The organism is Pseudomonas sp. FBCC-B545 (assembly GCF_059134095.1).
In genome coordinates this window covers 1,485,001-1,542,671 of sequence record NZ_CP101441.1, presented here as the reverse complement: position 1 = coordinate 1,542,671, position 57,671 = coordinate 1,485,001, and the positions used below count along the sequence as shown (strand labels likewise).

The window sequence follows — 57,671 nt, the reverse complement described above, 5'->3', positions numbered from 1 at the left end:
CCATCCTCCAGCCCTCCTCGTCAGAAGAAGCAAACGAAGCACTGCCTTCAAAAGTCATTGGGCGAAGCAACAGCGAAATGGCGGAGATATGCGCCAAAGAGCCAGAACGGTACCGGCTCTATTCTGATGACGAAGCGCTGCGCATTTTTTGCGCCGCAGGTTCCAAGGTGGATGGCTTCTGCACACTTGACGTCCTTTACGCCCTGACAGAAGTTGGGCAGCTTTCACCACTTGAAAAAGCGGGCAAAATTGCCCAGCTGTGCGAATGGCGGGTCGGGATAATCGTACAGCTATCCGAAATTGTGCAGTTACTTCCTCCGGCTGTCTTTACTGCACGAACCGTACGTCAAGGCGTAGCAATCCTTGATGCAGAACCTGGGTTCATTTCAATGATCTCGGCGCTCTGGGATTACCGCGTACCCTTTGAAAAATCGCTGGGGCATGCAGCATCGGCGTTGCATGTACTGGTGGAGCATGCTCAGCTTCCTGAGATTGGACTAGCTTCGCTGATGCGGCACTGGCATATCAAAGCAGCCATGAAAAAGGATGCTCCTGATCAGGCCCTTGAGACCATAGTCCTTCTGATCATCACCTCGGCACTCATGGGCCATTTGTCGAAGGCTTGCGCCAAACGACTTTGGGCGGTTTACAGGCTGTTGGTCGAGTCCCACCATGGTGACTACATGGACGAACGTCTAGAGATGGTCGCCATCCAGCTGCTAGGTTCAAAATGTGCTCAGTTGGAATCCGTAGAGGCTGGCGAAGGTTTACGAATCTTTACTGAGCTCAATGAGAGCCTAACGAGGGGCACGATTGACCAGTACGAGTTCGCTAACGCCTACACGACAGCACGAATAGCGGTACAAAGCCCCAAATTTGAACGCTGAGTGCGAGGCCGCAAGCGATGGACGCTTCACTATGTGGCTAATCTGCAGTCTCGGTTGGGGGCGGTTCAATTGTCGACGTCGTGTAAATCAGACGAGTTCAGTTGCATCGCTAGGTCAGTTACTCAATACCTTCCGATCATTCCTTTGATGGTTTCACTTTCTGGAAAAAATCGGTGACAAACTTACCAAAAGCCACTTTAGATTCGCTCTCAAGCTTAGCCTTTTCAAGCTCAACTGTCGTTTGATCTTTTGTGAGAATATGGTTGCGCTCCGTATCCGCAAGTTTCGTCACTACCACTCCGATCAAAGCGTTGTCTCCTGCTTCTCGGGCAGCCTCCATAGAAATCTGCCTAGCTTCAATGTTCGTCAGCTCATTTTGAAAATATTTAACCTCCACAAGCCCTGACTTATATAGGCGCAGGAAGAAATACGCGAAAACCTCAATCAATATAATCAGCGACAACCTTGGCAAATAATGAGACGCCAACGTTAGCATATCTCTGCTCTCGGTCACTTCATATAAAAGAGTCACACCTAAAAGAAGTATGCCGATAGTAGAAATCCCCGCCCCAATTGCCAGATTGGTGTTGCCTTTGCGGTTGAGATCGCGAATCTCTTGGAGTAACCGCGCCCGACATTCATCGAAACGTAGATTCATATAATCAGACTTTACCTGTCGGGTCACTTCAGCTGCCAAAAGAGAGTGTGCCTTTACAGCAACCTCTGCCGCAGAGTCGTCCAGAAATTGGCGCATAGATTCATGGTCAGGCTCACCCATGCGTAAATAGGAATTTTTATCGACCTCAACTTTGAGCCGCTGAATTTCCTCTCGTAACGCTCTCAAATCGTCAGACAAAGACTCTTGACTATCACTTTTAACGACTTTCCTCACCGAACCAAGAATTGATTCAATGCCACCCAAAGAGCTCGGCTCTCTTAGAACAGCCAGCTCAGCCTCTACTTCGATTTCCTTTGAGAGAGCGAAGCCAGTCTGAAGATACGTGACGACAACAAAGCCTGCCGACACTCCAATTAAAACGATAGACAGCAACCCAAACGGCACAGTTAAATTGTAGTTAAGCATTGGAGAGAGGACTGAATGTATTACAAACAATAATACGCCCAACAGCCCAGGAAGAATCATCTTTACTATGCGTGCCCGCCGTTTGCGCTCGACGGTATGCTTTGCTTTTGCCAACAAAAAATTCGGCTCTGCTGAAGTCACTGGCTTCTCATCCATGATTCATTAATCAAATGCCAAGCGTCGTACGCTCAGTCCCGCCTCATGATAGCGTAATGAAATCATTACCGACAATTGCGGCGCACAATGGAGATAGGTTGCGAAGGCACGAAATGCCTAGAGAGGAGTTATATCCGCGAAGAAATGTTCTTGTCGGTTGCCACGAGGTCAACGGCACTAAGGTCATTCGGCAGAGTCACTGGTAGCGTTGGTGAGGTTGGAGAACTCCAATAGCGGGCTCATCAAGCCTGAGACCAGCATAAAGAATATTTCAACCGTCGGCACCGCTGCAAAACCTCCACCCAGCGTATCTCGGCAGAGTTAAGCTATTGGAAGTCCAGGGCTGGTGTAAACATATTGGGCCGGGACATGGCTCCCACCTCAGATACCTAGCCTGCCGAGCGCTGGATCGCATAACACGTACTCACTGCACCCAAGACTCGTATTACCAGTACCATCCGCTGAACTGCCAGGTGACAGCCTGATAAACCTCGTTTCACAGTCAAGCGACCGTTCTCCTAGGTTCGGAGAACGATCAATATACGCACGTACAGTGCTTACTTGGCTGCGGAGCTTCCTCAGCGACGCCGATCTACAGGGGCCTGACGATTAACAGGAGGCTCCTCGGATCTTCGTTGATACTCAGTGGTCGGCGGCGGTGGCGGAACGCGTGTTTGTTCGTTATTGCTTGGTTTCTGGTTGTCGGTCACGAAATTAGCTCCTTTAAAGTGACTAGAACAGCAAGCGCCGCAAAGGCCCCTGCTCCGATTATGATTTCCTGATACGCCAGATCCAGTGGTTTGGTCGTCTCAGCTACGGTGACTTTCAGCGACTCATCCGCCACGTACCAGCAGCGATAGGCATGAATCGCGATGTGGGCGATCTGCCCGCTCGTATCTTCGCCGCGCAGTTCTACTCAGCTATTGGATTCGGCCATTCCATCTACCGTGCTTTTCAACAAGCAAAAGCTTTGGTTGCCATGGAGTTCCCTAGTGAGGAGGCTATACCAGAGGTTTACGAGCAGGGTGACGAGTCGCTTATCCTTGTAAGGCCGTCTGAAGCTTGATTGCCCACGACTTAGCTTCGTTAGCAATCTAGTCAAAGAGAACTGGGGGAACTGGAAAGCCGCTGGCTGGAGACTTTCGCCGCACTTTATTGGTAATTCACTACCATCGTCCAGACGGCACCCTACTCCATGCACGGAGCAGCACCGGAGAGAACCTTTTTTGGGCGATAGGTTTACGACTCGCATTGGGCAGAGCCCATGCCGTGAGAGCCGTTTAGGCCAGTGAACTGGGGCTCTATAGCTTTGCCCTTCCGGACATGGCGTCAACGTAGATCAAGCCTCGTGTTTGAGCAGCCTTGATCTTGCAATCCAGCATCTGTGTGAACGTCAGCAATCCTTCTAATACGAGTATGAGATCGGCCCCGTCGATGAACACCGTCTTGATAGCTTTTCCGGCGATCAGCGAGTTCACAACCTGCTCACTGAAACCGTGGATCGAGATGAAGAGACCTCGGCCATACATCTTGCCTTCAACCTTGCCCGCAAACTGATACACCGACTCGTTTGCAGCCGCCTTTTCTTGCCACTTCGCCTCGATGAGGTAGTGCTCCCCGTCGTATTTGATGGCTCCGTCAATCTGCTCACCCCTTTCTCGAAATGCCTCGGTCACCTCCAACGAAGAGACGCGAGCGAGCTCATGAAGTATTCGCTCCAAAGCATACCCGCGCTTACTTCCAGTTTGCTCGCCCTGAAGCAGCGAAATGAACTGCTTCTGGAGGTCTGGCAGGGTAGATTTGGCTGTTCGATTTTCCGACTCACGCCGCTCCCGCTCTTTTCTGAGTTCCTGGAGTTTATGGTCACGAATTTCCTGCAATTGCTTAAGGTGCGTGATCGCATTCTGAGCATGCACACGATCCAACTTTTGCAGCCGATCAAAGTAGTACTCGTCAAAATGCGTCCACGTGACAAGCGTCTGTAACATCGCCCTAAACTGACCCAGTCCCTCATCTGGCTTCTGGCTTAAGTGAGTAAACATCGCGTCAACGATCGCTGAGCGGGAGAGCGCCTTGTAATCACCCAAGGCGTTAATATCTGCCTTGGTACAGCTGTTGCTGCCAAAAAAACTCAGGATGTCGTCCTTTGGCCAAAGCACGTTGAGAATACACTGCCGCATGGCCAGCTTGATGTCGGATGGAAAACTCATTGAACAGTCCAAGCGCGTCAAAGGGAAGCCCAGTGTAAGGTCAGACGCTGCTTGCCACTACCACCTTTCAATTGACGGCTCACACCTCGCTCTTGCGCAGGAGCGTGTTAATTGAGCTAGCGACAACCGAGGGGCATTCAACCCCATCACTTGATCTATCAGAGGAAGCGAGACAAGCTCCGAAACCCTGATCCGGCCCACACCCGTGACGACCATTTTTGACAAGGACGACTGCATGCCCAACGTACAACGGATACTCCTACCCGACACCAATCAGAGCCCTGTGCACATCTTGGCAGGTGTCAAAGTTGCAGACCGTCTCTGCGAAACCTCCGGCACGCTCGAAGTCATTTTCTTGGTACCTGCCAAAGCATCACTCACCTCTGGCGCCCTCCATGAGGCGCTAGGGGCGACGATTCACACGAAGCTAGTCAAAGGAGTGCCTGTGACATTGCCTAGCGGCGCCCAGATGCGCTGCGAGACGATGAAGACCTTGAAATGGGTATCCAAACCATCCGTGCTGATCGCCATCTTTGCAGGCCAGGAGATGATGGACAAAATCGATTCGCTGCAAAATCTGGTCGCTGTCGTGGCTGTCCCATGGACGCCCGATGCAATTGAAAATTGGAATAGAACCTGGTCACCCCAAGTGCTGGGTAAGCCCAAAAAATCTGGGAAGTCTGCTGCCCCGGCGATCAAGCTCATCGCCGATCCAATCGTTGAGCAAGCAATGAAGTCCCTGACCTCAGTGATCAACTTGGGCACCGCCGTCCTAAACGCCTCCGATGATGACCACGCCAAACGCACCCTTAGAATCCTGCGCTCGCGTAACCACCAAGAGCCGGCAGAGAACATCAAGCTTTGGGCGATCAAGAATGGCTGGCTGCCTAAAGCAGCAGAGCGGCTGGAGGCCTTGGCTGAAAAGACGTTCGCTTTGCGTTCAAAACCGAGGCTGGATAACCCGGTTCACGCCGAGCAGAGCTATCAGCGCTGGATGGACGCGGCGAAGTCCTAGCTCCCCTCTTGGCCCACAGCTGACAGGGTCAGCATCGAGGTTTCGTAGGATCGTGCCACCCACTGTTGCGCTACGCTGGCCCAGGTGCGTTCAGGCCTTACTCGCTTGACGCTGTCGCTGCCGAAATCGCTTGATGAATTCGGCATTTACCAGTTCATCGACAGCCAAATCCAGGCCACAGTTGACGAGCGAGGCCATGCCGCTATCAGACAGCGTGAATTCATCAGGGATGAAGCCACAATTTTTAATTCTGCTGCCGTCGATCCGCGTCATAAACGCCCTCACGAAATCTGAACGCCCTGATTTCCTACTTGCGGTGGCAGCTGCAGTAGCTGGGTCGGTGGCAGTCACCTCTGCGCGCTCGGCGTCGGTGCCGATTGCCTGAAGCACATCACTCAACGGCGGCCAATATTTCAGGTCGAATTGGTACTGAAGACGATCCAGATCTTCTTTCACATAGCTCTCATACAGACCATTGTGCTCAGACGCTTCGTGCACGATATCCAAGATGTGATAGTGAGTATTCGAATGAAAACCGGAGTAGTTATGAATGGCATCACGCCGATCCAGCAATGCTGCCAATTGGTCAGCAAGCTCGCTAATCCGGCGGTTTACACTAACCAATTCCTCACGGGCTTGCCGCGCAGCTCGATTCTTCTGGAGGTTCCAACCATCAGCAGTATGGAGGAAGACATCCCAGAAAATGAAGAGGGCTCTGGGTGCGTGCGCCAGGGAGGCATGAACCTCTTGGTACACCTCCGCAAGCTCTATGCGGCGTTTGAGCATGCCGTCGATGATGCTGGACATGTTCGGCCAGATTCGCTTGGCCTGAAGATCCTCCATCATAGTGCGCAGTAGGATTTCGCATTTTTGTACCGCTTCGGTAGATTCGTGAGGCACTCAGTGATACCTGTCTGATTTATGTCTGCATAGGCTAGCGTTCGGCACCTGCAGAGTCGGTACCTATTCAAAACTTTTCCAGCTCACGATAGGTACGCACGCTTCCCATAGCGCAACGTTCATTGCGAAGGTACAGGCCCGCCGTCCTAATCAACCCGAAAATGCCCTCAAGCTTGCTCTCTTCCTGACACCCAAAAAGCGTCCTGTCGCAACAGCGCTCAGGCCAGTAGACTGTTTGCCTCGATCGCCGTTTACCTGAGCACCGGCTCAGCCACGAAGGAGAGGTTTCTTCAAAACGTATACCAATCGGCGGTTAACTCTGACGCTGGCCGTGTAAAAGCAGATCGCCAAGGTGTGACTCGATCGCCTCAGTTTTGCCCCATTTGTTCAACACCTGACCCGTAGTCCAGCCCCCCTTCACTACCAGTGAGATGCTCTCCCGAGCCATCGCGGGGCAAGGTCTCGACAACGAGCCGTCTAAGAGTCAGCGCAATCTTTTAAGGAATTGCCATGAATGACAGAGAATTCATTTATCGACATCAGCCCGCCGCTCCGTGGAGCAAAACCGATGGCGCCTCTTTACGCTTGTCCGTGGTAGATGACGCAGAGGCGTTGGCAGTATCGTTCGTATACTGGCCTAAGGGCCGATCCGATGGATCTGCGCATGATCCAGGTGGTTTGATTTTCGAAATCTGTGAGTGGCGCAAGGTCTTATCCCCTGACGGCGAGAAGCAATGGGATGTGAAATTCAGAAAAGCGATCGAGGTCTCTGGATCCGTCAGCGGTTTGTTCAATCACAATGAGAATGTAGGCTTAGCTCGCGGAGTGAGAGAGCTATTCAGCAAGGGTACTCCTATTGAGGTCGAAGGCTTTGTAGCAGAGACGAAGGGCGAGCCCTACCTAGCGATCAAAGGAGCCAAAGACGCCATGGCCCGGTTTTATGGCATAGATTCTACTGCCATCACAGTCACCCTCCAGGAATAGCCATTACTTGGCCTAGGCTCCCGCCTGGGCCGTAGCGAGCGTTACGGAAGGGGAACCAACCGTCGAGGTGCATTCGCTTCTACAATCGCAGCAAGTAATCAACAAAGAGGCGGTAAAGCGTTATGGCACGCAGATGGTTGAAGCAGGAACGCCGGACGAAAGAAGAGCTCTTCGACGCCTTGGTGCGAAACGCCTTGGGCTTCGTGAATAGCTCTATCGACCATCTCCAAACCAAACCCAAGAATGCCATCGTCGATCTGTACACGGCGGTTGAGTTGTTCCTGAAAGCCCGGCTCATGAAAGAGCACTGGACACTCATGCTTTCAAAGCCTGAGACCGGAGATCTACAAAACCTAGCCGTTGGAGATTTCCTCTCCGTTTACCTTGATGACGCCCTTAACCGAATCCCGTCCATTCTTGGCGAAAAAATCGACAAGAACGCCTCTGACAACTTCAAGGCACTGGGCGAGCACCGTAATCAGATTGTCCATTTCGCACATTCAGGTATGGATAATCCGAGCAAGACACAGGCCGGGGTGATTGCCGAAGCATGGGCATCTTGGCACTACCTGCATGCGCTCCTGACCGGGCTATGGGAAGGCGTGTTTCAACCCTATGCAGTGGAGCTACAAGTGCTCAACCAGCGCATGATGCGCCAGGGCGAGTTCATCAAAACCCGATTCGAAATTCTGAAGCCTCAAATCGAGATCCAAGAGAGGAAAGGTAAAAAAATCACTCCCTGCGGCCATTGCCACATGCCCGCCGCTATTGTTGGCGAGACCCACTCATGGGGTACTGACTACACCTGCATGGTGTGTGGCGTCGATGACACCGCTGTGGAAGAGTGCAACGCAGAGCTGCCCTGCCCCGCCTGCAACGCTCCATTTAAATTCTTCCAAAAGGGTTTAAACGCTTGTCCAAACTGCGGCCACGGCATCACCATCGACGTCCTGACCAACCTCTGCGCCAAGCATTATCCCCAGGGAGATGAGTGGTGTGAGGAAGGACAGGAGCATATCGCGTCCTGCCACAAGTGCGAGCACCCTGAGCCTTCAGTATTCTTTATCGACGGGATGTGGAGCTGTGTATCGTGCTTCGACCGGGGCTGGGGTGCTGTCACGTGTGAGCGATGCGATGAATTCGTCACTGGGGATATGGAGAGAATCAAATACTTCGCCTGCCACAAATGTGAGCCCCTGGTAAGGGAGCAGATGCTGCGCATGGTTGAGACTAATGAGAGCGGTAGTCGGGCAGAGGGTAGCGAGGAGCCTGCGCCAATAGCTCAAGAATGATGGGAATGGTATCTACGCCGCGTGACGACGGCAGACTCAGCCATTCAGGATGAGATGGCTGATACATCTGAGACAAACGACCAGGATCGCCTACGTCCGTGATCCAAAAACCGTGTTGATGGTCTGTATGTAATAACCACCCTGAACCATTCCGGCTGCTCCACAAGCGATTGCGTAACTCAGGTCTCCCCCATGACAGAAATTTACACCTTGGATCAGAATTACTTCCGCTCGGAGGAGCTGAAGCAATTAATTGAAGACAGGCCCAAGGCCAAGTTTCTAATTCCGGACGCTGCACTCCTCGAAATGTGCAAAGGCCCCCAATGGCGCGAAACCATGCGCGGATCACTGGCCACCCTGTCGTCTATTCCCGGTCGCGTGTCGGTTTCGCTTTCTGTCGGCGTCGCGTTTCAAATGGAGTGCGCCGAGCTGAAAAGCATGGAAGGTCGCTTGGTCGACAAAGCTTTCACCAAGGTCGTTCGAAGGGCGATGAACGATTTGAAAGCAGGATCTGATTCACCTGCCGGGCTAGGCCTCATCGCTGCACATATCGAGGAAATTCAGCCAGATATTGAAAAGCACGAGCTAAATCATGTCCAAAACCAAGAAAAGTTCTTGAAAAGAGACGGCCTGCTGAAAACTGTTCTGGGGCCGACCGCATCCAAAGAACTACGGCAAACCCCACCGGATGAGCATCGGCTTGGGGCCATTTATTCAATGGCCTTTGAGTGTGCGATAGTATTTCTCAGGAAAAAAGGATTTTCAGACGTCCGCATCAAAGGGTTTCTGAAAACTAAGCCACTAATTCTGAGGTATTTCATATCTTGCTTTTGGCACAATATGGAATGGGTCAGCAAGGGTGGGATCGACAGTCGCCCCGCCGCTCGCATAACAAACGACTTGATCGATCAGGATTATGTAATTACAGCTTCATTCTTTGGCAAGCTCTTGACCAAAGACACACCGGTCGCAAGAGCCTATTCGGAAATGAAACAACTTCTAGCCATACAGGGAGCAATCTGATCATAGCGGTATCTCAATTCAGAATTGAGTTAGCATCGAATTTCACTAGCTCGCCGACACTAACCATTCAAAATCTGGGAAATTCAAAATCAGCCGCTAAGTTAATGTTCTAAAAAATGCTACTTAACTCAGCTGCGCTCAGGCTTCGCTTGATTGAACCAAGACTCAAAGCTTCGATGTCCAAATTTTTCCCTCCATGCGGCAGCATTTGAGCTGGCAGGTCGCAGGCCAGGTTCAGGCGCTGTGCTCGCAGCAGCCTGCTTAGCAGGGGCTGGAGCCGGGGCTTCGCTTTTCAAACTCCCCACATCAGCTAGCTCCTTTCGAATTGGGCGGGGCGCATCGGGACGGCCCAGTAAAATCTCCAACAAGCGCTTCCTAGGAACGCCATATTCGTCCAAAAGCTCGTTCAATTTCCTTTCGAATTCCAACTCCCTAACGAGCTCTCCATCCTGAAGCATATGCTCTTTCTGCTTTTCCAGCGTATGCACTAACTCAGTCAGACGAGCGAACTCTTGAAGACAGCCCATATCAGCCTCTATTCAATTAACAGATGGGTTAACTCTACCGCTATCCCAAAACAAAATGTGAGGTACTCACCATTTTTGTGAGCCGGCCAACATTCCGTCGATGGCGTTAGATTGACGGGACGCGGATTATGTTCGAACCAGGATTTCGCCGCAACAATATAAGGCTAAACCGAACTTTCAGTGGTAGCAGGATCACCCTGATTAAAACCTTCAACTAAGTATCGTAAAATCGATGGTGTGGCTGGATTACTGAGTCATCGAAAGGTTGATCAGGAAGGCAAAGTCACTAGACCTTATAGATGACATGGACTGATCGCGACCGTCAATTCAGAATTGGCCAGATGAGACCTCGATCAAGGCCCCTCCACTCACCGCGTGGCTTCCTAATTCTGAATGCCACAGATCTGCGAAAAGCGCCTGGATCGGCCTCGCTCGGCCCATGCCTATAACCATACACAGACTATGGCTATGCATCAGGCCACCTCGCGTAGCCATTCGACGCACGCGTCCCATGACTAGATCAGCCGATAGTCACGATGCAAAACGCCCAGTTCATCAAGCCCTCGCGCAAGCATCTGACTGTACCCTTGGCGATCATGGATGAACGGAGAAAAGAGGCTGTGGCCTAGCCACTCTTCGAAGCCATTTTGAGCCACGTTTGCCAACGCCATGCCCACCGAGCGCACGTCTTCGAATCGCCCATGCTGCAGGTCATCTTTGTTCAGGTTATCGTGGACGTATTCGGTTTGATCACGAAGCGACGACCAGCGTTTAAACGAAGCGCGCCTAACTTGGCACGGCACGCAGCGACCACAGTGCTTGTAGCCGAACCGCTGGAAGCGCCCACAACTGGTTGATGCCACGGCATGCTGCTTGAGCAAATCCTGATTTCTGCAGCCCACCATCATTTCCCCTTTCGTGACCAAGGCATAGGGGTTGCGAACCTCTACGTTGATGTCGGCAGCATCAAAGACCTGCTGAAGCCGTCCCAAATACTCAGGATGCGCAGTGCGAGTGCTCAGGCTACCCACTCGGGACATGGTCAGCGGCGGATTGATGGCGATGAACCCGTTCTCGCAGATGTATAACGGCACGGTCTCGCCACGATGGTAGCGATCGAGCGAGGTCGCTACGGCCAGGCCAAATGCCAAAAATACGATCGAGCGTGCGCGCTGGGATGGCTCCTGCTGCCCGGGCGATCTGGCCACATGATTGAGACCGATCCGGTTCAAACCCAGGCTTCGAGCAAACAGATCCTGCTTCTCACCATCGCCTCTGACAATCTGGCTCACTGCATAAGGCTTTATTCCCTGCTCCACCAGGTCAATCGCACCAATCAAGCTGTCTAGACCGCCAGAAAGCAGCACCACCGAATCTTCTACTGGATGCAGCGCTTGCATCTGTGCCGGCGGCCCAAAACCACCGGGATGGAAAGCCAGCGCCCACTGATCCGTTGTAAGAAATCGCAGCGCTGCCTCCAAGGCACGAGCCTGGGTGTTCCAAAACATCGGATCTTGCACCGCAATCTCAAGGCTGATCTGCCGAGTCCAGGCGTCAGCACTCTTTGCTCTCAAATCAGTGAAGTCAGCAGCCACCACTGAAAGCGCAATACTCAGGAAATCCCAGGCTTGAGGGCTGATCTCCAAATGGGCCTTGTCCAGCAGTTCACGGGCATAGCCTCCGACGCTGACCTGTCCATCTTCAGCTTTGCCGTAGATCACCACTTGCATGGCGCCATCCATACCCGGCACCGTAAATCCAGCTGGGCCGCACACAAACCTCATTCTACGTACCCCTCAAACACTTCAAAGGTGTCCTGCAACGCCTGGGTGACCACCTGAGAAATCCTTCCAGTAGTCAAAGGCGTTCTGGCGGTTGCGATCTTGCGGAACGAGGCGCTCACGCACTCCTTGATGTAATCCTTGATCTCCTTCAAGCGACGCATCGCGACCGATGCTGAAGGCGCCTTTTCCTGGATGGTTTTGCACATATCGAGCTCGTACCGATGGAACACGTCCATTGCGGTGAAACGCTCAATCGCAAAAGCCCGCTGCTCAGCTGACAGGTTGAGCAGGTCAGCATCTGGATAGCGCACCAAAACATCGGACAGCGACCCACGGATCGAAGCACGCTCGGCTTCTGCATCCTGAGTACCGTCTACCGGGCGGACGGCTTCAACCAGGGCATCCATGACTTCGGACGCAGAGCGACCTTGCAGAAGGACTCGGTCAAGTACGCCGGGGCCAGCTTGTTGACTGCCATCAGCGACCGACTCAAGCGCACTGCCAAAAACCCCGGCGATCGATGCGGTGCCTCCAAAGCGCGCCGTGGTGGTTTTTGATCCACCATACCCATGGCGCACATATTCCCGCAGGCTCTTGCGCAAGCTATTGCGATTACCGCTGGTTGCGAAGTCACCCAACCCCCGCCGCGCCCCCTTGAATCGTGCAGGAGGCGCTAAGGGTGAGGGTGCCTGGGGCACCTGCTTTGGGTCATTGGCTTGGTCATTACCATCATCGGTCTCGCCCTTGTCTGGCTCAGAAGGCCCGTCATCCTGTGGATCTGACTCCGGTGGCTCGGACGGCTTTGACGGCACAGGCGGCAGCGGCGGCAGCGGAGGAGTCCAAGGTGGTACGTACGGTAGGCCCTTGCCAGGCGGATCGTTATTTTGTGAGGTTCCCATCGAACTTCCTTATCGCAGCCTTCACCGGCCCACTGACTTCAGCCGTCATCCAGAATTCGTAGACTGACTTCGCCCAAACCTCGTCGGTCAGCTTCGGCACAATGCCCGCTTGGATTTGCGCAGGCGGACGTGCCTTCAGGAACGCCGCCAGTCGGAGCCCCTGCTGTGCATCTAGCCGTCCGACCACGAGCAACGCCTCCAGGATGTCCGGTACGCCCCACTCCTGCTCAGCACCCGCTTTATCCAGCAAACGATCCATCACGACGTTGATATCGGCGGGCGCTATGAGAGCCAGCCGATCCTTGAGCTGCCCAGCCATGTCGGGGGTAGCAAGCAGTGCCGTGAGCAGCTCAGCAGCCTCTGAAGACAGGCGGTCTTCGTCTGTAATGATTGGTGCGTGTTCACGACTGACGTAGATGGCACCCCGCAAATCTTTGTCTGCCAATGCTGGAGGCAGGGCAAGCCACTCTTTGACGAAAGGAAGATCCCAGGGCTGCTGAAGTGTCAGGGCCTTACCCAACTTCACATCCGCTTCCCACTCGCCAAGCAGCACGGGCTTGCCGTCCTTGTGGGAGGCCACAGCCTTCATCAGCTCTTCGTACGCTTTGGGGTTACCGCTACGCTCGAACAGCATAAGTTTGAGTAGCACCGCTTCGTCGACACCCACCCCTTGAGCCCGAGAGATGCTCATCCGGATCGACAGGGCGTTGAGAAATCGCTTGATGAGTCGCGGGTTTCCCTGGATACCAGAAGCCGACGTCATGACTGCAGCCAGGCGCTCAGCGGTATCAAACTTGCCGATCAGATCAGTGGGGTAGTCGTCGTACAAGGTCTGCATGAACGCGCGATCCACCCGGTTGCCCTGCCAGGTTGTCCGAAGCTGTCCGCGCACCTTGACTCGAATTTCTTCGACGACCTCTTTGGGCAGCTTACTGTTCTCTAGGAACAGCATCATCATGTACGCCCGGACTTCCTGGGTACCCAGAGGAGGGACACGAATCGGCACCTGAATCAGTTTGTCGAAATAGCTGGTCACCAAGACATCATCGGGCACGCCGCTAAAGTGCTTGCGAACCGCGTGCTTGATCATCTCGTTGTCCGCAGCGATCACGAACGCCGTGTTGCGCAGGAACAGGAATAGGCGAATGGCTTCCAAGGTAGAGATCGTGGTCTCCGGCAGGCAGCGATCCAGGTCGTCGATCAACACGACCAGGGTGACCCCCAGCTCTTCCAGGATGGCCTCGAAGTTATCCCTGAGTGCCTGAATTTCCTTCGGCGGAGACTTTTTGGCAGGTGCGCTATTCCATAGCTTACCGGCCTCATCCTTGGCTTTTTCGGCGGTGTCGTGCAATGCCTCGATGGCATCCTGATCAACCTGCCCCGATCGAACTCGGTCAACAAGGCCGATGATCTCGCCTAGCAGGCCCGGCGCGGGTACTCCCGTCGCAAAAGATAAGGCGGTGCTGCCAGCGAGCTTCGCAGCCCGGAGCCAATTCACCCGTGAAAGCAGCTCAGACGCCTTATCTAGGCCTTTCGCGCGCTTCTTGGCCTCGGTCTCCAGGCGCGTGGCGATCACGTCCATCAGGGCGGCACGGGCGTCATCGTAGCCTTGGTAGAGCCAAGCGTTAAACTCGACGAACACAAAGTCCTTCGCTGGCTTCTCCTCGCCTTGGGGCGGATCTTTGAGGGACGCCTGGATCAACTTGATCATGGACGACTTGCCCGCGCCCCACGCACCAGAGACACCAATGGAAATCGGGCGACCATCAGCCTGGTAAACGATCTCGGCGACCGTGTCAGCGACCCCAGAAAAATTGAGGAAGTCTGTTCCTGTCTCGTTATCTACCCACATGACACCCTCCCTGGACATCTTCCGCATGAAAGCTTTCCGAATGAAAGTTGTCAGCGTGAAGCAATGGCAACGACGCGCCATAGTAGCCTTTGCGCTGGGCCAGTGGCCACCACCTACGGGTGCGCTTGGATGATGAAATATTTCGTTACGTGGCGGCTAGTCAGGAAAGGGGGCGCCATGCTAGATCCCCAAGTCACCAGCAAAGTACATGTCCCGAAGATAGTCAGGTAGCTTCTGATTCAGAGCGAGCCGAAAAGCAGCCCAGGTAAGATCATGCCAAATCTGGTTTTGGATGGCCAAGGTACCAGCGAGCTCGGACACCTCCGCCCCTGCTGCTGCGGGCTCAACAGCGATGAGCGCCCCCTTAGGCAGAATGTCCCGAAGAAGCTGGATAAGGCCGGATGGATAGCGACCATTGCCATCCAGGTCAGCAATTGGAGAAAAGAAGAAGCAGGCCCAGTCTTGTCGCTTTTCGATGACCGGCAGGAGCTTGTCCCGTAGCTCCTCGCGGTTGAAGTTGGAGGCCACCGTCCACCAGATCACCTCTACGTCATCAAGCTCCAAGCCTTCGGGCGGCGTCTCCAGATAATTCTCATACTGGTCGCACACCACGCTCTCAGGTATGGGGATCGGTTGACCGGGCTGCCAGGCACTGAGCGGTTGAAGGGCTTCAGGGGACGCTTCGTTCTCGCGATTGTCCCGGGCTTGCTGTACTTCATCGGTGTGGAGCATATAGAGGCCTTAAATTTGCGAGCAGCAGAAGCCAAGGGCCAAGTTATATCCTGTGCCTGTCTGGCGATTTACTGAAAGGGCGAGGTGCGGCACGGACAGCCACGAAGATGAAAGCCCGAAGGGCCAAGACCAACCAACGGGCCGGGCTTGGTTCACGACAGCCGGCCCAGCAGGGCGCGGCAAAAACAGTCGCTCTCCTCCATACTTTTCTTTCGGGCGCTGCGACTACTTATCTTCGATGTCTTTCTTGAAGGCCCGCTTCATCCTACTCTCTACCACGCTAGCGACCGTGTCGTCGCCGGGCTTGCGATGAGCCAAATAATCGTAAGACACGTCGATAACCTTGAAAGAGTCCAAATAGTCCGGATCCAATTTGGTCTCGCCCTCTGGAACAGCGTACTCGACCCGAATGATCACCTTGTTCTCAAGCGAAAGGTTCCAAAAGTCGTCGAAGCTCCTGGCCCGCGATTCAAACCAGAACCTGATCCAGTTCTTTCTCCATGGCTCCGGTTTTGGTTGTGGTCGTGCCTCCGCTTCAGTGGTGGGGGTGGCAACGCTCTCAGATATTGCGACCTGCTGCGATTGAACGCGCGCCGGCCTTAGTGCCAGCACTGGCTTGAAGTCACTGATGAGCATGAGCGCAATGATCACCTCGTGCTCCTTCATCGCTCGATAGCCCCACACATTTGCCTTGTCGGCAACCTTCAAGACAGCAATGAAATCATCAACATCCACATGTCCGATGTATTGCTTGAAGCGGCTCCAGTGCACCTTCCAGTTCTTGAAGAAACTCGTCCTCAACTTCTTGGCGAGGGCCGGGTCATGGTCAACCGGGCAAAGTACTGAATACTTGTGCCTCCCCGCTAGCTTGATAGTGCAGAAGACGTCCGGCCTATCCGGGCTAACGGGGAAATGCGCGAAGGTCTGGCGATCCTGTGGGCCATGCGCCCCCCGAATGAGCAATTCCTGATGGCAAGCAGGGCACGTAGTAGCAGGCAAATCCAGTTTGGACTCCCCACGATATGAGGGGCCGTACTCCCGTCGGTATTCGGGAATGGTCACAGGCCTACGTGTTACAGGATGTCTCGCTACCTTCACTCTCAAACCCTTATTCCAGACGCGTTGCTTTGAGTTTCATATGGCGACAGTCGGAAATCAAGCAGTGATGGTTATGGGCTTAGTTGGGCGTCTGGGGACGCAGGGCTGCTCTGAGGTGCTAGGTTGGGTTGGATTGAGTGGAGTCAAGAAGGTGTGTCGCAACGCGCGTTCAAGCCCTTCTGGTAATAGTACTGGCAAAGGGCCCCGCTACTGACTAGTGCTCCAAGCGTTGTACAGATGGGCATCACCCCCACAAAGGCACTCATTGTCGATTCCGAATGAAGCCTATTAGCGCTTGCTTGCGTGCGTTCGGCATTGGCATTGGTGTCGGGTCGAGTTTCATAGACGCGGAAAAATTTCTCGCCGCTGGCTGGAGAAACGCCGACCTCGACCAGCCAGCCGCACTCCTCCTCCAGCAAGTCGTTCAGGGCTTTCAGCTCTGATCTGTTCATGTTCTTTCTATCCTCGCTTCCCGGCGTGCTCGCATGTGATAAATGAATCTGACATTTGGCGATGCGGCTTCGGCGCCGGGCATTGGTGACCAAACTGATCTTTTGTTCATTATGGCGATGGAGCAAAAGGCGCCACAAGCAGTGAAGTCCAGCTGTAGGTGAGGAATCGGAATTACGTAGGCGAAGGGAAACGTAAACCCTAAAAGGCTTGAATTTGCTGGGTTTCGGGGGAGCATAGGATGGATGAACGCGCGGCAAGCGGGAAAAATGAGGCTTTTGGGTTTACCTTTGATTTTTTTGCACTATCAAAGGCATAGGGGGTTTACTTTTTCGAAATCACCAGTGCTATAATGGAATTAAGCAGCAACCTTCCGAATTCAGAAGCCCTTTCATAGCGGGGCTTCTAGGCAAGAAATGTATTTTCGAGGAGGTCGAGATGGCAAACCATTTTGGGTTGACGTTCTCCTCCAACAGAAAATAACGTCGCGGTGAAACGATCACAGATCACCACCGCACCGCGTGCCAGGGCCGGGCGGATTACTTCGGCCAGGTGCTGGGCACGGGCGGCGAATACCAGCAGCAGCTCGGTGTCCGGGTTCATCTGCTCGTCACCCGGGGCCAACAGGACGTCGCGAATCCGCTCGGCCAGTGGCGTACCACCCGGTTCACGGGTCAGCACCACTTCGATGCCCTGAGCACGCAGGCGCTCGGCCAGGTAGTCACGGTTCGTGCTTTTGCCGGCGCCTTCCGGGCCTTCCAGGGTAATAAACAAGCCAGTCACGGGCAGTCCTTAGTCAGAGTCATTGCGGGCTTTGCGGCACGATGGTGTCCGGTGTGGGCTCAATCGGTGCGTCGCCGGGTGGGGCTGTGTCGTCCAGTGGTTTCACCACCGGCGCCGGGCTGGAGCGGTAGTCGGCACGCCGCTTGAGCTGGAACTCGCGCACGGCGGCATTATGCGCATCCAGGTTATCCGAGAAAATATGGCTGCCATCGCCACGGGCGACGAAATACAGGCTGCTGCCCGGTTCCGGGTTCAGCGCCGCGTGGATGGCCTCGCGACCGACCATGGCGATGGGTGTCGGCGGCAGGCCGGCGATCATGTAGGTATTGTAAGGGTTGGCTTCCTTGAGGTGGGCGCGGGTCAACTTGCCGTTGTAGCGCTCACCCAGGCCGTAGATCACAGTCGGATCGGTCTGCAGCAACATGCCGATCTTCATGCGACGCACAAACACACCAGCGATCTGCCCACGCTCTTGCGGTACACCGGTCTCCTTCTCCACCAGGGACGCCATGATCAGCGCCTGATAAGGGTCGGTGTACGGCACATCGGCGGCACGCTTGCTCCACTCCTGAGCGAGGACATCGTCGAGGCGGTTGTAGGCTTTTTTCAGGAATTCGACATCGGTCATACCGCGCACGAAGCGATAAGTGTCGGGGAAGAAACGCCCCTCGGGGAATACACCCGGGTGGCCGAGCTTTTCCATTACTTCACTGTCAGTCAGCCCTGGAAGGGTCTGCACGATCTTTTCGTGCTTGGCCAGGGCCATGCGCACCTGACGGAAATTCCAGCCTTCCACCAGCGTCAGGCTGTACTGCACCACTTCGCCACGCTGCCACAGGCCAATCAGCCCCTCGGCGGTAAGACCGGGAGTCATGCGGTATTCACCGCTGTGCAGTGGCTGGCCTTCGAGATTGAAGCGCCAGTACAGGCGCAGCCAGAAGGCATCGTCGAGCACACCGTCAGCTTCCAGACGATTGAAGGTGCCCGTCGGGGTAGCGCCAGCCGGTACGTCGAGCAACTGCTCCTGAGACAGCGCCAAAGGCTGCTTGAGGGCAGAGTCGAGCTTCCAGGCCGAAAAGCCCACGAGCAACGCCGCCGAGACCAGGCTGATCTGCAGCAGTAAAACCAGTTTTCGTATCAACTCAAATATCCAATAGCGCGCGAACAATACCCTGCAGTTTACGGGTGAGCGGCCCAACCGGCCAGCTCATCGCAGCGCATCCGCGCACCGGCCAAATGCCATATACGCTGTTGCAGACGAAGACTTCATCGGCCTGTCGCAACTGCTCGACACTGACGTCGGCCACGACTACCGGGATGCCCAGCGCCTGAGCCTGGGCCAGCAGCTCGGCGCGCATCACGCCGGCCACGCCACATCGACTCAGGTCAGAGGTTAGTAACAAGCCGTTGCGCACCAGGAACAAGTTGCTGAACACGCCTTCGATAACCCGACCGGACATATCCAGCATCAAGCCTTCGGCATGATCGGCATCTTGCCATTCTGCGCGTGCGAGCACTTGCTCCAGACGATTGAGGTGCTTGAGACCGGCCAACAACGGCTGTTCGGCCAAGCGGGTCGCGCACGGAAACAGGCGGATGCCTTCGACACCATGGGCGGGGGGATAAGTCGCGGGCGCACTGCCCTGCAAGATACGGCGCACCGGAGCGCCAGGGTTGAGACCATAGCCGCGCAGGCTATCGCCACGGGTAAGGATCAACTTGAGGATACCGTCGCCGAGGGCGACGGCATAGGCCAGCACTTCGCTGCGAATCACACCGTGGTCGGCAACTAATGCCAAACGCCTGCAGCCCTCATTCAGGCGCTGCAGGTGACGGTCGAGCAACAGCGGCTGCCCGGCCTTGACGGCGATGGTCTCGAACAAGCCATCGCCATACGCCAGGCCGCGATCTTTCAGGGGCACGGAGTCCACTGGTTGACCGTCGACCCAGCTGTGCATCACTCGGCGAACCGGCGGAACACCAGGGACCCGTTGGTGCCACCAAAACCGAACGAGTTGGAAATCGCCACGTCGATCGGCATCGGTTGCGCTTCGTGAGGCACGAAGTTCAGGTCGCAGCCTTCGTCCGGCTCATCCAGGTTGATGGTCGGCGGAGCGACCTGATCCTTGATCGCCATCACGCTGAAGATCGCCTCCACCGCGCCTGCCGCGCCCAACAGGTGGCCGGTCATGGACTTGGTGGAACTGACCGCCAGCTTGTAGGCGTGCTCGCCGAACACCGACTTGATGGCCTCGGCTTCCGCCAGGTCACCGGTCGGCGTCGAAGTACCATGGGCGTTGATGTACTGCACCTGGTTGGGGTTGACCTTCGCATCGCGCAGGGCGTTGGTGATGCAGCGCGCAGCACCGGCACCGTCGGACGGTGGCGAGGTCATATGGTAGGCGTCGCCGCTCATGCCAAAGCCGATCAACTCGGCGTAGATGGTGGCGCCACGCGCCTTGGCGTGCTCCAACTCTTCGAGTACCAGGGCACCGGCACCGTCGGCCAGTACGAAGCCGTCGCGGCCCTTGTCCCACGGACGGCTGGCACGGGTCGGTTCGTCATTGCGGGTCGACAGCGCACGGGAGGCGCCGAAGCCGCCCATGCCCAGGCCGCAGGCGGCCATTTCGGCGCCACCGGCGATCATCACGTCCGCTTCGTCATAGGCGATGTTGCGCGCCGCCATGCCGATGCAGTGAGTGCCCGTGGTGCACGCCGTCGAAATGGCGTAGTTAGGCCCCTGTGCCCCCAGGTGGATGGACAGGAAGCCGGAAATCATATTGATGATCGAGCCCGGTACGAAGAACGGTGAAATTCGACGAGGGCCGGATTCGTGCAGCGTGCGGCTGGTTTCTTCGATATTGGTCAAGCCGCCAATACCCGACCCCATGGCCACGCCGATGCGCTCACGGTTGGCGTCGGTGACTTCCAGGCCCGCATTACGCACTGCCTGAAAACCGGCCGCCAGGCCGTATTGAATGAACAGGTCGAGCTTGCGGGACTCTTTGATCGAGAGGTATTGCTCGACATTGAAACCCTTTACCGAGCCGCCAAAACGGGTGGAATAGGCAGAAAGGTCCGTGTGTTCGATCAGACCAATACCACTGCGGCCAGCCAGAATGCCCTGCCAACTGCTTGGCACATCCGTGCCCAGTGGCGACAACATACCCATACCGGTGACTACGACGCGTCTACGCGACACAGCACTCTCCTTTTTCTAATGACGACACTTCGCTTCGCAGCTTGCTTTTCATCACCGCTTAAAGAAAAAACCGCACGCCGTTACAGCAGTGCGGTTTTTCCCTGACAGCAAGCGACGACTACAAACTATTACGCCTGGTGGCTAGTAACGTAGTCGATGGCAGCTTGAACAGTAGTGATTTTTTCAGCTTCTTCGTCCGGGATTTCGGTCTCGAATTCCTCTTCCAGAGCCATCACCAGCTCAACGGTGTCAAGGGAATCGGCACCCAGGTCTTCTACGAAGGAAGCAGTGTTGACCACTTCTTCTTCCTTAACGCCCAGTTGCTCGGCGACGATTTTCTTGACGCGCTCTTCGATGGTGCTCATACCTTGTTTAACTCCTAATGGACAAATTCAGGCAGCTGGCCAGTGGGTAAGTGTATAGAAAGCCATTTCAGCTTTTCAACTGAAAGCTTCACCCCGTACCCCGCCGACCATCTGCCTATAAATTAAGTTGCAGCTTTATAACGGATTTTAGACAGCTCGTATGACATTTTTTTGAAGCGATCCGTCACAATTTAACTCATGTACATCCCGCCGTTCACCGGGATTGTAGCCCCAGTCACGTATGCCGCACCGTCGGATGCCAGGAAAGTGACCACATTCGCGATCTCTTGGGCCTGGCCCAGACGGCCCAGCGGAATCTGCGTCAGCAAGGCTTCACGCTGTGCTTCCGGCAGTTCGCGGGTCATATCGGTGTCGATGAACCCTGGGGCCACCGAGTTGACCGTAATCGACCGCGAGCCGACTTCACGTGCCAGTGCACGGCTGAAACCTTCCAGGCCGGCCTTGGCGGAGGCATAGTTTACTTGGCCTGCGTTGCCCATGGCACCCACTACGGAGCCAATATTGATAATTCGGCCCCAACGCGCCTTGGTCATACCGCGCAAAACGCCCTTGGACAGGCGAAACAGACTGTTCAGGTTGGTATCGACCACGTCGTACCACTCGTCGTCTTTCATGCGCATCATCAGGTTGTCACGGGTGATGCCGGCGTTGTTCACCAGAATTGCCGGCGCGCCGAACTGTGCGGTGATCTGGGCCAATACGGCAGCCACGGACTCATCGCTGGTCACATTCAGCTCAAGGCCAGTGCCCTGCACGCCATTTTCCTTCAAGGTCGCGGCGATACGCTCGGCGCCCGAGGCGGAAGTGGCGGTGCCAATCACAACGGCGCCCTGACGGCCCAGTTCCAGGGCGATCGCCTGGCCAATGCCACGGCTTGCGCCAGTAACCAGTGCAACTTTACCTTGCAGACTCATGCAGGCTTCTCCTAATTTCGCAATTCAGGCCAGTGCCGCGCGGGCGGCAGCGAAGGCTTCAGGGGTATTGAGGTTGGCGGTCGACACACCGTCGGCGCAACGCTTGTTCAGGCCTGCCAGGACTTTGCCCGGGCCGCACTCGACCAGTTCGGTAGCGCCGTTGGCGGCCAGGGTCTGGACCGATTCAACCCAACGCACTGGCTTGTAGAGTTGCTCCAGCAGGTCGCGTTTGAGAGTCTCGAGGTCGGGTGCAACCGCGGCACTGACGTTCTGCACCAACGGGATCTGTGGCGCCTGCCAGTTGATGGCAGCGATGGACTCGGCAAAACGCTCGGCAGCCGGGCGCATCAGTTCACAGTGGGACGGCACGCTCACCGGCAATGGCAGCGCACGCTTGGCACCACGGGCCTTGCAGCCTTCGATGGCACGCTCCACAGCCGCCTTGGCACCAGCGATCACCACCTGGCCTGGAGAGTTGAAGTTCACCGCGCTGACCACTTCGCCCTGTGCCGCTTCGGCGCAGGCTTCAATCACCACCGCATCGTCCAGGCCCAGGATAGCGGCCATACCGCCCTGCCCGGCCGGAACGGCCTCCTGCATCAACTGGCCACGACGCTCCACCAGCTTGACCGCTTCACCGAGGGTGAGGCTGCCTGCTGCAACCAGAGCACTGTATTCACCCAGGCTGTGACCGGCGACGAATGCCGGACGCGCGCCGCCTTCTGCCAGCCACAAGCGCCACAGGGCGATCGAAGCGGTCAGGATGGCTGGCTGGGTTTTATCGGTTTGGTTGAGTTGCTCTTCCGGCCCTTGCTGGGTCAGCGCCCACAGGTCGTAACCCAGGGCGTCGGAAGCTTCCTTGAAGGTATCCAGGATCAGCGGGTATTGCGCGCCCAGTTCGGCCAACATGCCGAGGGACTGCGAACCCTGCCCTGGAAAGACGAATGCGAGGGATGTAGACATGTAACAAGCCCCTAATGATCTGGTCGTCGGAAATAGTCGCTCCCGATCTTAAAATGAATGCCGGGAGCAGACGAAACTGACAGATTGGATGGTCAATTGAACTGGCCGGTCACATTTAAGCACTCCCGGGCCAATTCGCCTAAGGCAACAGATCCTCAAGACGGCCGTGCAAGCGTTGCGGCAGGTTTTCCTGGATCTCGATCAAGGCCCGCGCAATCGCGCTTTGGAAGCCCTCGACACCTGCCGAGCCATGGCTTTTCACCACAATGCCCTGCAACCCCAGGAAGCTCGCGCCATTATGCCGAGCCGGCGCCAGATCAGCCTGCAGGCGGCGCATCAACGGCAGCGCCAAGGCACCCACCATGCGCGACGCCAGGTTGCGCTTGAACAATGCCTCGATACGCGAGGCAATCATGGTCGCCAGGCCTTCGCTGGACTTGAGCAGTATGTTGCCGACAAAACCGTCACACACCACCACATCGGCCTCGCCACGGTACAAGCCGTCACCTTCGACAAAGCCGATATAGTTCAAGCCCCGCGCACTTTGCAACAAGGTTGCGGCAAGCTTGACCTGCTGGTTGCCCTTAATGTCCTCGGTCCCGATATTCAGCAAGGCTATACGCGGACGGGCAACGCCCAGCGCTTCGGCGGCCACCGAACCCATCACGGCAAACTGCAACAGGTGCTCGGCACTGCAATCGACATTGGCGCCCAGGTCCAGTAGCTGACAATAGCCTTTCTGCGTCGGGATCGCCGCGACCATCGCCGGCCGGTCAATACCGGGCAAGGTTTTGAGCACATGCCGCGACAAAGCCATCAACGCCCCCGTATTGCCGGCACTGACACAGGCTTGCGCCTTGCCATCACGCAGCAGCTCCAGGGCCACTCGCATTGAAGAATCGGATTTGCCGCGCAGGGCCGCCGCCGGCTTTTCATCCATGCTGATGGCTTCACTGGCCGGCGTAATCGTCAGGCGCGCGCGATCCACCGCCGGATGGCTGGCAATCAGTTCTTCAAGAAGGGAGGGTTGACCGACAAGGGTCAGATGCAGCGAGGGCGTTGCAGACAGGCTGGCAATGCAGGCCTGAACAATGCTGCGGGGACCGAAGTCCCCGCCCATTGCGTCAATCGCGATGACTTGAGCAGACAAGTGATTACTCGTCAGCGCCCTTGTCGATCACTTTACGGCCACGGTATACGCCTTCTGGCGATACGTGGTGACGCAGGTGAACTTCACCAGTGGTCTTTTCCACGGACAGGGTGCTAGCCTCGAGAGCGTCGTGCGAACGGCGCATGTCACGGGCGGAGCGGGATTTTTTGTTCTGCTGAACAGCCATAATTGATTAACTCCTAAACGTTTGGGTCACGCTTTAACTGCGCCAATACACTGAACGGGTTGGACCGCGTTACCTCGTCCTCGCTCGGCTCGGCCTCGTCATCGAGACCCTCCGGCTGCTGGCATTCTTCCGGATGATGAGCAGGCACAATGGGCAAGGCGAGCAAAAGCTCCTCCTCGATCAGTGCATGCAGATCCAATGGATCTTCGCCCAGTTCCAGCACGTCATAACCTTTCGGCAACGACTGGGTATTCGCACCCTCTTTCACCACAGCATAACTGCATTCGCTGTGGATCGGCAGGGTGACCAGCTCAAGACAACGCTGGCAAACCATTTTGACTTCGGTGTCGATAAAGCTGTGGATTACCACAGACTTACGTTCATCTCGTTCAAAAACGAATTTAGCCTGCACCGTACCGACAGTGTCGGAAAGCGGGTCGCAGAGTCTCTCCAAATCGGCCAGCAGCACTTCACCTTGAAGGGTGGTGCCACGATCAGCCAATTTGCGCGGGTCAACGTGAGGTGGAATCGGGTCATTCAACATAGGCGCAGCATTATAGGGATGCCCCCAGCCATGTCAAAGGAAATTCAGCCCTGTGCGTCAGCCGGTCACGTCGCTAGAATCGGCGACTGCCTTGAGGAGACGTATATGCTGCCGTTATTACTCGCGTCCAGCTCGGTTTATCGCCGGGAATTACTGAGCCGCCTGCACCTGCCGTTCACCTGCAGCTCGCCGGATATCGACGAAGGCCACCGCACGGGTGAATCGGCCATTGAGCTGGTCAAACGCCTGGCCGAACAAAAGGCCCGCGCCCTTGCGGCCAGCCATCCTGGGCATTTGATCATAGGCTCCGATCAGGTGGCAGCACTGGAAGGCCGGATCATCGGCAAACCCCACACCTTTGAAAACGCCCGCGAGCAATTGTTGGCGGCCAGCGGCAAGCGTGTGAGCTTTCTTACCGGGTTGGCACTGCTTAACAGTGAGACGGGGCATTGCCAGGTCGACTGCGTACCTTTTACCGTGCACATGCGCGAGCTGGATGCAGAACGTATTGAGCGCTACCTGCGGATCGAGCAACCCTACGACTGCGCGGGCAGCTTCAAGGCCGAGGGGCTGGGCGTGAGCCTGTTCCAAAGCACCGAAGGGCGGGATGCGACCAGCCTTGTCGGCCTGCCGCTGATTCGACTGGTGGATATGCTGCTCGCTGAAGGCGTGCAAATCCCCTGAGAACACCATAAAAACAAATTTGGGAGGGGGCAAGCCCCCTCCCACATTTTGATCTACAGCTGGCTTGAGATATCAGCGTAGCGTCGGGCCTTGGAAGCCCATGTACAGCGCAAGCTTCTCAGCCACACTGGCACCCAGCTTCTTGGAGAAGCGATCAAACGGCGATTCCTCAACCGTGAAATCCACCAACTCCTTCTCGCCAACCACATCCCGTGCCACCGAACTGGCACTGCCCAGGCCATCGATCAAGCCCAGCGGCAATGCCTGCTCGCCCGACCACACTAGCCCGGAGAACAGCTCCGGATGGTCTTTATCCTTCAATCGATCCCCACGCCCCTGCTTCACGCTGGCAATGAACTGGCGATGGGTGGTGTCGAGCACGCCCTGCCAGAACTGTGTCTCATCGGCCTTTTGCGGCTGGAACGGATCAAGGAATGCCTTGTGCTCGCCGGAGGTATAGATGCGCCGCTCCACCCCCAGCTTCTCCATGGTGCCGACAAACCCGTAACCGGCTGCCGTCACCCCAATGGAGCCCACCAGGCTGGCCTTATCGGCATAGATCTGGTCGGCGGCACTGGCGATGTAATAGGCCCCCGAGGCGCCCAGGTCGGAAATTACTGCATAGAGTTTGGTATCCGGATGCAGTGCGCGCAGGCGCCGAATCTCGTCATAGACATAGCCCGACTGCACAGGACTGCCGCCCGGGCTGTTGATGCGCAGGATCACGCCCTTGACCTTGGAGTCTTCGAACGCGGCGCGCAGGCTGGTGACGATATTGTCAGCGCTGGCGGGCTCCTTGTCGGCAATCACTCCACGCACTTCGATCAAGGCAGTATAGTGACTGCCGCGGGTGGCGCTTTTTTCCATGTCCATCAGCGGACTGAACAGCGCCAGCATGCCGAGCAGGTAAACAAAGGTCAGCAGCTTGAAGAAAATCCCCCAGCGCCGCGAACGACGCTGTTCCTGGACGCTGGCCAAGAGGGTCTTCTCCAGCAGCTTCCAGCTTTTATCATCACTGTTCTCGGCCTTTTCGGGCGCTTTCCACTCGTCACTCATGCCATTAACCCCAGCAAAAACTCATTGGGCCCGGCTAAGCCAGGCCTGCAATTCAGAAAAATGATCAATCGTCAGCCTCGGCTCGTATTGCTGCAACGCCTCGCCAGCCTGGGCGCCATAGCTGACCGCCACGCTGTCCATGCCGGCATTGCGCGCCATCATCAGGTCGAAGGACGCGTCACCCACCATCAATGCCTGGCGCGGCGATACACCGCAATGATCCAGGATCTGCTCCAGCATCAGAGGATGAGGCTTGCTGGCGGTTTCATCCGCGGCGCGGGTGATGTCGAAATAATCCTCGAAACCATGGGCCTTGAGCACCCGATCCAAGCCACGGCGAGCCTTACCGGTAGCAACAGCCAGGTGATAGCCCTCGGCGCGAAACGCCGCCAAGGATTGCCTTACGCCGTCAAACAGTGGCGACGGCTCGGCTTCCAGAGCGATGTAGTGATCGGCATAGTGCTGACGGAACGCAATCAGTTCCTGGTCACCGATCTGCGGGTACAGGGTGCGAATAGCCTCAGGCAACCCCAGGCCGATGATGCCTTTAACCGCCAGGTCGCTGCATAACTCATAGCCTGAACGGGTTGACGCCATGTGCATCGACTCGACAATCCGACCAATGGAATCGGCCAGCGTCCCATCCCAATCGAAGATCAGCAGCTTGTAGTCAAGGTGCGACACTCAAACGCTCCACGGTCTTGGCCCACATCTCATCGACCGGCGCCTGCAATTTCAGCTCGCCGCCATCGGGCAGCGGCACCGTAAGCATATAGGCATGCAGGAACAGGCGTTTACCGCCCAGGTCGCGGATTTCCTTGGAGAAACCCTCGTCGCCGTACTTGGTGTCGCCAGCAATGCAGTGGCCCGCATGCAGGGTATGCACACGAATCTGGTGGGTACGACCAGTGACCGGCTTGGCCTCGACCATGGTGGCAAAGTCGCCGAAACGGCGCAGCACCTTGAACAGCGTCAGGGCTTCCTTACCCTCCTCGTCCACCTCGACCATACGCTCGCCGGAACGCAGGTTGCTTTTCTGCAGTGGCGCACGCACGCTCTTGATCGAACTGGCCCAGTTACCACGCACCAACGCCATGTAACGCTTGTCCACGCCATCGCCACGCAGGGCAGTGTGCAGATGGCGCAACATGCTGCGCTTCTTGGCGATCATCAGCAGGCCGGAAGTATCACGGTCAAGGCGATGGACCAGTTCCAGCTCCTTGGCATCCGGGCGCAACTGGCGAAAGGCTTCGATCACGCCGAAATTCAGGCCACTGCCGCCGTGAACCGCAATGCCGCAGGGCTTGTTGATCACGATCAGCTTGTTGTCTTCGAAGACAATCGAGGCTTCCAGGCGCTGCAACAGGCCCTGGGCCAATGGCACAGGCTCGTCGCGCTCAGGCACGCGCACAGGCGGCACACGGACGATATCGCCCGCCTGCAACTTGTACTCAGGCTTGATCCGGCCCTTGTTCACGCGCACTTCGCCTTTACGCAAAATGCGGTAGATCAAGGTCTTGGGCACGCCTTTGAGCCGGGCCAGGAGAAAATTGTCGATGCGTTGGCCGGCATATTCCGGCGAGACCTCAAGCAGCTGGACGCTGGGGGTCGGGGGGGCGGTAGTCGTCATGCCGGCGATGATAACAATTTTTTATGGAATTGAAGCACTTAATCATTGCTGCTATAGTCGCGAACGCCGCCAAAAGCGGCCTGGACAGAGGACATGCGGCAAACTGCCGGCCCTGACCATCGCAATTCATCAGGACGCGAGGCCGTCCTACGGGGCTTTCGCCACCTTGGAAGGCTCGGGATTGTAACAAGCGCAGGTGACATGAGGCCTGAAGCGAGTGCAGAAAGCAGAGTGAATACTCGCCTTTTGCGCCGATATTTACGGCCAGTTCACAAAGTGCAGTCAGTCTTGAGCCAGACCATGGCGAATGCTTCGGAAACAACGCCTGTTAAGAGCTGAGTGAGAGCGCAGTCGCCCACACCTAGTCTTGTTTAGCCATGAGCGTGGACTCCCCATTGGAGAACACGGTAAATGCCAACCCGCTGCGGATTCTGCGCGCGGCAGCACCCGAATTATCAGGGATACGTGTAGGGTGGAGATGCACAACCGTCGGACTGTGTAGCACTAGGCTTATATTTAGACGCTTCATCTCGTCCACAGTCGCCGGTTGATTCCTCCTCCTGACCTTAGCTTTTGTTGAAGTGGTGCCTTTGTCACCACCGCTAACGAGCAGGACGCGTCCGTCGCGATAGCGGCCCAATTGGCCGGTTATTGCTGGACACTGGAGTGGCCAACCACTCTTGACGCACCTGACACCGACCGTGAGAAGTCGTGTGTGCCGAACGCCGTTTCCGGCAGCCCGGAAACCGACGGTACAACATGAAAAGAATGCTGATTAACGCAACTCAACCCGAAGAGTTGCGTGTTGCACTGGTAGATGGCCAACGCCTCTACGACCTGGACATCGAATCCGGTGCACGCGAGCAAAAGAAGGCCAACATCTATAAAGGCCGTATTACTCGCATCGAACCAAGCCTTGAGGCTGCCTTTGTCGATTTCGGCTCCGAGCGCCACGGCTTCCTGCCCCTCAAAGAAATCTCCCGCGAATACTTCAAGAAAGCCCCCGAAGGCCGCGTGAATATCAAGGACGTCCTGAGCGAAGGCCAGGAAGTCATCGTCCAGGTCGAGAAAGAAGAACGTGGCAACAAGGGCGCCGCCCTGACCACCTTCATCAGCCTCGCCGGCCGTTACCTCGTGCTGATGCCGAACAACCCACGTGCCGGCGGCATTTCCCGTCGCATCGAAGGTGAAGAGCGCAATGAACTGCGCGAAGCGCTGAACGGCCTGGTCGCACCGGCTGACATGGGCCTGATCGTTCGCACTGCAGGCCTGGGCCGCAGCAGCGAAGAAATGCAGTGGGACCTCGACTACCTGCTCCAACTGTGGACCGCCATTAAAGAAGCGTCCCTGGATCGTTCCGCGCCATTCCTGATCTACCAGGAAAGCAACGTGATCATCCGCGCCATCCGCGACTACCTGCGCCAGGACATCGGCGAAGTGCTGATCGACAGCGTTGAAGCCCAGGACGAAGCCCTGACCTTCATCCGCCAGGTGATGCCGCAGTACGCCAGCAAGATCAAGCTGTACGAAGACAGCGTACCGCTGTTCAACCGTTTCCAGATCGAAAGCCAGATCGAGACCGCCTTCCAGCGCGTGGTCGAACTGCCTTCCGGCGGCTCCATCGTCATCGACCCGACCGAAGCCCTGGTGTCCATCGACATCAACTCGGCGCGAGCCACCAAAGGCAGCGACATCGAAGAAACCGCCCTGCAGACCAACCTGGAAGCGGCTGAAGAAATCGCCCGCCAGCTGCGCCTGCGTGATATCGGCGGCCTGATCGTGATCGACTTCATCGACATGACCCCCGCCAAGAACCAGCGCGCCGTGGAAGAGAAAGTCCGCGAATGCCTGGAAGCTGACCGTGCTCGCGTGCAAGTCGGCCGTATCTCGCGCTTCGGCCTGCTGGAAATGTCCCGCCAGCGCCTGCGTCCATCCCTGGGCGAGAGCAGCGGCATCGTCTGCCCGCGTTGCAACGGCACCGGCATCATCCGTGACGTTGAATCGCTGTCCCTGGCGATCCTGCGCCTGATCGAAGAAGAAGCCCTGAAAGACCGCACCGCCGAAGTCCGCGCGCAAGTGCCGATTCCGGTTGCCGCCTTCCTGCTTAACGAAAAACGCAACTCGATCACCAAGATCGAACTACGCACCCGTGCCCGTATTGTCATCCTGCCGAACGATCACCTCGAGACGCCGCACTTCGAAGTCCAGCGCCTGCGTGATGACAGCCCGGAAGCCCATAGCGGCCAGTCCAGCTATGAAATCGCTGCTGCCGCTGCCGAAGTGGAAGAAGTCCAGCCAGCCGCTGCGACCCGCACCCTGGTCCGCCAGGAAGCCGCCGTGAAGACCGCGCCGGCCCGTGCCAACGCACCGATGCCTACCGAAGCCGCTGCTCCGGTTGCCGCCCCGGCCGCCCTGCCTGAGCCAAGCCTGTTCAAAGGCCTGGTGAAATCGCTGGTCAGCCTGTTCGCCACCAAGGAAGAGCCTGCTGCCCCGGTAGTGGTCGAAAAGCCTGCCACCGAGCGCCCGGCGCGCAACGAAGAACGTCGCAACGGTCGCCAGCAGAGCCGTAACCGCAACGGTCGCCGTGACGAAGAGCGCAAACCTCGCGAAGAACGTGCACCGCGTGAAGAACGCGCGCCACGTGAAGAGCGTGCACCTCGCGAAGCCCGCGAAGACACCCCGGCCGTCGCCCGTGAAGAACGTGCACCGCGTGAAGAGCGCGCACCACGTACCCCACGTGCCCCGCGTGAAGATCGCAAGCCGCGTGGCGAGCGCGAAGAGCGCGTGCGTGAACTGCGTGAGCCGCTGGACGCCGCGCCAGCCGTTGCTGCCGCCGCTGCTGCCAGCACCGAAGAACGCCCGGCGCGCCAGCCGCGTGAAGAGCGTGCCCCACGTGAAGAGCGCCAGCCGCGCCCACCGCGTGAGGAGCGTCAACCACGCGCTGAGCAAGCCGCTGCCGCCAGCGAAGAAGAAGTATTGACCGGCGAAGAGCAACTGCAGGAAGACGGCCAGGACAACGCCGAAGGCGATCGTCCACGCCGCCGCTCCCGTGGCCAGCGTCGTCGCAGCAACCGTCGTGAGCGTCAGCGTGACGCCAACGGCAACGTGATCGAAGGTTCGGAAGAAGCCGGTGAAAACGCAGAAGCTGCCAACAACGAACCAACAGGCGCCGAACTGGCTGCTGGCTTGGCCGTTACCGCGGCCGTCGCCAGCTCGGTCATCAGCGCACCTGCTGAAGCCCAGGCCCACGAGCAAGCCGAGCGAGCTACCGCTGCTGTCGAGGAAACCGTTGCGGTAGAAGCGCCAGCCGCCGAGACCCCAGTGGTTGAAGCGCCGACTGTTGAAGCGCCAGTCGTTGAAGCCACTACCCCAATCGAAGCCCCAGTGGCTGCGGAAGTGGAAGTTGCCCCGGTTCGCGACGCACAGCCAGAAACCGAAGTGGTTGCTGTTGAGCCCGCACCGGTTATCGAGCCTGCGCCAGTGGTTGAAGCGGCTGTAGAAGCACCGGCTGCCGAAGAAGCCGCCCCGGTTGTGCGTGAAGTTCGCGAAGAACAGACCGCCTTTCAGTGGACCGCTGAGCCGGCTGCCCCGGTTGAAGCGCCAACGCCTGCCCCTGCGGTAGAAGAAGCGCCGACGCCGGTTGCCGAAGTCGTCGCCGAGCCAGCCCCAGTGGTTGAGCCGACGCCGGTTGTGGAGCCTGCACCCGTGGTTGAAGTTGAAGCCCCAGTGGTTGCCGAAGTGGCCGCCCCTGTAGTTGAAGCTGCACCTGCCAGCGCCCTTACCGAAAACGGCCGTGCGCCGAACGACCCACGTGAAGTGCGTCGTCGCCGCAAGGAAGCCGAAGCAGCGGCTGCAGCGGCTGCCCAGGCGGTAGAGCACAAGGCCGTGGAAGAAGAGCCTAAACCCCTCGTTTGATTCCATCCGCTACTAAAAAGCCCCGCCTGAGCAATCAGGCGGGGCTTTTTTCTGCAAAAGATTCGAACACACGGCTGTTCAAGTGTGGGAGGGGGCTTGCTCCCGATAGCGGTGGATCAGTCAACATTTGCATGAGCTGACCCAAAGCTATCGGGAGCAAGCCCCCTCCCACATTCAGTCGGCGCTGAACCTCAACCGTTGCGGCACGTCCACATCCCATAGCACCCCAGGATCATCCACCTGCACGCCCCGCACCTGTGCTTGTGCAAACAAAGGCTTCGCGCCACGGTCCCCTGTCAACGCCATCAACGCAGGCCCGAATACACCACCGAAAGCCACCGGATGCCCATACTGCCCGGCATGCACCGGCACAGTGATGTTTTCCGGATCGGCCAGCACGCGCTCGATCGTCGCGGATCGAATAAACGGCATATCACCCAGCACAACTAGCCAGCCATCCACCGAGGCGCTGGCCGCAACGGCTGCGGCAATGCTGTCACCCATACCGGCCGATTCCAGCAGCAGAACCTTGCAACCGTACGCCTCAGCTAAACGAATCACCTCAAGGCGCTCCGGTGAGGTCACCACCCAGCGCTCAACAAGCGACGCGGGCAGGTTAACCAGTACCTGCTCGATCACCGGCCGGGAAACGCCATCCAGGCCCACGCAAACGGCCAGCAACTTGTCCTGATCAGCACCGGCTTCGGCGCGAAAACGACTGCCCTGCCCTGCTGCCAGCACGATCGCCGTGACGGTCACTGCGCCACCACCGCCAAGGGTTTTTTCTGCACCGGTGCCACACCGTTCTTGATTGCGACAATTTCCGCCATCAACGACAAAGCGATCTCCGCCGGGGTATGGCTACCGATATGCAAGCCAATCGGCCCGTGCAAACGTGCAATGGCGTCCTCCGACAAGCCCAGGGCTGCGAGATTCTCTCGACGTTTCTGGGTATTGACCCGCGACCCCAGCGCGCCGATGTAGAACGCGGTAGAGTTCAGTGCTGTCAGCAATGCCATGTCATCCAAACGCGGATCGTGGGTCAGGCAGACGATAGCGGTGCGTTCATCGGTTTGGATATTCAGCACCGCCTCGTCGGGCATGCCTGGCACAAAGCGACCGTGCTGCTCTTCCCAGCCATAGACGAATTCTTCACGGGGGTCGCAGATCAGCACTTCGAAATCCAGCAAGCGCGCCATTTGCGCGACGTAGCGTGACAACTGCCCGGCGCCGATCAACAACAGGCGCCAACGCGGCCCATAAATGGCACGCAGACGCTCGCCGTCGAAGCTCACCACATCGGTCTTGCTCGCGGCGCTCAGGGCTACCGCGCCCGTGATCAGGTCCAATTCACGCGCGACGACCTGGTGGTCTTCACAGCGCGCCAGCAGTTCGGCCACCCAGCCCCAGTCATCCACCCGCTCTTCGGTCAGGCGCAGCGTACCGCCGCACGGCAAGCCAAAGCGCGCCGCTTCATCGCGGGTGACGCCGTAGGTGACCAATTGGACGGGTGGCCCATCATCAGCCAGCCGCCCGTCCTGCAGGCGGGCGATCAAGTCATCTTCGATGCAGCCACCGGACACCGAGCCAATCACCACCCCGTCACCGCGCAAGGCCAGCATCGCCCCAGGAGGGCGCGGCGCGCTGCCCCAAGTCTGCACCACGCTGTACAACACCACGCGCTGCCCGGCGCGGCGCCACTCAAGGACGCTACGCAGGACATTCAAATCCACACTGTCCATCAAACCTCCTGCCAGCGTTGTTAATGAAATCGTCATTTACTGTAAAGCAAAAGAATCCAGAAGTGGCCGTACACACACGCAAACGCCCCGAACCAGTCGGGGCGTTTGCGGGTTGCCTTGGCGTCAGATCACGCCAGCAGCGATTTACTTGATGACAGGCGCCGGGCCTTCGGCCACACCCAGGTCATCTTCTTCGCGGGTGTCGGAGATACCGGTACCGCCGGACGCCAGCTCACTTTGCAACTTGTCGGTGTCCAGCTCCTTGACCCACTTGGCCACAACGATGGTGGCAACGGCGTTACCCACCAGGTTGGTCAGCGCACGGGCTTCGGACATGAAGCGGTCGATACCCAGGATCAGCGCCAGGCCGGCCACCGGCAAGTGGCCTACGGCCGACAGGGTCGCAGCCAGTACGATGAAACCACTGCCGGTCACGCCCGCCGCGCCTTTGGAAGACAGCAACAGCACCAGCAGCAGGGTAATCTGGTGGGTGATGTCCATGTGGGTGTCGGTCGCCTGGGCGATGAACACGGCAGCCATGGTCAGGTAGATCGACGTACCGTCGAGGTTGAACGAGTAGCCGGTTGGGATCACCAGGCCGACCACCGACTTCTTCGCACCCAGGCGCTCCATCTTGATCAGCATGCGCGGCAATGCGGATTCGGAAGACGAGGTACCCAGTACGATCAGCAGTTCTTCACGGATGTAGCGGATCAGCTTCAATACGCTGAAACCGTGGGCGCGGCAGATGGCACCAAGTACCACGACCACGAACAGGACGCAGGTGATATAGAAGCAGATCATCAGCTGGCCCAACTGCACCAGGGAACCCACACCGTAGGCGCCGATAGTGAATGCCATGGCACCCAGGGCACCGATCGGAGCGAGCTTCATGATCATGTTGATGATGTTGAACATCACGTGGGCGAAGCGATCGATGAAGTCCAACACCGGCTTGCCGTAGGCGCCCAGGCGGTGCAGGGCGAAACCGAAGATCACCGAGAACATCAGCACTTGCAGGATATCGCCGTTGGCGAAGGCGCCGACGATGGTGTTCGGGATGACGTTCAGGATAAAGCCGACAATGCTCTGGTCTTTACCGGCGGTGACGTAGGCCGCCACTTTGGAGGCGTCCAGGGTCGCTACATCGATGTGCATGCCCGCACCCGGTTGCACGACGTTGACCACGACCAGGCCGATCAGCAGGGCGATGGTGGAGACGATTTCGAAGTACAGCAGCGCATAGCCACCGGTCTTGCCCACCGACTTCATGCTTTGCATACCAGCGATGCCGCTGACCACGGTGCAGAAGATGATCGGGGCGATGACCATTTTGATCAGCTTGATAAAGCCGTCACCCAGTGGCTTGAGGGCCACGCCGGTCTGCGGGTAGAAGTGGCCGAGCAGAATACCGATAACGATTGCGACGATCACCTGGAAATACAGGGATTTGTAGATTGGCTGACGAGTCGTCATTGCAAAGTTCCTCAAACGTCCCGGGGGCAAATATCCGCCATTGCCCACGACACTTGAATTGCGAACCCTCCTGCACTGGAGGGATTTGTTGTTGGCGAAGCCTGTAGGACAAAGCCTGCGCTGTAGTCCTTATCGCAAACGGCGTGCCACTTTGCGCAAATCCGCTGAAGGCCTTTAGACATCAGGGCCAGGCGGGTTACAGCCGCCCCTGAGCATTCGATCATGTGGCGGATTTCCGCCCACCCAGCCGGTCTCGTCCTACAATTTGGCGGATATCCGCCTTGTCGCTCGGCCGGGTCATGGCTACCATCCGCCATTCCACGGACGAGGCCCTTGCATGCGCGAACGTACCATCGCCAGTCATTATGCTCGAGCAGCCCTAGGCGGTGCGCGTCGAGCCGGTTACGACTACTCGGTGTTGTTGCAGCAAGTGGGCATCACCCCTGAACTGCTGAGCGAGCCTCGCGCCCGCATTGCACCGGAGCAATTCACCCGGCTGCTGCAAATGCTCTGGCTGGAGCTGGATGACGAGTACCTGGGGTTCGCCGATGGGCCGAGCAAACGCGGCACCTTCGCCATGATGTGCCACGCCCTGATCCATTGCCGCACGCTGGAGAAGGCCCTGGAGCGCGGCTTATTATTTTATAGCCTCTTCCCGCAGGGCCCGCGCTGGCAGCTGACGAAAGAAGGCGATATGGCGCGACTGAGCCTGGACGACTCACAGCTATGGGACCCGGATCACTTTCTCAGTGAATGCCTGCTGGTGATCTGGCATCGCCTGGGCAGTTGGCTGATCGGCCAGCGAATTCGACTGCAGCAGGCAACCTTCAGTTACCCCATGCCGGTCCATGCCAGTGAATACGACCTGTTGTTCCCCTGCCCCCACGTGTTCGGCGCGCCGAACAGCAGCCTGGTGTTTCCCTGCCGCTACCTGAGCCTGCCGTTATTACAGGATGAACGCACCCTCAAGCACTTCCTGCAGCGCTCGCCTGCCGACTTATTGTCCCGGCCGGATGAAGGCGACAGCCTGAGCAGCCAGTTGCGCCGCTTGCTGAGTCGCGATCGCACGCCCTGGCCAGACCTGGAGGCCGTCGCCCAACACCTGCACATCAGCCCGCAGACCCTGCGCCGGCACCTTCGTGAAGAAGGCACCAGCTTTCAGGCATTGAAGGATGAGTTACGCCGGGATATTGCCATCTACCATTTGGGGCGGGCGGATTTATCCTTGCAGGAGATTGCCGAGCAGTTGGGGTTTTCTGAGCCGTCGGCGTTTCATAGGGCATTCAAGAAGTGGACGGGGTTGACGCCGGGGGCGTATCGCGCGCAGGAGAGTTAAACGGAGGTGGCCGAGGCTGGCTTATCTCGGCATGGGTATCTACATAATTTCTGGCATGCCCCCTCCCACAGGATGCCAGCCCAGCCAATAGACATCACAGCGCCGGAAAATGAATCCTGAACGCAGCGCCACCCAAAGCAGAATCCCCCAACGTCAGGCGCGCGTTGTAGCTTTCGATGATGTCCTTGACCACCGCCAGCCCGATGCCCTGCCCCGGGTGCTGGCGATCAAGCCGCTCACCGCGCTGCAGAATCAGTGCGCGCTGGTCGGGCGGCACACCGGGGCCGTCGTCTTCGATACACAGTTCGATTCCGTCCAGGTTTTCCACCAGGCTGATACGTACTTGTCGCAGGCATAGCCGATAGGCGTTTTCCAGCAAGTTGCCGAGCATTTCGAGCAGGGCACCTTTCTCGATGGGCACGTCGCACTCTTGCGGCAGGTCAAAGGATACGTTGACGCGCTTGTCGCGGTAGACCTTCTCCAAGGTATCGCACAGACTTTGCAACACCGGTTCCAAACGCACCTGGTGGCGCACCAGACCGCTCTTACGCAGGCTGGCACGCTGCAATTGATAGCCTATCTGCTGGCTCATGCGCTCGATCTGCGATTGCAGCACCCACGCCTGGCCACGGTCTTCGTGGCGCTGAGCCATGTCCTCACTCACTCCCTGCAAGACCGCCAGTGGGGTTTTCAGGCTATGGGCCAGGTCATCCAGGGAATCGCGGTAGCGTGTGCGTTGCTCGCGTTCGCTGTGCAGCAACCGGTTGAGGGAGCCGGTAAGTCGCAGCAGTTCGCGGGGGTGTTCTTCGGAAAGGCTCTCACGAGTGCCACCTTCGATCTGGTCAAGCTCCTGGCTCAAGCGTCGCAGGGCTTGCAAGCCCCAGGTCAGGCCCAGCCACAACAGCGTCAACAGCACGAGCAAGGCGGCGCCGAAGCCCAGGTAGAGGTTCTCGCGCAAGCCTTCGAGGGTCAGTTGATATTCACGCACCGGTTGCAGGGCGACGATGCTGAACGCCGCACTCTTGCCTCCCAGCAGCTTGACCTCGACGTCATACACGAAAAATTCCTGGCCATTAGCTTCGCGGATGCGCGCAAACTCGTTGCCGCGCCCATCGTAGCGCGGTTTGTAGTTGATGTTTTCTTCCCGGGTCGCCCGCGAACGCCATACCAGGTGGCCCTCGCGGTCGTAAATATAGCCAAGCAGCCGGCTGTCGGTGAGGTTGAAGCGTTCATCCGGCAACTGCGCTGGCATCAGCAGGCGATTATTTTCGACCCGCGCGGCGGAGATCAGGGTGGTCACGTCCGACGCCAGGCGCTGCTCGATGGAATCCTGCAGGGCCAGGCTGAACGCGCCTTGCATGGCGGGCAACAAGCCGAGCATGAACAGTACGGCCAGGGTGGCGGCCGCCAGCATCAGGCGCACACGTAGCGAGCGAATCAACGGCAGCGCTCATTGAACAGGTAACCCAGGCCGCGAACGGTATCGATCGGCTTGAACCCGGTCGGCCCTTCCAGCTTGCGGCGCAGGCGGCCGACCAGCACTTCGATGACGTTCGGGTCGCGCTCGTCGTCATCGGGGTAGAGTTGCTCCATCAAGCGGTCCTTGGCCACCACTTGCTGATGATGGCGCATTAAGTATTCGAGGATCCGATACTCATAAGCGGTCAACGCCAGCGGCTGTTCATCCAGAGAGGCTTGCTTGCGATTGAGATCCAGCAGCAAGGGCCCGGCAGTGATGGTGGACTGGGTAAAACCGCTGGAGCGGCGCAACAAGGCGTTCATCCGCGCCTCCAGCTCTTCGAACTGAAACGGCTTGACCACATAGTCGTCGGCACCGGCCGCCAGGCCTTCGACTTTATCCTGCCAGTTGCCGCGGGCGGTCAGGATCAGGATCGGAAAGGTCTTGGCCTGGGTGCGCAGTTGGCGAATCAGGTCCAGGCCGCCCATGCCGGGCAGGCCAAGGTCGATGATCGCCAGGTCGTGATTGAATTGGCCTGTCTGGTACAGGGCTTCCTCGGCATTGGCCACGGCTTCGACCACATGCCCGCTGTCGCTCAGGCGGGTAAACAGGTGATGGCGCAACAGCGCCTCATCTTCCACCACCAGCAATTTCATAAGGCTCTCCAAGGCAATTCAACTATCCGACCGAGGGATATCATAGCGGCCCTGCACGTCTTGCGGGCGCAGTTTAATGCCATTGTAATGGCCCGTCAGGTGCGGGTAGCCGCTGCGATAGTCGGGTTGCGCGGCGGTAGCGCCCAGGGCCCGGCCCCACGGCGCGGTCTGGGTGCCGGCGTCTTCGAAGCTGACACGATGGATCGGGCTGCCGGATTTCTTGGTTTTCTCGCTGCCAAATGCCCTAAAGTCGCCATCCGAGGCTTGCACGCCGGCGGTGGCGCCGAGCATGGTTAACGCCAACATCAGCTTCTTGATCGCAGTCATGGTGGTTACCTCATACGCGTTTAGGCTGTGGGGTCCAGACTACGCAAGCGCCCCTGAACTCCCCCTGAACAGGCTCTGAACCACAACTGAACCGCTGCCGGGCTATCCACTGGCGCGCCAACTCGGCAAAATGCTGCGCATGACGCTCCTACCCGCTTGCTGTACCCCACTCGATGCCAGTTGGCCGCTGCCTGTCCCCTTGCCGGGCACGGTGTTTTTGAGCACGCGATTCGACCCGGCCTTATTGAACCCCTTGGATTTCCAGCGCAGCGCCGTGCCGCCGCCGGCGAGCATCCAGCGCTCGGTGGCCAAGCGGCAGGCGGAGTTTCTCGCCGGCCGCCTGTGCGCCCGCGAAGCGCTGCAACGACTCGATAACCTCAACTGCATCCCGGCGATCGGTGAAGACCGCGCACCGGTCTGGCCTGGGCATATCAGTGGCTCCATCACCCACAGCACCGGGCACGCCGCAGCCATTGTCGGCCACAAGACGCAGTGGCGCGGGCTGGGGATGGACCTGGAGAACCTGCTGGCCCTGGAACGGGCTGAACGCCTGGCCGGGGAGATTCTGACGGCCCATGAGTTGCAGCGCATGGCGGCACTACCGCGTGAGCAGCTCGGGCTGCTGGTGACGTTGACGTTTTCGGTCAAGGAGAGTCTGTTCAAGGCGCTCTATCCGATCGTGCAAAAGCGTTTTTACTTTGAACATGCCGAGGTATTGGAGTGGTCGCAGGCTGGGCATGTGCGGCTGCGGTTGCTGACGGACCTGTCGAGTGAGTGGTGTTGTGGCAAGGAGTTGGAGGGGCAATTTGTGCTGGAGGGGGAACAGTTGTTGAGCCTGGTGGCCGTCGGCGCTTGATAGGACGCTATTGGGGTTTCTCTTGATCCCGGGGCCAACTCAGGCTGAAACACGCCCCGCCCAGGTTGTTGCTCTTGCTGATCAACGCCCGCCCGCCGTGCCAATAGATGATCCGCCGCACAATCGACAGGCCCAGGCCGTGGCCGCCAGACGCTCGGGTGCGGCTGTCGTCCAGGCGCAGGAACGGTGTGAAGATCCGCTCCCAGGCGCTTTCAGGCACGCCGGGGCCATCGTCTTCCACGTCAATGCGGCAGCGCACCTGGCCTACTTGGTAACTGATCAGCACCTGGCCCTTGGCGTGGCGCATGGCGTTACTCACCAGGTTCTGCAGGGCACGGTGCAGGTAGCGTGGTTCGGCGTCGACCCAGGCGTCATCCCAATGCGTCGATGACAGACAAATACCGCGGGTGACGGCGACTTGCGGGCGCAGTGGCGACAATTCGCCGATCACCTGGTCGAGCAAGGCATCCAGGTCCACCCGCTGGAAATTCAGCTCCGGCGCCCCTTGCTCCAGGCGCGCATAGGTGAGCATCTCGTCCACCAGGCCATCGAGGTCCTGGATATCGCCGTCCATGCCTTCCAGGTATTTGCGCCGAGCCTCGGGGGTGGCGGCATCACCGATCATCTCCAGGCCAAACCGCAGGCGCGCCACCGGTGTGCGTAACTCATGGGACACCGCACGCACCAGCTCGCGCTGAATCGCCAACAATTGTTGCAAGTGCTCGGCCATGCCATTGAATGCGGCCGCCAGGCGCCCGACCGAATCAGCCCCTCGGGCCGGCACGCGGACCTCCAGATTGCCCTTGGCGATGCGTGTAGCTGCCGCCTCCAGGCCTTTGAGCCGGCGCTCAAGCTGACGCACCAGCAAATAGACGATCAAGCCGATCAGGGTCAGGCCGATCAAGGTGATCAGAATCAGCCATTGCGCCGGGTAAGGGTTCATTTGATACAGCGGGCCGATCTCCAGCACCCATGGCGTGCCAACCATGCCGGCAAACACGCGGATCGAATCGCCGCCCTTGCCCAGGGCCATCACCGTATCGCCTTCCGCCACGCGCCGGCGCTGGTCGTCGTCCATGTCGGCCTGGTCAAGGGCCACCAAGTGCATTTCAAAACCAAAGCCCTTGGCTTCCTTTATATCGGCCAGGCGCTGCGGCTGCTCGGCGACTGGAAAGCGCACCAGTTCGTCGGCCAGCAGGTAGATGGTCGCACGGGCCAATTGCTCGCTGATCTGCTGCACTTCGCCGGTGAGCACCAACTGCTCCTGTTCGCTGACCAATCGCAGCACCCGCGCCGCATGGGGGCCGGTCTGCTCCACCAGGACCTGGCCACGTTGCAGGCGATTGCGCTGACCCAGGTCCAGTTGCGCCTGGGTGAACGTGCGCAGTTCCAGCGGAATGCCCAGCAAGCGCTCCCACACCGCCAAGGCGCGCAGCCGCTCAATGGCACTCATGGGTTGCAGGTTATCGCCCATCAACGCAAAGGTGCCGTGGGCCAGGCGCTCGCGGTACTGGCCGCTGCGCACATCGTTGAGCAGGTGCAACGCCAGGGCACCGAGCAGCGCCACCAGGATCAGCGCCGCGCACATGCCGCCGTAGATGCGCAGGAAGATCGAGTTCACAGCGGCATATCGACGGCGGCTTCGGGGACGAACAGGTAGCCTTTGCTGCGGATCGTCTTGATCAGGCGCGGGTGAATCGGATCGTCGCCGATCTTCGGCCGAATGCGCGAGATGCGCACATCAATGGAGCGATCCTGGCCGTCGTAGCCGATGCCGCGCAGGGCGATAAAGATTTCCTCGCGGGAAAGGATGCGCCCGGCGTTCGCCACCAGCAGCCATAACAGGTCGAACTCGGCACTGGTCAGTTCGATACCGCCATCGTGCAGCCAGGCCTCGCGCAAGGCGTTGTCCACCACCAAGGGGCCGAATTGCAGGCGGCGCTGGTTTTCCACTACTGCCGGTAACGCCGACTCGCTGCGGCGCAGCAACGCCTGGATACGCGCCAGTAACAAACGCGGGCGCACGGGTTTGCATACATAGTCGTCTGCACCCATGTCCAGGCCCAGTACCTGGTCCATATCGTCGGTGCGCGCAGTGAGCATCAGGATTACGCCGTCATAGCGCTCGCGCACCTTGCGGCAGATGCTCAGGCCATCTTCGCCGGGCAGCATCAGGTCGAGGATCACCAGGTCTGGTTGTTCGGCGATGATGCGCGCCGCGGCCTGCGCGCCGTCGCTTTCCACCGACACACACAGGCCGTTACTTTCCAGGTATTCGCGGGTCAACTCGGCGAGTCGCTCGTCGTCCTCGACGATCAATATCTGCCAGGCTTCTTGCTCCATGGGTGATCCTCGTCGCGCTATCGATAATCGTCATGACAACTCGATCATATGTGGGAGGGGGCTTGCTCCCGATATCGGTGGATTAGTAATAGATGTATTGCCTGACACACCGATATCGGGAGCAAGCCCCCTCCCACATTTTGATCTTCATCAGGCACACCCTCTTTGTCATCTCTTGAGGGGATAACAGAGGTGGATTGTAGCCACGCGCCGGCCCTTGAACACAAGCCTGGAAATCCATTCGGAGATCACGTTTGTTTGTGATAGGGTTCGCGCCCTTCGAAAATGGGCAGGCTGGTTCAAGCCCGAAATATTTAATGACAAACGGCGTAATCCAGCAGCAATGCGGCCTACACGCCTATTCGACCTTTCTTACACATTTTACTCACAGCGTTATCCACAGGTTACTCCGTTGCTAACCCCTCGAAAACGCATTATCTTGTACCTCGGCGCTCATGAAGACCCTACATGTAGGGTTTTCGACACCAGCGTCCAACCACACAAGTGGCTCGAAACTCAAGCGTTTTATTGCTAGCGCAGCGTTGAACCAACAGATTTTTCAGTAGACCAAACCGCTCACGCGGATGGCAGCTGTTCTCCATCCCCGACATGGAAAACGGTACGGGTGTTGCAGGAAAAAGCCTGGCACTCGCAATCAAATATAGAACGTGGAGACAACCCCCCATGCAAACCGACACAACTCGCGAGAACCCGCAGGGCTCCGTGCCGCAGGCCGCTGATTCGAACCTGGATCTGTCCGCCACTGCACCTGGCCAACTGCGCGTGATCAAGCGTAACGGCACTGTCGTTCCTTATACCGATGACAAAATCACCGTCGCCATCACCAAAGCGTTTCTTGCAGTTGAAGGCGGCACCGCTGCTGCCTCGTCGCGCATCCACGACACGGTTGCCCGCCTGACCGAACAGGTCACCGCAACCTTCAAGCGTCGCATGCCATCGGGCGGCACTATCCACATCGAGGAAATCCAGGACCAGGTCGAACTGGCCCTGATGCGTGCCGGCGAGCAGAAAGTCGCACGCGACTACGTGATCTACCGTGATTCGCGCGCCAAGGAACGTGCCGTGCGTTCCCCGGCTGAAGAAGCTGCCGTGCAAGCGCACCCGTCGATCCGCATCACCCTGGCCGACGGCAGCTTTGCGCCGCTGGACCTGGGCCGCCTGAACACCATCATCACCGAAGCCTGCGAAGGCCTGGAAGAAGTCGATGGTGACCTGATCCAGCGCGAAACCCTGAAGAACCTGTACGACGGCGTGGCCCTGACCGACGTCAACACCGCCCTGGTGATGACCGCCCGTACCCTGGTTGAACGCGAGCCGAACTACTCGTTCGTGACCGCGCGCCTGCTGATGGACACCCTGCGTGCCGAAGGCCTGGGCTTCCTGGGCGTGGCCGACAGCGCCACCCACCACGAGATGGCCGACCTGTACGCCAAGGCCCTGCCCGCCTACATCGCCAAGGGTATCGAGTTCGAATTGCTCAACCCGGTGCTGGCCACCTTCGACCTGGAAAAACTCGGCAAGGCAATCAACCACGAACGTGACCAGCAGTTCACCTACCTGGGCCTGCAAACCCTGTACGACCGTTACTTCATCCACAAGGACGGCATCCGCTTCGAACTGCCGCAAGTATTCTTCATGCGCGTGGCCATGGGCCTGGCAATTGAAGAGAAGCAGAAAGAAGACCGCGCCATCGAGTTCTACAACCTGCTGTCGTCCTTCGACTACATGTCGTCGACCCCGACCCTGTTCAACGCCGGCACCCTGCGTCCACAACTGTCGAGCTGCTACCTGACCACCGTGCCGGATGATCTGTCGGGCATCTACCACGCGATCCATGACAACGCCATGCTGTCCAAATTCGCTGGCGGCCTGGGTAACGACTGGACGCCGGTGCGTGCCTTGGGTTCGTACATCAAGGGCACCAACGGCAAGTCCCAGGGCGTCGTCCCCTTCCTGAAAGTGGTGAACGATACCGCCGTCGCCGTGAACCAGGGTGGCAAGCGCAAAGGCGCTGTGTGTGCCTACCTGGAAACCTGGCACATGGACATTGAAGAGTTCATCGAGCTGCGCAAGAACACCGGTGATGACCGTCGTCGTACCCACGACATGAATACCGCCAACTGGATCCCTGACCTGTTCATGAAGCGTGTCTTCGATGACGGCAAGTGGACCCTGTTCTCGCCATCCGAAGTACCGGACCTGCACGACCTGACCGGCAAGGCCTTCGAGGAGCGCTACGAGTACTACGAAGCCCTCACCGAGTACCCAGGCAAGGTCAAGCTGTTCAAGACCATCCAGGCCAAAGACCTGTGGCGCAAAATGCTGTCCATGCTGTTTGAAACCGGCCACCCATGGCTGACTTTCAAAGACCCATGCAACCTGCGCAGCCCGCAGCAGCACGTGGGCGTGGTCCACAGTTCGAACCTGTGCACCGAGATCACCTTGAACACCAACAAGGACGAGATCGCCGTTTGCAACCTGGGCTCGATCAACCTGCCGAACCACATCGTCAACGGCCAGCTGGACACCGCCAAGCTGCAACGCACCGTCAACACCGCAGTACGCATGCTCGATAACGTCATCGACATCAACTACTACTCGGTGCCACAGGCGCAGAACTCCAACTTCAAGCATCGTCCAGTGGGCCTGGGCATCATGGGCTTCCAGGACGCGCTGTACCTGCAGCACATTCCTTACGGTTCGGATGCTGCGGTCGAGTTCGCCGACAAGTCCATGGAGGCGGTCAGCTACTACGCGATCCAGGCTTCCTGCGACCTGGCCGACGAACGCGGCGCCTACGAGACGTTCCAGGGTTCGCTGTGGTCCAAGGGCATCCTGCCGCTGGATTCGCAACAGATCCTGATCGAACAGCGTGGCCAGAAGTACATCGATGTCGACCTGAACGAAACCCTGGACTGGGCACCGGTACGTGCCCGTGTACAGAAAGGTATTCGTAACTCCAACATCATGGCCATCGCACCGACCGCTACCATCGCCAACATCACCGGCGTGTCGCAGTCGATCGAACCGACCTACCAGAACCTGTATGTGAAATCGAACCTGTCGGGCGAATTCACCGTGATCAACCCGTACCTGGTCCGCGACCTGAAAGCCCGCGGCCTGTGGGACTCGGTCATGATCAACGACCTGAAGTACTACGACGGTTCGGTGCAGCAGATCGAGCGCATCCCGCAAGAACTCAAAGAGCTCTACGCGACCGCGTTCGAAGTGGACACCAAGTGGATCGTTGACGCCGCCAGTCGTCGTCAGAAGTGGATCGACCAGGCCCAGTCCCTGAACCTCTACATCGCTGGCGCATCGGGCAAGAAGCTGGACGTGACCTACCGCATGGCTTGGTACCGTGGCCTGAAAACCACTTACTACCTCCGTGCCCTGGCCGCAACCAGCACCGAGAAGTCGACCATCAACACCGGTAAGCTCAATGCTGTTTCCAGCGGCAACCACGGTGATGATTCGGTACTCGCAGCCCCCGCCGGCCCAGCACCAGTGCCAAAGGCCTGCGCGATTGACGAGCCGGATTGCGAAGCTTGCCAATAAGCTGAACCCATCCAGGACTTGAACGCCCTGGATTTAAAAAGCCCGATGAACCCCGACTGCACAGGGTTTATCGGGCTTTTTCGTTTATCACGCCTAGAGGAACGCGTACGCAATACCCTGCTTCGGCGCGCCACCTCGCCGCCCCCATAGCTCAACTTTACCGTCGATGACCGCCATTGAATGGCGATCATAGGCCACGACGCCCAGCTTGCCGCTCGCCAGTTCACTACTCGAGGATTTCCTGTAGAGCCCTTTCAAACCAAGGCGATCCAACGCTTCGTGGGGCATTTCGCCGTTGTTCAGGCTTTGCATCGCGTGGGCAAAGCTCTTTTTCGATTCGTTCGGGTTGTCGTCCAGACCATTGCCCTCCATCTGCGCACGCTTGGCGCTCGCCGCAAACATGAAGTTGGCATCAGTCAACATCTGCGGGTTATCGCCCTTGAACTGTGCATACCTGGCAGCCTGCCGTAATTCATCTTTGGAAAAGTTAACCTCTTTCCCATCGCGCATTTTCACGTAATAGCCATTGCTCGTCTCTTTGACCTCTGCGAAGACGTCAGTGGGCTTCTGACCAAACTTCATCATTGCGCCCTTAATCGCTGAAACGGTGACGCAATTGCCGTCCGGCCCCTGGCTGAATCCACTCCAGATATTGTCTGGTTTTTTACCTGGGTTACTTTCATCGGGTTTGTAATTGAAGTGCTTGGAGCCTTCGGTAATCGGCAGATTACTCATGGGCTCGCTGGGGCCGAAATTGTTGGGACTTGGCCTGCCACCGCCGCCTCCACCACCTCCACCTCTTGGCGATGGGCCAGGGGAAGGCGGTGAGGGCGTTGGCGATTCATCATCCAGTTCTGGAAACCACAACTTCATCAGGCGCCGCAGAAACTCCAACCAAGAGACGTCGGCCTTCTCCATCAGCTCCTGCATGATCTCTTTGAATTTTTCGTCACCGAGCTCTTCGCGCTTATCGTTCAGCTTGTCGCGAAGCTCTTGAGCGGTCTGGCTCTTGGAGGTTTTTTCGGCATCCATCAGTTGGCTGAGCAGTTGCCTGACCGACTCAGTGTTGGCGGCCTTGTCGTCATTGGCCCCGTACGCCGGACTTTGCCGCCCATATACATCGCCATAGATACCCGCGTCGAAACCGCGCGCTCCCCGCGCGCCGCTCTCCCACAATGCATAACCCGCCATTTACTTCCCCTATATTCGCCGGACGACAACCGTCCGCTGGCTGATCCGTGGCCAAATCGGCGTTATGCGTTCCCGCATCGGGGCGTGGTGAAACGAGCAGTAAATAACTATGTAGCGCACACAAAAAAAGGCCCCTCGATCGAGGGGCCTTTGATTGAACGCTGGTACTTGAGCGACGGTATCAGGTCATCTGAATGATGGTCTGCATGATGGTGCTTTGGGTGGAGATGGTCTTGGCGTTCGCCTGGTAATTGCTCTGGGCCTTGATCAGGTCCACCAGCTCGTTGGTCAGGTTGACGTTGGAGGCTTCCAGAGAGGAGCCCTTGATCGAACCCAGGGTGCCAGATTCCGGCGCGTCGTAACCCGGCTGGCCCGATGCGAAGGTCTCTTTCCAAGCCGTACCGCCAGCCGGCTGCAGGCCTTGCTCGTTGTTGAAGCTGGCCAGGGAAATCTGGCCGATGGCCTTGCTCTGCTGGTTGCTGAAGGTTGCGAACAATACACCGCTGCCGTCGATTTTCAGGCCGGTGATCTGGCCAGTGGCATAACCGTCAGTGATTGGCGGGTTGCGGTAGCTGGCGGAGTTGTACTGAGTGACGTTGCCCATGTTGATAGCAATGCCGTCCTTGTTCGCTGTCGCATCGTTGGCCTTCCAGACTCCATCGGTGACTGTGCCAGGTACCCAATCCTTGATGGTCAAGGTGTTGCCGGCAACACCACCGGTCACGATGCTCTTGAGATTACCGGCACCATCGAAACTCAGAGTCGAGGGCACAGGCGCCTTCACGTCAGCACCGGTACCGGTAGGAGCCGAACCATCAGGGTTGCGGCCGTCAATCAAGGTGTAGGACTGCCACTGGTTGGCATCGGTTTTCACCACGTACTGCACCATCGGGTGGGCGTTACCCTGAGAGTCGTACAACGTAGTGCTGTATTGCGTAGTGAATGTTTCGGACTTGCTCGGATCAAACGGATTCTTGGTCTGGTCGATCACCGGGGACGAGGAGTTGAGGTTGCTGGCCGAGTCCACCTTGGTGGACGCCTTCGGTGGCAGATTCGCCAGGTTCAGTTGCAGGTCCACCAGGCCACCCTTGGTGATCTTGCCATTCTCGTCCGCAGCGTAGCCCTGTAGACGCGAAGTGCCGGTGTTGTTGGTGATGTAGCCGTCCTTGTCCGCACGGAAAGCACCGCTACGGGTGTATTCCAACGAGCCGTCGCTACCCTTCTGCACGAAGAAACCACCACCCTGGATCGCCATGTCGAGGATGCCGCCACCGCCGTTGACGTCGCCCTGGGTGAACTGCTGGGACACCGCCGCCAGGTTCACACCGTTGCCGATAGTATTCTGGCCAGTACCCAGCTTGGAGGCCGCGTAGATATCGGCGAATTCCGCACGGGATGACTTGAAGCCAGTGGTCGCGACGTTGGCGATGTTGTTGCCGGTCACGTCCAGTTGTTTGTTGGCCGCATAGAGGCCGCTAAGGCCGATATTAAAAGACATGTTCTCTCCCTCTGCCGTATCTAGCCGGCTCTATGTACCGATAGTCTGAATTTGCGACAGCTTGACGCTGCCCATGCCGCCTGCAAGGTTGAGCAGCATTTCGCCGCCGGTCTTGCTCAGGGTCACGCTGGTTACCGTGGCCGGCAGTGAGGTGGCCAGGGCCACCGCATCACCCTTGTCGTTCTTGGTGGAGGCATTGAAGGTGTAGGTGCCGGCTGGGGCGATTTCGCCCTTCTCATTCTTGCCATCCCAGATAAAGCTCTGGCTGCCGGCACTCTGCGCGCCCATATCCACGGTGCGCACGACGTTGCCGTCCTTGTCGGTGATCTTGACGGAAATGTTACCCACCGCCGATGGCACCTCCACCGAACCGTTCATGCTCTTGCTGGTATCAACCATGGCTTTGTCGGTCTGGATAATGATCGACCGCCCCACCAGCGACGAAGCCTGCAGCGCTTGCGAGGAGCTGAAGTTGCTGGAGATGTTATTCACCGAGTCGTTGAGGGTGTTGATGCCTTCAAGGCTGCTGAACTGTGCAAGCTGGGCCACGAACGCGCCGTTGTCCTGGGGCGACAGCGGGTTCTGGTTTTTCAGCTGGGTGACCAGCAACTGCAGGAATGCATCCTTGCCCAGCGACTGGCTGCCGGTCGCGGCTTTGGAAACATTCGCTACATTGTTCGAAGCATCCTTGACCTTGGAATTGAACAGGTCCTGGACTGCCGTGTTGTTAGACGTATCAACGATGGCCATTATTTGGCGCCCCTTATCACTGACCCAGGGTCAAGACCTTCTGCATCATGGCTTTGGCGGTGTTCATCATTTCCGCGTTGGTCTGGAATGAACGGCTGGCGGAAATCATGTCAGCCATCTCCTCGACCACGTTGACGTTGGGGTAGTAGACGTAACCCTTTTCGTTCGCGGCGGGATGGTTCGGCTCGTAACGGGCCTCAAGGTTGCTCTGGTCTTCGACTACACCCAGCACCTGCACACCGGAGCCGGCTGCGTCCTGGTCCTGGAACAACGAATCACTGCCGCCGCTCTGACCAGCCTGGAACATGGTGGCAAACACCGGGTGACGCGCGCGGTAAGTTTGGTCAATGCTCGAAGACACGGTCTCGGCGTTGGCGATGTTACTGGCGACGGTGTTCAAGCGCGTGGTTTGCGCGCTCATGCCACTGCCGGCAATATTGAAAACACTGGACAGGGACATGGCTTACTCTCCACGCAGGGCTGACATCAGCCCTTTGAATTTACTGTTGAGCAGGGTGAAGCTGGCCTGGAAGTTCACCGAGTTCTCGGCGTAATTCGATTGCTCCAGTTGGGCGTCGACGGTGTTCTGGTCGATCGACGGCTGCATCGGCGTGCGATACAGCAGCGACTCGTCAGCATTGCCCAGGCCCTGCGCTTCGATATGACGGTTGTTGGTCATGTTCAAGGCGAAGGTGCCGTTCTTGGTCTTGTCCTGCTGGGCAGCGAGCACGGCGGAGAAGTCCAGGTCCCGAGCCTTGTAGTTCGGGGTATCGGCGTTGGCAATGTTGTTGGCCAGGACTTCGGCACGCTGGGCGCGGAAGCCCAGGGCTTGTTCGTGGATACCGAGCGCTTTATCGAAGCTGATGCTCATGGCGGAGACCTTTAGGCTGACCTGCTGTTCGTTAGCAGGGTTATAGCAAGGTACATGCCAATCTTGTGAACCCCCGTATATAAGGGGTTTGCGGGGAGATTGCCGGCGGCAATGCCAGAAAAGCGGCAAGTGATTTCCGCGTGGCGCCAGTAAAGCGGCAATGGGCATTGCCACTTTGATTTATTTTGCCGCAATACAGGTGAAAGGGGGCTTGCCCCCGATGGCTGTGGTTCAGTTGATAAATCTATCACTGACACACTGCTATCGGGAGCAAGCCCCCTCCCACACTCCCACATTGACTTACTTGGCCTGGTAGATGATTCCCGGGCTGCACTGCACCATCTGGTAGTGATCCGGCAGGCCGTTCAAGGCTTCGGAAGCACCAAGGAACAGATACCCGCCGCGCTTGAGCGTGCCGTGGATGCGTAACAGGATGTCTTTCTTCACTTCAGCCGAGAAATAGATCAGCACGTTGCGGCAGAACACCATGTCGAACTTGCCCAGGCTGGCGTAGCTGTCGAGCAGGTTGAACGAGCGGAATTCCACGCGGCTCTTGATCGGTGCCTTGATCGCCCAGCGCCCCGCCCCCTTGGGGTCGAAGTATCGTTGCAGGCGCTCCTGGGACAGGCCGCGGCCCAGCGCCAGGCTGTCGTACTCACCGGTCTTGCAGTTGGTGAGCATGGTGCCGGACAGATCCGTTGCGACAATTTGCGCGCCTGCTTTCAACTGGCCCATATTGGTCCGTTCGAACTCGTCGATGGACATCGAGATCGAGTACGGTTCCTGCCCCGAAGAGCACGCCGCCGACCAGATACGCAAGCGCTGGCCCGGGCTGGCCTTGATCGCCTCCGGCAGCACTTTGTTCTTGAGCACTTCAAAGGGGTAGGTATCGCGAAACCATAAGGTTTCGTTGGTGGTCATGGCATCGACCACCATTTCCTTGAGCCCGCTGCGCGGCTGCGTCTGGATCCGCTGGACCAACTCACCCAGGGACTTGATGCCCTGCTGTTCCATCAGCTTGTTGAGACGGCTGGATACCAGATATTGCTTGTTTTCACCGAGCAATATGCCACAGGCTTTTTCCAGGAAGACCCGGAACTGTTCGAAATCCAAATTACCCGTAGACAATGGTACCGCCTCTTAAATCGTGTGACCGCCAGGGGAGAATCCCTCAGCTGTGATCTGCTGCCTTGATCCGGTCGACTACCCGGGATGCGAGGTCATCAGGACGGAATTTGGCCAGGAAGTCATCAGCACCGACCTTCTTGACCATTGCCTGATTGAATACCCCCGACAACGAAGTATGCAGGATGATATGCAATTTTTGCATGCGTGGATCGTTGCGTATCTCGGCCGTAAGGGTGTATCCGTCCATTTCCGGCATCTCGATGTCGGAAATCATCATCAAGAATTCTTCTTCTGGCTTCTTGCCTTCGTCCACCAGCTTGCGCAGGTAGTCCAGGGCCTGGCGACCGTCATTGAGCGCCACTACGTCCACACCGACAGTTTGCAGACAACGCGTGACCTGCTTGCGCGCCACTGAAGAGTCGTCCACGGTCAGTACGCGCAAAGACACGGCCTTATGCGCGGTCTCGGCATCCACCACACCTACGGAGATGGTTTCCGAGGTCGGCGCTACTTCGGCGAGGATTTTCTCCACGTCGATGATTTCCACCAACTGGTTATCGACCCGCGTCACCGCCGTCAGGTAGTGATCGCGCCCGGTGCCCTTGGGCGGCGGGTGGATTTCTTCCCAGTTCATATTGACGATACGTTCCACCGAGCGCACCAGGAACCCCTGGGTCTTGGTGTTGTACTCGGTAATGATCACGAAGGGACTCTGGCGGTCTTGCAAACCTGAGGACCCCGTGGCCAATGCCAGGTCGAGAATCGGAATAGTCGCGCCACGGATGTTGGCCACGCCACACACGACCGGATTGGACTTGGGCATGATCGTCAACTTGGGGCATTGCAGCACTTCACGCACTTTAAACACGTTGATGCCATACAACTGCTTGCCGTCCAGGCGGAAAAGCAACAACTCCAGGCGATTCTGCCCTACCAGCTGTGTGCGCTGGTTTACTGAATCCATTACACCTGCCATGCCCAGACTCCTAAAACTAGGGGTACGAAGCGTACCCAACACTAAACGGCACGAGCTTTGCTATTTGTTGTTCATGGATATTAAAACGACAGTTTCCCGACACTTTGGCTGCCAACGCTATCGCAGATTGCTCTGCGCCTCGATGGCGTTGCTTGCCTTGGGGCTCAATGCTGCGAGCCGTGCCGACAACGTTACCCTGCCTGATGTACTTATCGGCGTCACCCAAGGGTTTCTTGAGTTCACTGTAGAAGATTATCTGGCAACCACACAGACGCCGGGGCGTTATGAAATCCAAGTCAATCAGTTGGACCCGCGTTTGCGCATGCCCATGTGCGACAGGGAATTGACAGCCACCCTGGAAAGCCCCTCTCAACCCATTGGCCGGGTCACGGTGAAAGTACGTTGTGAAGGTGCCTCGCCGTGGACAATATTCGTGCCTGCGCAGGTCAAGCTGTTCCGTGATGTGGTTGTCGTTGCGCGGCCGCTGAAACGCACCGGTATTATTAGCTTTGAGGATGTGGCCCTGCGTGAACGGGACATCAGCCAGATCAACCAGGGCTATCTGACCTCAGTGGACCAGGCTATTGGGCAGCGGCTCACCCGACCAATGGTCACCGATCAAGTCATCACATTGGTTCACCTGGAACAGGCCGAAGTGATTCGCAAAGGTGACCAGGTGGTGATTTCCGCCAGCAGCGGCGGGTTGAATGTAAGAATGCCGGGTGAAGCGCTGTCCAACGGCGGCATGAGCGAACAGATCCGTGTCAAGAATCTCAACTCCAACCGCGTCATCAAGGCGCGCGTGACCGCCCCCGGGCAAGTCGAGGTCGCTTTATAGAACACTGGTAGAGGACGCTGGGTTTTCCTACACTGTGCACGAGAAGTTCCGTGTGGAGATTTATTGTCATTCGCGCCTAAAGTTTGTTTGGGTATGGCCGAAAACATGGCAAGCGTCCAAATACCCAGAGGTTTTTTCAACATGGTCATTGATTTCAGTCGTTTGAATAACGCCCCGGCTTTGCCAGGCAGTACGCGCACCAGCGGTGCCAAGGACAGCGTAGAAGCCAAGCCACAGCCCCTGCCCGCCAAGGCAGAACAGGCCAGCGTCAGCCAGAGTGGGGAATCGGTTCACCTGAGCAATGAGGCTCAACAGTTGCAGAAGGTCACTGACTCGCTGCGCGACCAGCCGGTTGTCAACAAAGCCCGCGTGGCCGAGTTGAAACAGGCCATCGCCGATGGCAGCTATAAAGTCGACAGCAACCGTGTCGCCAGCAAGCTGCTCAACTTCGAAGCCGAGCGCTAGGCAAAGGCCTGCGCAGGGCTTTTGGACGCTTAAAACCCAAGGCCAGCCATGCACCACGACGAACATTTGCTTCAACTGATCATTGATGATCTGGCGCCGACGCAGCAATTGCTCGAGCTGCTCAAAGAAGAGTCCCTGGCCTTGTACGGCCGGGATATGCGCTTGCTGGAAGAAATCCTGGCGCGCAAACAGTCACTGATCGTGCTGCTCGAACAGCACGGCAAGAAGCGCAGCGAGATTCTGATCAGCCTGGGCCTGCCTGCCGATCATGATGGCCTCGCGCAATTGGCCAGTCACTCTTCGGTAGGTGACCAGTTGCTGTCGCAAAGCAAGGAACTCAACCAATTGCTCGCCCAGTGCCAGGAAGCCAACCTGCTAAACGGCCAGTCGATCCAGCTTCAGCAAGCCACGACCGCCAATCAGTTACGCATACTCCATGGCGGCGAACCTCCAGCACTGTACAACGCACAAGGCTCCACCTCGCGTCTGGTCAAGCCAAGCACCCGCAGCCAAGCCTGACGCCGGTTTACAGCGCGACCTATCCAAAGTGCGCTACATACTGGCAAAATGCCGGTTCTTGCGTGTAGTCGTATTTTGCCTGGAGATGGAAGAACCGTGTTCAACGCCCTTAATGCGGAAGATGCCCCGCAGCCACCGAAGGTCCTCACCACGCCTCTGGAAATCGCCAGCACTTTGCGGATGCTCCAAGATAGCCATGATCCTTTGATCATCACCTTCCACGAGCGCAGCCAACGCTTTCAAAGCTATCTGGTAGACGTTTCCCGCGACAGCACCACGTTGGTCCTGGACGAAATGATTCCCCGTGACGGTGAACGCTACCTGGAGAATGGCGAGCCCTTTCGTATCGAAGGTTTTCACGATGGTGTGCGGATTGCCTGGGAAAGCAATGGCACACTGAGCCTCAGCGAAAAGGACGGCCACCGCATCTACAGCGGCAACATGCCCGCAGAGGTGGTCTACCATCAGCGCCGCAATGCTTTTCGTGCCGCATTGAAACTGGCGCAATTGGTGAATATCGAGTTGGGTGGCGAGAAACTCAAGGCCCCGGTCAACGGTAAGTTGCTGGATATCTCCGCCACCGGCTGCAAGCTTCGCTTTGAAGGCGACATCTCCGAGCGCCTGCAGCTGGGCCAGGTCTACGACCGTTTTGTCGCCGCCCTGCCCTTCGGCAGCATGACCACCGCCGTAGAATTGCGCTACCTGCACTTCGAAGACAAGATCAACATTACGTTCGCTGGAGTGCGCTTCCACAACATGAGTGGCTTGGTGCAACGCCAAGTGGAGCGCTTTGTGTATCAGCTGCAGCGCGAGGCTCGGCGCTTCGACAAAGACGACGATTTTTAAGCTCTAAACGCTGAAGCAAAAAAACGGGCAGATCCTGGCGGGATCTGCCCGTTTTTCGTTCAGGGTCGCGCCCTGCTCAAGTCATGAGGATGTTCGTCCGGGTCTGGGTGCTCTTGCGGCTCTTCATTAGCCGGCTCATCCGTTGCGGGTTCAGGCTCTGGATCAGGAACGCTGACTTGCATCTGCTCCTGCACCACCTGCTCATCCACCCGCGGGTCCAGCGCAGCAACCAATGGCGAACTGGACATGCTGTCGGGCATCGCCACGTGATGCAACGGCGCGTCGTCGACCTGATGCAGATTGGTTACTGCTTTCGGTCGAATTCGCCACACCAGGATCAACGCACAGAGGCTGAAAAACGCGTAGAGCATCTGGCTGCCGAATAGCTTCATGACGACACCTGCCAACAGTGGGCCAACGCTCGCGCCTATGCCATAGGTCACCAGCAGCATGGCCGTCAACGAAACCCGGCGGTCACCTTCGACGTGGTCGTTGGAAAAGGCCACAGCCAACGGGTACAGACAGAACTGCACCAGCGAACAAAAGAACCCCGTCACGAACAGCACTTCCAAGGGCACCTGAGCCATGATCGCCAGCGGCAACGCCGTTATCGCCAGGCACAAGGCAAAGCAGCGAATCAGCAGTGCTCGGTCATAGCGGTCCGACAACCAGCCCAGAGGCCACTGCACGAGCAAACCGGCGAAAATACAGCTACCCATGAACAAGCCAACCTGTTCAGTCGTCAGCCCCTGCTGGGACGCGTAGAGCGGCGCCAAACCGTAGAACGAGCCCACGATCAACCCTGCGCCCAGCACCGTACTGAGCGACTGCGGTACACGCTTGATAAAGAAGCGAGGCTCCATCGGCGCCGGGTGCAATGGTGCCGGGTGAATACGTCGGGTCATGGCTACCGGCACCAGGCACAGGGCAAAGCACAACGCGACCAGCATCAACAGCTCGAGCCCAAGATGAGGGTGCATGACCAGGATCAACTGGCCCAGCACCAGCCCAAGATAAGACGCGATCATGTAGCCACTGAACACTACGCCGCGCTGTTTGGCATCCGCCTGCTCATTGAGCCAACTTTCAATGACCATGTACTGGCACATCATGCCCAGGCCTACGATCATCCGCAGCACGATCCAGGCAGGCAACCAATCGATCAAACCGTGGCCCAGCACCGCTGCGCCGACGATCCCAGCGCAGGTGGCGTAGGCACGAATATGCCCGACCCGGGCAATCAGGCGGTGGCCGATCTTGCCACCCAGGACCAAGCCAAAATAGTTGGCGGCCATCAGCGCACCGACCCACAGGCTGTCGACATTGTCTGCCGCAAGGCGCAAGGCTAGATAAGTACTGAGCAGGCCGGAGCCAATCAGCATCATCAAGGAAGCGAAATAAAGGGCTCGAAAAGATTTCCAGATCTGGCGCATCGGCGTTCCGAGCGGCTCCTTGCAGTGAGAGACAGGGCTATCGGCATGATAGTCCGGGGTGGGCGGGTCCGGACAGGCGGTATTGCCTGTTTCCGGGGATTATTTTGCATAAGAGCTCAGACGCTGCACCGGTGTCTGCAGGTACACCATAGAGATAAATACATGACGCACCTGCTGTGAACCCCGAACCGCTGCAAGGTTCGACTGAACTTGGGCAGCATTGCAAAAAGTATCAATAGTGCAGCGCAGAGGAGAGGAGGACCAATAAGGGATATGGAACAAGCAGCGGGTGGCATTTCCGAGCGCCCAAAACAAAACCCCAACTGCTTTCGCAATTGGGGTTTCGGAATTTAATCTTGACGATGACCTACTCTCACATGGGGAAACCCCACACTACCATCGGCGATGCATCGTTTCACTACTGAGTTCGGGATGGGATCAGGTGGTTCCAATGCTCTATGGTCGTCAAGAAATTCGGGTACTGAGTCGTGGCCAGCTGGCCTCGCTTCAGCAAATTGGGTATGTGACAGCGGTCGGTGCTTTGTGAGCGTCGAACTTTCGGTTCATTTCGTCTTCACACACCGCAATCTGATGCTCGTTAGAGTAGTCAAATTGCTTGGGTGTTATATGGTCAAGCCTCACGGGCAATTAGTATTGGTTAGCTCAACGCCTCACAGCGCTTACACACCCAACCTATCAACGTCGTAGTCTTCGACGGCCCTTCAGGGGACTCAAGGTCCCAGTGAGATCTCATCTTGAGGCTAGTTTCCCGCTTAGATGCTTTCAGCGGTTATCTATTCCGAACATAGCTACCCGGCAATGCCACTGGCGTGACAACCGGAACACCAGAGGTTCGTCCACTCCGGTCCTCTCGTACTAGGAGCAGCCCCTCTCAAATCTCAAACGTCCACGGCAGATAGGGACCGAACTGTCTCACGACGTTCTAAACCCAGCTCGCGTACCACTTTAAATGGCGAACAGCCATACCCTTGGGACCGGCTTCAGCCCCAGGATGTGATGAGCCGACATCGAGGTGCCAAACACCGCCGTCGATATGAACTCTTGGGCGGTATCA

The 57,671-nt window shown here is 57.7% G+C and carries 52 protein-coding genes, 2 rRNA genes and 1 pseudogene (2 of these 55 only partly in view); 15 read left to right on the top strand and 40 right to left on the bottom strand.

Features of this window, described 5'->3' with window-relative positions; all coding sequences use genetic code 11:
* Window positions 1-887 carry the final stretch of a DUF4365 domain-containing protein gene (locus NMB39_RS07190; protein ID WP_463561757.1) on the top strand. It extends 3,079 nt beyond the left edge of the window, so the window shows 887 of its 3,966 coding nt (coding positions 3,080-3,966); the start codon falls outside the window, past its left edge; the stop codon is at window positions 885-887.
* A gap of 136 nt (window positions 888-1,023) precedes the next feature.
* Here NMB39_RS07190 and NMB39_RS07185 read toward each other — a convergent pair whose 3' ends face one another.
* Window positions 1,024-2,127 (bottom strand): hypothetical protein, encoded by a 1,104-nt coding sequence (locus NMB39_RS07185; RefSeq protein WP_494339479.1) that lies wholly within the window; start codon window positions 2,125-2,127, stop codon window positions 1,024-1,026.
* Window positions 2,128-2,989: 862 nt separating this feature from the next.
* Between NMB39_RS07185 and NMB39_RS07180 the strand changes: the two genes are divergently transcribed.
* On the top strand, window positions 2,990-3,193 hold the full coding sequence (locus tag NMB39_RS07180; RefSeq protein WP_401192555.1) for a hypothetical protein: 204 nt from the start codon (window positions 2,990-2,992) through the stop codon (window positions 3,191-3,193).
* A gap of 235 nt (window positions 3,194-3,428) precedes the next feature.
* On the opposite strand, the gene NMB39_RS07175 is transcribed toward NMB39_RS07180, so the two are convergent.
* Window positions 3,429-4,337, bottom strand: coding sequence for a restriction endonuclease (locus tag NMB39_RS07175; RefSeq protein ID WP_401192552.1), 909 nt, complete (start codon window positions 4,335-4,337; stop codon window positions 3,429-3,431).
* 235 nt (window positions 4,338-4,572) lie between these two features.
* On the opposite strand from NMB39_RS07175, the gene NMB39_RS07170 reads away from it, so the two are divergent.
* The gene (locus tag NMB39_RS07170) at window positions 4,573-5,352 is read left to right on the top strand and encodes a DUF1889 family protein (protein WP_401192549.1); all 780 of its coding nucleotides are present in this window, start codon (window positions 4,573-4,575) and stop codon (window positions 5,350-5,352) included.
* A gap of 90 nt (window positions 5,353-5,442) precedes the next feature.
* On the opposite strand, the gene NMB39_RS07165 is transcribed toward NMB39_RS07170, so the two are convergent.
* Entirely contained in the window at window positions 5,443-6,159 is a 717-nt protein-coding gene (locus NMB39_RS07165) for a hypothetical protein (RefSeq protein WP_494339480.1), read from the bottom strand.
* Window positions 6,160-6,762: 603 nt separating this feature from the next.
* Here NMB39_RS07165 and NMB39_RS07160 point away from each other — a divergent pair.
* The 3 genes from NMB39_RS07160 (at window position 6,763) to NMB39_RS07150 (ending at window position 9,551) form a co-directional block, all read left to right on the top strand.
* Complete coding sequence (locus tag NMB39_RS07160) at window positions 6,763-7,236, top strand: hypothetical protein (protein ID WP_401192543.1); 474 nt, start codon at window positions 6,763-6,765, stop codon at window positions 7,234-7,236.
* A 137-nt stretch (window positions 7,237-7,373) separates the two neighbouring features.
* The gene (locus NMB39_RS07155) at window positions 7,374-8,528 is read left to right on the top strand and encodes a hypothetical protein (RefSeq protein ID WP_233100582.1); all 1,155 of its coding nucleotides are present in this window, start codon (window positions 7,374-7,376) and stop codon (window positions 8,526-8,528) included.
* A 192-nt stretch (window positions 8,529-8,720) separates the two neighbouring features.
* Window positions 8,721-9,551 (top strand): hypothetical protein, encoded by an 831-nt coding sequence (locus NMB39_RS07150; RefSeq protein ID WP_401192539.1) that lies wholly within the window; start codon window positions 8,721-8,723, stop codon window positions 9,549-9,551.
* A gap of 1,042 nt (window positions 9,552-10,593) precedes the next feature.
* On the opposite strand, the gene qatC is transcribed toward NMB39_RS07150, so the two are convergent.
* From qatC to NMB39_RS07070, 16 genes and pseudogenes are all read right to left on the bottom strand, one after another.
* Window positions 10,594-11,862, bottom strand: a complete 1,269-nt coding sequence (gene qatC, locus NMB39_RS07145) for a Qat anti-phage system QueC-like protein QatC (RefSeq protein ID WP_463561761.1) — start codon at window positions 11,860-11,862, stop codon at window positions 10,594-10,596.
* Window positions 11,859-12,464 carry a Qat anti-phage system associated protein QatB gene (qatB, locus tag NMB39_RS07140; protein WP_401192530.1) on the bottom strand — a complete coding sequence of 202 codons (606 nt, stop codon included), beginning with the start codon at window positions 12,462-12,464 and terminating at the stop codon, window positions 11,859-11,861. The genes qatC and qatB overlap by 4 nt, the downstream gene beginning before the upstream one ends.
* A 277-nt stretch (window positions 12,465-12,741) precedes the next feature.
* On the bottom strand, window positions 12,742-14,613 hold the full coding sequence (locus NMB39_RS07135) for a KAP family P-loop NTPase fold protein (protein WP_181125439.1): 1,872 nt from the start codon (window positions 14,611-14,613) through the stop codon (window positions 12,742-12,744).
* Between the two features lie 180 nt (window positions 14,614-14,793).
* The gene (locus NMB39_RS07130; RefSeq protein WP_494339481.1) at window positions 14,794-15,345 is read right to left on the bottom strand and encodes a hypothetical protein; all 552 of its coding nucleotides are present in this window, start codon (window positions 15,343-15,345) and stop codon (window positions 14,794-14,796) included.
* A gap of 225 nt (window positions 15,346-15,570) precedes the next feature.
* Window positions 15,571-16,116, bottom strand: a complete 546-nt coding sequence (locus tag NMB39_RS07125) for a hypothetical protein (RefSeq protein ID WP_198834205.1) — start codon at window positions 16,114-16,116, stop codon at window positions 15,571-15,573.
* 470 nt (window positions 16,117-16,586) lie between these two features.
* Entirely contained in the window at window positions 16,587-16,895 is a 309-nt protein-coding gene (locus NMB39_RS07120; RefSeq protein ID WP_494339482.1) for a hypothetical protein, read from the bottom strand.
* Between the two features lie 457 nt (window positions 16,896-17,352).
* A pseudogene (tmk, locus tag NMB39_RS07115) lies at window positions 17,353-17,676 on the bottom strand (dTMP kinase); the annotation flags it as partial.
* Between the two features lie 19 nt (window positions 17,677-17,695).
* Window positions 17,696-18,817, bottom strand: a complete 1,122-nt coding sequence (gene mltG / locus NMB39_RS07110; protein WP_057025527.1) for an endolytic transglycosylase MltG — start codon at window positions 18,815-18,817, stop codon at window positions 17,696-17,698.
* Between the two features lies 1 nt (window position 18,818).
* Window positions 18,819-19,634 (bottom strand): aminodeoxychorismate lyase, encoded by an 816-nt coding sequence (pabC, locus tag NMB39_RS07105; protein ID WP_057025526.1) that lies wholly within the window; start codon window positions 19,632-19,634, stop codon window positions 18,819-18,821.
* Window positions 19,634-20,878 (bottom strand): beta-ketoacyl-ACP synthase II, encoded by a 1,245-nt coding sequence (gene fabF / locus NMB39_RS07100; protein WP_057025525.1) that lies wholly within the window; start codon window positions 20,876-20,878, stop codon window positions 19,634-19,636. The genes pabC and fabF overlap by 1 nt, the downstream gene beginning before the upstream one ends.
* Before the next feature lie 128 nt (window positions 20,879-21,006).
* On the bottom strand, window positions 21,007-21,243 hold the full coding sequence (gene acpP / locus NMB39_RS07095) for an acyl carrier protein (protein WP_003175607.1): 237 nt from the start codon (window positions 21,241-21,243) through the stop codon (window positions 21,007-21,009).
* Between the two features lie 191 nt (window positions 21,244-21,434).
* Window positions 21,435-22,178, bottom strand: coding sequence for a 3-oxoacyl-ACP reductase FabG (gene fabG / locus NMB39_RS07090; RefSeq protein ID WP_003189275.1), 744 nt, complete (start codon window positions 22,176-22,178; stop codon window positions 21,435-21,437).
* Between the two features lie 24 nt (window positions 22,179-22,202).
* The gene (fabD, locus tag NMB39_RS07085; protein WP_046069150.1) at window positions 22,203-23,141 is read right to left on the bottom strand and encodes an ACP S-malonyltransferase; all 939 of its coding nucleotides are present in this window, start codon (window positions 23,139-23,141) and stop codon (window positions 22,203-22,205) included.
* Between the two features lie 139 nt (window positions 23,142-23,280).
* Entirely contained in the window at window positions 23,281-24,291 is a 1,011-nt protein-coding gene (plsX, locus tag NMB39_RS07080; protein ID WP_198719513.1) for a phosphate acyltransferase PlsX, read from the bottom strand.
* A 4-nt stretch (window positions 24,292-24,295) separates the two neighbouring features.
* Window positions 24,296-24,478, bottom strand: coding sequence for a 50S ribosomal protein L32 (gene rpmF, locus NMB39_RS07075; protein ID WP_003179396.1), 183 nt, complete (start codon window positions 24,476-24,478; stop codon window positions 24,296-24,298).
* Window positions 24,479-24,491: 13 nt separating this feature from the next.
* A complete protein-coding gene (locus NMB39_RS07070; protein ID WP_005790551.1) occupies window positions 24,492-25,022 on the bottom strand; it encodes a YceD family protein in 531 nt (176 codons plus the stop codon).
* 105 nt (window positions 25,023-25,127) lie between these two features.
* Here NMB39_RS07070 and NMB39_RS07065 point away from each other — a divergent pair, with 105 nt between their 5' ends.
* Window positions 25,128-25,706 carry a Maf family protein gene (locus NMB39_RS07065; protein ID WP_198719512.1) on the top strand — a complete coding sequence of 193 codons (579 nt, stop codon included), beginning with the start codon at window positions 25,128-25,130 and terminating at the stop codon, window positions 25,704-25,706.
* Window positions 25,707-25,778: 72 nt separating this feature from the next.
* Here NMB39_RS07065 and NMB39_RS07060 read toward each other — a convergent pair whose 3' ends face one another.
* Genes NMB39_RS07060 through rluC form a run of 3 tightly spaced genes read right to left on the bottom strand, consistent with a single transcriptional unit; the run spans window position 25,779 to window position 28,392 of the window.
* Window positions 25,779-26,762 carry a S49 family peptidase gene (locus NMB39_RS07060; protein ID WP_046069153.1) on the bottom strand — a complete coding sequence of 328 codons (984 nt, stop codon included), beginning with the start codon at window positions 26,760-26,762 and terminating at the stop codon, window positions 25,779-25,781.
* Between the two features lie 21 nt (window positions 26,763-26,783).
* A complete protein-coding gene (locus tag NMB39_RS07055; RefSeq protein WP_057025522.1) occupies window positions 26,784-27,446 on the bottom strand; it encodes an HAD-IA family hydrolase in 663 nt (220 codons plus the stop codon).
* Window positions 27,433-28,392, bottom strand: coding sequence for a 23S rRNA pseudouridine(955/2504/2580) synthase RluC (rluC, locus tag NMB39_RS07050; protein ID WP_003175615.1), 960 nt, complete (start codon window positions 28,390-28,392; stop codon window positions 27,433-27,435). The genes NMB39_RS07055 and rluC overlap by 14 nt, the downstream gene beginning before the upstream one ends.
* A 768-nt stretch (window positions 28,393-29,160) precedes the next feature.
* Here rluC and rne point away from each other — a divergent pair.
* Window positions 29,161-32,307 carry a ribonuclease E gene (rne, locus tag NMB39_RS07045; RefSeq protein WP_057025521.1) on the top strand — a complete coding sequence of 1,049 codons (3,147 nt, stop codon included), beginning with the start codon at window positions 29,161-29,163 and terminating at the stop codon, window positions 32,305-32,307.
* A gap of 174 nt (window positions 32,308-32,481) precedes the next feature.
* On the opposite strand, the gene NMB39_RS07040 is transcribed toward rne, so the two are convergent.
* The 3 genes from NMB39_RS07040 to NMB39_RS07030 form a co-directional block, all read right to left on the bottom strand.
* On the bottom strand, window positions 32,482-33,066 hold the full coding sequence (locus tag NMB39_RS07040; protein WP_494339483.1) for a nucleotidyltransferase family protein: 585 nt from the start codon (window positions 33,064-33,066) through the stop codon (window positions 32,482-32,484).
* On the bottom strand, window positions 33,063-34,049 hold the full coding sequence (locus NMB39_RS07035) for an XdhC family protein (RefSeq protein ID WP_494339484.1): 987 nt from the start codon (window positions 34,047-34,049) through the stop codon (window positions 33,063-33,065). Before NMB39_RS07035 ends, NMB39_RS07040 begins: the two co-directional genes overlap by 4 nt.
* A gap of 144 nt (window positions 34,050-34,193) precedes the next feature.
* On the bottom strand, window positions 34,194-35,525 hold the full coding sequence (locus NMB39_RS07030; protein ID WP_046069158.1) for a dicarboxylate/amino acid:cation symporter: 1,332 nt from the start codon (window positions 35,523-35,525) through the stop codon (window positions 34,194-34,196).
* 337 nt (window positions 35,526-35,862) lie between these two features.
* On the opposite strand from NMB39_RS07030, the gene NMB39_RS07025 reads away from it, so the two are divergent.
* Complete coding sequence (locus NMB39_RS07025; protein ID WP_057025518.1) at window positions 35,863-36,861, top strand: AraC family transcriptional regulator; 999 nt, start codon at window positions 35,863-35,865, stop codon at window positions 36,859-36,861.
* A gap of 94 nt (window positions 36,862-36,955) precedes the next feature.
* On the opposite strand, the gene NMB39_RS07020 is transcribed toward NMB39_RS07025, so the two are convergent.
* The 3 genes from NMB39_RS07020 to NMB39_RS07010 are packed head-to-tail and all read right to left on the bottom strand — an operon-like array spanning window position 36,956 to window position 39,303.
* Window positions 36,956-38,302, bottom strand: coding sequence for an ATP-binding protein (locus tag NMB39_RS07020; protein ID WP_494339485.1), 1,347 nt, complete (start codon window positions 38,300-38,302; stop codon window positions 36,956-36,958).
* On the bottom strand, window positions 38,299-38,976 hold the full coding sequence (locus tag NMB39_RS07015) for a response regulator (RefSeq protein ID WP_057025517.1): 678 nt from the start codon (window positions 38,974-38,976) through the stop codon (window positions 38,299-38,301). The genes NMB39_RS07020 and NMB39_RS07015 overlap by 4 nt, the downstream gene beginning before the upstream one ends.
* An 18-nt stretch (window positions 38,977-38,994) precedes the next feature.
* Window positions 38,995-39,303 carry a hypothetical protein gene (locus tag NMB39_RS07010; RefSeq protein WP_057025516.1) on the bottom strand — a complete coding sequence of 103 codons (309 nt, stop codon included), beginning with the start codon at window positions 39,301-39,303 and terminating at the stop codon, window positions 38,995-38,997.
* A gap of 139 nt (window positions 39,304-39,442) precedes the next feature.
* Here NMB39_RS07010 and NMB39_RS07005 point away from each other — a divergent pair, with 139 nt between their 5' ends.
* Window positions 39,443-40,159: a 4'-phosphopantetheinyl transferase family protein gene (locus tag NMB39_RS07005; RefSeq protein ID WP_057025542.1), complete on the top strand. Its 717-nt coding sequence runs from the start codon at window positions 39,443-39,445 to the stop codon at window positions 40,157-40,159.
* Window positions 40,160-40,166: 7 nt separating this feature from the next.
* On the opposite strand, the gene NMB39_RS07000 is transcribed toward NMB39_RS07005, so the two are convergent.
* Together NMB39_RS07000 and NMB39_RS06995 are read right to left on the bottom strand one after the other, a co-directional pair.
* Window positions 40,167-41,780 (bottom strand): ATP-binding protein, encoded by a 1,614-nt coding sequence (locus NMB39_RS07000; RefSeq protein WP_057025515.1) that lies wholly within the window; start codon window positions 41,778-41,780, stop codon window positions 40,167-40,169.
* Window positions 41,777-42,502 carry a response regulator gene (locus NMB39_RS06995; protein ID WP_057025514.1) on the bottom strand — a complete coding sequence of 242 codons (726 nt, stop codon included), beginning with the start codon at window positions 42,500-42,502 and terminating at the stop codon, window positions 41,777-41,779. The genes NMB39_RS07000 and NMB39_RS06995 overlap by 4 nt, the downstream gene beginning before the upstream one ends.
* Before the next feature lie 684 nt (window positions 42,503-43,186).
* Here NMB39_RS06995 and NMB39_RS06990 point away from each other — a divergent pair.
* Window positions 43,187-46,081: a ribonucleoside-diphosphate reductase subunit alpha gene (locus NMB39_RS06990; RefSeq protein ID WP_043050107.1), complete on the top strand. Its 2,895-nt coding sequence runs from the start codon at window positions 43,187-43,189 to the stop codon at window positions 46,079-46,081.
* Between the two features lie 93 nt (window positions 46,082-46,174).
* Here NMB39_RS06990 and NMB39_RS06985 read toward each other — a convergent pair whose 3' ends face one another.
* From NMB39_RS06985 to NMB39_RS06955, 7 genes are all read right to left on the bottom strand, one after another.
* Window positions 46,175-47,272 (bottom strand): hypothetical protein, encoded by a 1,098-nt coding sequence (locus tag NMB39_RS06985; protein WP_371851121.1) that lies wholly within the window; start codon window positions 47,270-47,272, stop codon window positions 46,175-46,177.
* A 181-nt stretch (window positions 47,273-47,453) separates the two neighbouring features.
* Window positions 47,454-48,770: a flagellar hook protein FlgE gene (gene flgE / locus NMB39_RS06980; protein ID WP_057025513.1), complete on the bottom strand. Its 1,317-nt coding sequence runs from the start codon at window positions 48,768-48,770 to the stop codon at window positions 47,454-47,456.
* Between the two features lie 30 nt (window positions 48,771-48,800).
* Window positions 48,801-49,520, bottom strand: coding sequence for a flagellar hook assembly protein FlgD (gene flgD, locus NMB39_RS06975; protein WP_057025512.1), 720 nt, complete (start codon window positions 49,518-49,520; stop codon window positions 48,801-48,803).
* A gap of 16 nt (window positions 49,521-49,536) precedes the next feature.
* A complete protein-coding gene (gene flgC / locus NMB39_RS06970; protein WP_043050111.1) occupies window positions 49,537-49,980 on the bottom strand; it encodes a flagellar basal body rod protein FlgC in 444 nt (147 codons plus the stop codon).
* Window positions 49,981-49,983: 3 nt separating this feature from the next.
* Entirely contained in the window at window positions 49,984-50,391 is a 408-nt protein-coding gene (gene flgB / locus NMB39_RS06965; RefSeq protein ID WP_046069172.1) for a flagellar basal body rod protein FlgB, read from the bottom strand.
* Window positions 50,392-50,691: 300 nt separating this feature from the next.
* On the bottom strand, window positions 50,692-51,519 hold the full coding sequence (cheR, locus tag NMB39_RS06960) for a protein-glutamate O-methyltransferase CheR (RefSeq protein ID WP_494339486.1): 828 nt from the start codon (window positions 51,517-51,519) through the stop codon (window positions 50,692-50,694).
* Window positions 51,520-51,562: 43 nt separating this feature from the next.
* Window positions 51,563-52,495 carry a chemotaxis protein CheV gene (locus NMB39_RS06955; RefSeq protein WP_046069174.1) on the bottom strand — a complete coding sequence of 311 codons (933 nt, stop codon included), beginning with the start codon at window positions 52,493-52,495 and terminating at the stop codon, window positions 51,563-51,565.
* A gap of 73 nt (window positions 52,496-52,568) precedes the next feature.
* Here NMB39_RS06955 and flgA point away from each other — a divergent pair, with 73 nt between their 5' ends.
* The 4 genes from flgA (at window position 52,569) to NMB39_RS06935 (ending at window position 55,163) form a co-directional block, all read left to right on the top strand.
* Complete coding sequence (gene flgA / locus NMB39_RS06950; RefSeq protein WP_494340607.1) at window positions 52,569-53,333, top strand: flagellar basal body P-ring formation chaperone FlgA; 765 nt, start codon at window positions 52,569-52,571, stop codon at window positions 53,331-53,333.
* Between the two features lie 141 nt (window positions 53,334-53,474).
* Complete coding sequence (gene flgM / locus NMB39_RS06945) at window positions 53,475-53,798, top strand: flagellar biosynthesis anti-sigma factor FlgM (RefSeq protein ID WP_046069175.1); 324 nt, start codon at window positions 53,475-53,477, stop codon at window positions 53,796-53,798.
* Window positions 53,799-53,846: 48 nt separating this feature from the next.
* Window positions 53,847-54,317 carry a flagella synthesis protein FlgN gene (locus tag NMB39_RS06940; RefSeq protein WP_057014683.1) on the top strand — a complete coding sequence of 157 codons (471 nt, stop codon included), beginning with the start codon at window positions 53,847-53,849 and terminating at the stop codon, window positions 54,315-54,317.
* 96 nt (window positions 54,318-54,413) lie between these two features.
* A complete protein-coding gene (locus NMB39_RS06935) occupies window positions 54,414-55,163 on the top strand; it encodes a flagellar brake protein (RefSeq protein ID WP_057025509.1) in 750 nt (249 codons plus the stop codon).
* A gap of 59 nt (window positions 55,164-55,222) precedes the next feature.
* Here the strand turns inward: NMB39_RS06935 and NMB39_RS06930 are convergent, their stop codons facing one another.
* The 3 genes from NMB39_RS06930 to NMB39_RS06920 all read right to left on the bottom strand — a co-directional run.
* Window positions 55,223-56,596 (bottom strand): MFS transporter, encoded by a 1,374-nt coding sequence (locus tag NMB39_RS06930; RefSeq protein ID WP_057025508.1) that lies wholly within the window; start codon window positions 56,594-56,596, stop codon window positions 55,223-55,225.
* Window positions 56,597-56,950: 354 nt separating this feature from the next.
* Window positions 56,951-57,066 (bottom strand): 5S ribosomal RNA (gene rrf, locus NMB39_RS06925).
* Window positions 57,067-57,223: 157 nt separating this feature from the next.
* A 23S ribosomal RNA gene (locus tag NMB39_RS06920) occupies window positions 57,224-57,671 on the bottom strand (it continues 2,444 nt past the right edge of the window).

Bases quoted from the DNA above. Each gene is read 5' to 3' on its own strand.
- NMB39_RS07185 (WP_494339479.1), bottom strand. From the start codon at position 2,127: ATGGATGAGAAGCCAGTGACTTCAGCAGAGCCGAATTTTTTGTTGGCA.
- NMB39_RS07180 (WP_401192555.1), top strand. From the start codon at position 2,990: ATGAATCGCGATGTGGGCGATCTGCCCGCTCGTATCTTCGCCGCGCAG.
- NMB39_RS07175 (WP_401192552.1), bottom strand. From the start codon at position 4,337: ATGAGTTTTCCATCCGACATCAAGCTGGCCATGCGGCAGTGTATTCTC.
- NMB39_RS07170 (WP_401192549.1), top strand. From the start codon at position 4,573: ATGCCCAACGTACAACGGATACTCCTACCCGACACCAATCAGAGCCCT.
- NMB39_RS07165 (WP_494339480.1), bottom strand. From the start codon at position 6,159: ATGTCCAGCATCATCGACGGCATGCTCAAACGCCGCATAGAGCTTGCG.
- NMB39_RS07160 (WP_401192543.1), top strand. From the start codon at position 6,763: ATGAATGACAGAGAATTCATTTATCGACATCAGCCCGCCGCTCCGTGG.
- NMB39_RS07150 (WP_401192539.1), top strand. From the start codon at position 8,721: ATGACAGAAATTTACACCTTGGATCAGAATTACTTCCGCTCGGAGGAG.
- qatC (WP_463561761.1), bottom strand. From the start codon at position 11,862: ATGAGGTTTGTGTGCGGCCCAGCTGGATTTACGGTGCCGGGTATGGAT.
- NMB39_RS07135 (WP_181125439.1), bottom strand. From the start codon at position 14,613: ATGTGGGTAGATAACGAGACAGGAACAGACTTCCTCAATTTTTCTGGG.
- NMB39_RS07130 (WP_494339481.1), bottom strand. From the start codon at position 15,345: ATGCTCCACACCGATGAAGTACAGCAAGCCCGGGACAATCGCGAGAAC.
- NMB39_RS07120 (WP_494339482.1), bottom strand. From the start codon at position 16,895: ATGAACAGATCAGAGCTGAAAGCCCTGAACGACTTGCTGGAGGAGGAG.
- pabC (WP_057025526.1), bottom strand. From the start codon at position 19,634: ATGCACAGCTGGGTCGACGGTCAACCAGTGGACTCCGTGCCCCTGAAA.
- acpP (WP_003175607.1), bottom strand. From the start codon at position 21,243: ATGAGCACCATCGAAGAGCGCGTCAAGAAAATCGTCGCCGAGCAACTG.
- fabG (WP_003189275.1), bottom strand. From the start codon at position 22,178: ATGAGTCTGCAAGGTAAAGTTGCACTGGTTACTGGCGCAAGCCGTGGC.
- fabD (WP_046069150.1), bottom strand. From the start codon at position 23,141: ATGTCTACATCCCTCGCATTCGTCTTTCCAGGGCAGGGTTCGCAGTCC.
- rpmF (WP_003179396.1), bottom strand. From the start codon at position 24,478: ATGGCTGTTCAGCAGAACAAAAAATCCCGCTCCGCCCGTGACATGCGC.
- NMB39_RS07070 (WP_005790551.1), bottom strand. From the start codon at position 25,022: ATGTTGAATGACCCGATTCCACCTCACGTTGACCCGCGCAAATTGGCT.
- NMB39_RS07065 (WP_198719512.1), top strand. From the start codon at position 25,128: ATGCTGCCGTTATTACTCGCGTCCAGCTCGGTTTATCGCCGGGAATTA.
- NMB39_RS07060 (WP_046069153.1), bottom strand. From the start codon at position 26,762: ATGAGTGACGAGTGGAAAGCGCCCGAAAAGGCCGAGAACAGTGATGAT.
- rluC (WP_003175615.1), bottom strand. From the start codon at position 28,392: ATGACGACTACCGCCCCCCCGACCCCCAGCGTCCAGCTGCTTGAGGTC.
- rne (WP_057025521.1), top strand. From the start codon at position 29,161: ATGCTGATTAACGCAACTCAACCCGAAGAGTTGCGTGTTGCACTGGTA.
- NMB39_RS07035 (WP_494339484.1), bottom strand. From the start codon at position 34,049: ATGGACAGTGTGGATTTGAATGTCCTGCGTAGCGTCCTTGAGTGGCGC.
- NMB39_RS07030 (WP_046069158.1), bottom strand. From the start codon at position 35,525: ATGACGACTCGTCAGCCAATCTACAAATCCCTGTATTTCCAGGTGATC.
- NMB39_RS07025 (WP_057025518.1), top strand. From the start codon at position 35,863: ATGCGCGAACGTACCATCGCCAGTCATTATGCTCGAGCAGCCCTAGGC.
- NMB39_RS07015 (WP_057025517.1), bottom strand. From the start codon at position 38,976: ATGAAATTGCTGGTGGTGGAAGATGAGGCGCTGTTGCGCCATCACCTG.
- NMB39_RS07010 (WP_057025516.1), bottom strand. From the start codon at position 39,303: ATGACTGCGATCAAGAAGCTGATGTTGGCGTTAACCATGCTCGGCGCC.
- NMB39_RS07005 (WP_057025542.1), top strand. From the start codon at position 39,443: ATGACGCTCCTACCCGCTTGCTGTACCCCACTCGATGCCAGTTGGCCG.
- NMB39_RS06995 (WP_057025514.1), bottom strand. From the start codon at position 42,502: ATGGAGCAAGAAGCCTGGCAGATATTGATCGTCGAGGACGACGAGCGA.
- NMB39_RS06990 (WP_043050107.1), top strand. From the start codon at position 43,187: ATGCAAACCGACACAACTCGCGAGAACCCGCAGGGCTCCGTGCCGCAG.
- NMB39_RS06985 (WP_371851121.1), bottom strand. From the start codon at position 47,272: ATGGCGGGTTATGCATTGTGGGAGAGCGGCGCGCGGGGAGCGCGCGGT.
- flgE (WP_057025513.1), bottom strand. From the start codon at position 48,770: ATGTCTTTTAATATCGGCCTTAGCGGCCTCTATGCGGCCAACAAACAA.
- flgD (WP_057025512.1), bottom strand. From the start codon at position 49,520: ATGGCCATCGTTGATACGTCTAACAACACGGCAGTCCAGGACCTGTTC.
- flgC (WP_043050111.1), bottom strand. From the start codon at position 49,980: ATGTCCCTGTCCAGTGTTTTCAATATTGCCGGCAGTGGCATGAGCGCG.
- flgB (WP_046069172.1), bottom strand. From the start codon at position 50,391: ATGAGCATCAGCTTCGATAAAGCGCTCGGTATCCACGAACAAGCCCTG.
- NMB39_RS06955 (WP_046069174.1), bottom strand. From the start codon at position 52,495: ATGGCAGGTGTAATGGATTCAGTAAACCAGCGCACACAGCTGGTAGGG.
- flgA (WP_494340607.1), top strand. From the start codon at position 52,569: ATGGATATTAAAACGACAGTTTCCCGACACTTTGGCTGCCAACGCTAT.
- flgM (WP_046069175.1), top strand. From the start codon at position 53,475: ATGGTCATTGATTTCAGTCGTTTGAATAACGCCCCGGCTTTGCCAGGC.
- NMB39_RS06940 (WP_057014683.1), top strand. From the start codon at position 53,847: ATGCACCACGACGAACATTTGCTTCAACTGATCATTGATGATCTGGCG.
- NMB39_RS06930 (WP_057025508.1), bottom strand. From the start codon at position 56,596: ATGCGCCAGATCTGGAAATCTTTTCGAGCCCTTTATTTCGCTTCCTTG.